This is a genomic window from Streptomyces sp. S3(2020) (assembly GCF_013044505.1).
GTDB lineage: Bacteria > Actinomycetota > Actinomycetes > Streptomycetales > Streptomycetaceae > Streptomyces.
This window is the reverse complement of record NZ_JABERD010000078.1, coordinates 1-41369: the sequence shown is the minus strand read 5'-3', so window position 1 is coordinate 41369 and position 41369 is coordinate 1. Positions and strand designations below refer to the sequence as shown.

Below are 41369 nucleotides of genomic sequence, written 5' to 3'. Positions count from 1 at the left end.
AGATGGGGATAAGAGACAGCCGTCGCGCTGATCCCGATCGGGGTCGGGATCGTCACCACACCGTGGGTGCTGACCGGTGTGCGGGCGTTCGCGGACTGGCGGCGGGTGCTCGCCGCCGAATGGGGCGGGGTACGGATCGCGTCGGCGTACCGGCCGATCCCCCAGGACGCCAACCCGTGGGCGCGCACCTTCGGCATGCTGCGGGACCCGGCGACCTGGCGGGACTTGCGGTGGCTGCCGGTCGACATGACGGCGGGCTTCCTCACCGCGCTGCTGCCGGCCGTGCTCGTGCTCTACCCCCTGGAGGGGTTCGCGCTGGCGGCGGGGCTGTGGCGGGTGTTCCCCGACGGGTACTGGTACGGGTTCGTCCCCGTCACCGGGCAGGTCTCGGCGCTGGCCGCCGCCGCCCTCGGGCTCGTCATCCTCTTCTTCGGCCACTTCTTCGCGCCCCGGGCGCTCCAGGCACACTTCCGGCTCACCAAGGCCGTTCTCGGCGCCAACCAGGGTGAACTGGCCGAGCGGGTGAGGGTGCTGACCGAGACGCGGCGCGACGCCGTGGACACCTCCGCCGCCGAACTGCGGCGCATCGAGCGGGATCTGCACGACGGGGCGCAGGCCCAGCTGGTCGCGATGGGCATGGACCTGGGCACCATCGAGATGCTCCTCGACAAGGACCCGGAGAAAGCACGGGAGTTGCTCGCACAGGCCCGCAGGTCCTCCGTCGACGCCCTGGCCGAGCTGCGTGATCTGGTCCGGGGTATCCATCCGCCGGTGCTGGCCGAGCGCGGACTCGGGGACGCCGTAAGGGCGTTGGCGCTGCGGCTGCCGCTGCCCTCCGAGGTGACGGTGGAGCTGCCCGGCCGCGCGGACGCCCCGGTCGAGTCGGCGGCGTACTTCGCGATCAGCGAGATCCTCACCAACTCCGTGAAGCACTCCGGCGCCGACCGGCTCTGGATCGACCTGCACCACGCCGAGGGCATGCTGCGGATCACCGTCACCGACGACGGCAAGGGCGGCGCGGCGGTCGGGGCGGGCTCGGGGCTGGCCGGGGTCGAGCGCCGGCTGGGTACATTCGACGGCGTCCTGGCCGTCAGCAGCCCCGCGGGCGGTCCCACCATGGTGACCATGGAGATCCCTTGCGTGTTGTCCTAGCCGAAGACCTGTTCCTGCTGCGCGACGGACTGGTCCGGCTGCTGGAAGCCCACGACTTCGAGATCGCCGCGGCCGTCGAGTCCGGCCCCGAGCTCGCCCGCGCGCTGGCCGAGCTGGAACCGGACATCGCCGTGGTCGACGTACGGCTGCCTCCCACGCACACCGACGAGGGGCTCCAGTGCGCGCTGGACGCCCGGCGGGCACGGCCCGGGCTTCCCGTGCTGGTGCTGTCGCAGCACGTGGAGCAGTTGTACGCGCGCGAGCTGCTGGCCGACGGCACCGGCGGGGTGGGGTATCTGCTGAAGGACCGGGTGTTCGACGCGGCGCAGTTCGTGGACGCCGTGCACCGGGTGGCGGCCGGGGGTACGGCCATGGACCCGCAGGTGATCCAGCAGCTGCTGACCCGACGGGCCGCGGCCGACCAGCCGTTGGGCCGGCTGACCCCGCGGGAGCTGGAGGTGCTGGAGCTGATGGCGCAGGGGCGGTCCAACGCGGCGATCGCGGGACAGCTCGTCGTCACAGAACGGGCCATTGCCAAGCACACCTCCAACATCTTCATCAAACTGGACCTTGAAGTGTCGGACGACGACAATCGACGCGTTCTGGCGGTCCTCGCCTATCTGGACCAGGGCCGGTGAACGGTTGCTGATTTTCTGTAACTTCCGCTGTTCAGGCGATGGTTGTGGCCGGGCAGCCGATTAATCCTCTGATTTGTTTGTGAGGCGACTGAACACCCGTGGGACCACGTCCGTATGGAACTGCGCCGCTTCACTCCTGTCGGGCGACTCGACGCCCCGCAAGGAAGTCAGAGGAGTTCCATGGGACGCAACATTCGCAAACGCCGTACGTCGATGACCACCAAGGTCGTGGCCGGGTCGGCAGCCCTAGCGCTCGGTGGGGGCGGGCTTGTTTGGGCGAACTTCTACGCCTCGGCGCACGAGTCCGGGTCCGGACAGAACCAGGTGAAGGCCGCCGCGGCACAGATCGCCACGATCCAGTGCCCGGACGTCGGCCAGAAGCTGACGAACGTCCCGACAGGCGCCCGGTCCGGCGTGAGTACGGAGCTGGCGAACCTGGACAAGCAGATCACCGAGGCCTACGCCCGCCTCGCCTCCACGCGCCAGGCGCAGACCAACGACTCGGGATTCGTCCAGAACGCGATCCTCGGCCCGCTCAAGGACAAGCGGACCGCGGCTCTGGACCGGATCCGGATCAACATCAAGCGCGCGGGCGGGGCCGACACCAGCCTGGCCCAGCTCGCCGCGTGCACCGGAGTCCAGGCTACGCCGCAGACCAACGCCGGCCAGAACAACGGCGGTCAGCAGAACAACGGCGGTCAGCAGAACGGCAACGGCCAGCAGCAGGGCGACGGCCAGGACCAGGGTCAGGACAACGGTCAGGACCAGGGCCAGGATCAGGGTCAGGACCAGGGCAACGGCCAGCAGAACGGTCAGGGCGGCAACGGCCCGACGGCCGCGGACTTCGTGGACATCACGCAGGTCCAGGGCAACGCCCAGCTGGGTGTGGGCGCGAACGGACTCGCGGCGAACGGCCGGTCGGGTTCGCGAGGCACCTTCACCACCAAGTGCGGCACCAACGGGAACGACAACCACAACACGGACAACGTGATCGTGGCGCCCGGTGTCTCCAACGGTGCCCACCACCTGCACGACTACGTCGGCAACCAGAGCAACGACGCGTTCGCGAGCGACCAGGAGCTGGCGGCGGCACAGACCACCTGCCAGAACCAGGGCGACAAGTCCTCGTACTTCTGGCCGGTGCTGCGACTCCAGGACGGTTCGCAGGACTTCGACCAGAACGCGGCCGGCGGTGGCACCGAGGGCAACGTGGGCAAGATCCTCCAGCCCGCGCAGGCGCAGCTGAAGTTCGTCGGCAACAAGAAGGGCAACGTCGTCGCGATGCCGACCGCCCTGCGCATCATCACCGGTGACGCCAAGGCGTTCGTCAACGGCAACGCCAACGCCAACGTGAACTGGTCCTGCACCGGCTTCGAGAACAAGGTCCAGCTCGAGGACAAGTACCCGATCTGCCCGCAGGGCAGCCAGGTGGTCCGTACGACCAACTTCCAGAGCTGCTGGGACGGCGCCAACATCGACAGCGCCAACCACCGCACCCACGTGGCGTTCGTCCAGGCCGACGGCACCTGCGCCAACGGCTTCAAGGCGATCCCGCAGCTCCAGGTCCGGCTGGTCTACAACGTTCCGGCTCCGACCCTCCAGAACGGGACGGTCGTGAACCCGTACGCGGTGGACACCTTCCCGGAGAACCTGCACAAGCCGATCACCGACCACAACGACTTCATCAACTTCTTCTCCACGAACACGATGAACAAGCTGGTCAACTGCATCAACACCGGCAAGAAGTGCCAGTGAGCTAGCGCATGAGAAAGCCGGCGGTGGGATTTCCCACCGCCGGCTTTCTCGTGCGTTCAGTGACTCTCCGAGTGACTTCCCGTGTGGGCGGTGTGGTCCTGGCCCTCCTCGATGTCACCGCCGAGCTTGGTGCGCAGGGTGGTCACCGTCTTGGTCTCGCCGACGGCGATCCACTTGCGGCCGACGAGGTAGTGACCGCCGTAGTCCTTGGCCCCGTTGATCCACTCGCGCTGGCCGCGGTCGGTGGCGAAGGTGGCCAGGATGAACTTGCCGTCGGCGTCGCTCTTGCGGCACGAGGCCTGGCGAATCTCGTCGGCGTCGATCTGGATGGTCGGGTCGCAGCCCACCTCGGCGGCCAGGTGTTCGAGGCTGCCGGTCGCCGTCTCCGGTACGGCGGCCTTGTCGTCGTCGCCACCGGAGCCGCAGCCGGCCAGCACGAGAGCCGCCGCGGCGGCGGCGAGGATCGATCGGGTCAACCTCATCTGTTCCTCCGGAACCTTCCCATGGGCCTGGGTGCCCGTCCCCTTGCATACGGCTGTGGGGCAAGGTGTGCTCAAATCCGCTGTCTCCGTGAGCACACCCGTGCGAGAGTGTGCCGGTGAACGAGGACTGGGAACAGCAGATCACGGCCGCCTGGGCCACTTTCGACGAGTATCCCGAGGACCGTGCCGCCGATTTCCGGGCGGTGATCGACGCCCTGGTCGCCAGGCTTCCCGACGGCAGCCCGGACGGCCCCTTCGAGCGGGCCTGTGCCTGGGACTCGACCGGACACTCCGACAAGGCGGCCCCGCTGTACCGCGAGGCGCTGGCGCTGGGCCTGAGCGGCTACAAGGGCCGCCGGGCCAGGATCCAGCTGTCCAGCTCGCTGCGGAACATCGGCCGGGCCGAGGAGGGCGTCAAGCTGCTGACACCCGAACTGGACGGCCCTTCGGACGAGTTGGACGACGCCGTACGGGCATGTCTGGCCCTGTGCCTGTCCAGCCTCGGCCGGGACCGCGAGGGCCTCTCCCTCGTCCTGGGCGCACTGGCCCCCCATTCGCCGCGCTACCAGCGGTCGATGGCCAACTACGCCCGCGCTCTCGTGGAGCCGGAGGCCTGACCCGCCCCGGCGGCGGTGACCAACCCCCCATTCGCTCGTTTTGCTGAACGTGCAGTCACAGGATGTCGCCCCGCGCCCCGCACCCGCCTCCCCCGAGCCGTTCGTCGATGTCGAACAGGCCGAGGCCGCGCTCGTCGAGCACTACCCACGGCTCGTCCGGCTCGCCTATCTGGTGCTGCCGCCGAGCCTGGGCCGCAACCGGCGGGTCCTGACCGCGCACGCCCTGACCCAGCGCGCCCTGCCCCGGGGACGTGCCTCGACGCCCGTCATCCCGGCCCAGTCGACCGGCCGCGACGGCGACCCCGGGTACGCCTTCGTCCGTCTCCATGTGCTGCGTACGGCGCTGGAGGCGGGCGTGCCGCTCACCTTCAGGAAGCGCCCCAAGCGCTCCCAGCTGCCGCCGCTGCTCCCCCAGGTGTGGGGTCTCAGGCTCTTCCCCCGCTCGGGCGGGGCCGATGAACTCGCCCTGGACCAGCGGCTGTCCGCCCTGTCCGGGCCGGCCCGGGCCGCCTATGTGCTGCGCGGCCTGGAGCGGCTCCCGGACGGCGAGGTCCGCCGGGTGCTGACGGCGGCCGGTGTGGCGGAGCCGGACGAGGCGCTGGAGGAGGCCGACACCGTCCCGGCCCAGTACCCGCTCCTGGACTCCCCCGAGTTCGACCCCTGTTCGCTCCAGGCCCGGCCCACCGACCTGATGCGGCGCCGGCAGCACCTGAAGGCCGCACTCGCCGCCGCCGTGGCCGTCGCCGTGTGCGGGGCCCTCCTCGGTCTGCCCGGCGACGGCTGGGCTCCGGACGGCGCGGCCGCTCCGGTGTACGCGCAGAACCCGGCCGCCCAGGCCGCCCTCGACCCGGGCCAGGTGACCAGGGTCCCGGCCACCGCCTGGCAGGCCGCCTCACGCAACGACTTCTCCGTCTGGCCCGCCCGCGGCGGCCTCACCGACGACACCGCGCTGCTGCGCCGCGCCCTCGCCGTGTGGGCCCGCCCCGGCGAGACGGTACGGGTCTCGGCGACCCCCGGCACCCCGTCCGGCGGCCCCTCGGGCCCTGCCCAGCTCCTGTACGCGGGGAACGTCGACAACGCGCGCGTGGTGATCCTCTACGACGGTCTGCGCATCGCCCGCTACGCCGAGCCGAAGGACGGCACGCAGGGCGCGGCCCTCGACTTCGCGCGGGTCGACGGGGCGACGTCGGCCGAGGCGAGCGCGGTCGTGCTGGGCCGGGCCGACGGCAACGTCCGCTATCTGATGGCGCCCTGGGTGACGAAGGCCGCCGAGCGGGACCTGCTGAAGCCGTCCTCCGGCACGATGGCCCTCACCCTGACCGACGGCGTGACCTCGCCGCTGGCCGGCCCCGCCCGGCAGACCGGCGGCTGCACGTCCTGGAACGTCCTCCAGCTGACGGACCGTGGCGGCACCCGGCTGATGAGCGACCTCGGCGAACTGGTCCCGGCCCGGCTGACCACCGGCCGCCCCGGCGCGCTCCACGAGGCGTCCGGCGCGGAGGCGCTGCGCACCTGGGCGCCGTACGCCTGCTCCCTGTCGGCGATGAGCTCGGCGGGCGTACGGACGGTGAACGCGTGGCCCTACGCCGAGCAGCGGCTGCCCGACGCGAGCGGTGCCGCGGACTGGGTGTGCACGCGCGCCGAGACCTGGCGTGGTGGCGGCACCCGGGTGCTGGCGCAGTTCCGTACGCCGGGCGGGGCGTACGGGGCGGTCGCGGCGAAGGCCGAGAACGTCCCGGCGTGCGGGCCGCGCGATCCGAACGTGCTGGCCGGTGTGCTGTGGAAGTCGGAGGGCGGCTCCTGGTATCTGCTGGCCGCCGGCAGCCGGGAGACCTCGTCGGTCAGCGCGACGGGCGGGGTGAGGGGAACCGCTGACGGCAGCCTGCTGGCCGTGAAGACCAAGGAGGGCACGCAGGCCGAGCTGAAGGGCACGCTCAAGGACGGACGGGCGATCAGCGGACTCCGGTAGGACAGGGCGCTTGCTGACACTGATGTAAATAAGAGGGTGCACAGGGGTTCACCCAGGCCCTACTCGTCAGTACATTGACGCCATGTCTCACACTCAGGGCCAAGAGCGGGTGCCCCTCAAGGCGCGGAAGGTGTCCTTCGCCTGGGAGGACACCCCGTTGCACTGGGTGCCCGGCGATCCCTTCACCACGCACACCATCAATGTGCTCCACCTGCTGCTCCCCGCCGGCGAGCGCTGGTTCGTGCACGTCTACAAGCAGGTGCTGCCGCTCATCCGCGACGAGCGGCTGCGCGAGGACGTCATCGGTTTCATCGGCCAGGAGGCCATGCACTCCCAGGCACATGACGAGGTCCTGCCGCATCTGAAGGAGCTGGGGCTCGATCCGACGCCGTACACCGCGCAGGTCGACTGGTTCTTCGAGAAGCTGCTCGGCGACCGGACCCTGCCGCCGGGCAAGGCGCGCGAGTGGTGGCTCCTGGAGCGGGTGGCGATCATCGCGGCCGTGGAGCACTACACCGCCTTCCTCGGCAACTGGGTTCTGAACGCCGAGGAGTTGGACCGGCGGGGCGCCGATCCGACCATGCTGGACCTGCTGCGCTGGCACGGTGCCGAGGAGGTCGAGCACCGGTCGGTCGCCTTCGACCTCTTCATGCACGTGGACGGCGGTTACCGGCGCCGGGTGCGCACCTGGGCCACGGCGTTCGCGGCGCTGATGTTCCTGTGGCAGCGCGGGGCCCGCTTCTTCATGGAGAACGACCCGACGCTGACCGACGGCAGGGCGAGCTTCCGGGACTTCCACGTCCGGGGGCGGCGCGGTGTGCTGCCCGCGACCGGCGACATGCTCAGGTCGATACCGCGCTATCTGAGCCGCGACTACCACCCCTCCCAGGAGGGCTGCACCGAGCAGGCCGTCGCCTATCTGGCCACCTCCCCCGCCGCCGTCGCGGCCGAGACCGCGTGATGCCGAAGCCGCTGACCGTCGCGGTCGTCGCGGGGGCCGCCTTCCTCACCCGCCGGGCGATGCGCCGCCGTATCCGGACCTCGCCGCTGTGGCCGATGCCCGCGCTGGACGAGCCGGTCTCCGGGCGGCCCCGGTCGCGGGCGCTGCGACTGCTGGTGGCCTCCCGCGAGGAGATCGCCGACGGGGTCGTACAACTGCGTCTGGAGGGCGGGGACCTGCCGCGCTGGGAGCCCGGTGCGCACCTGGACCTCGTCCTGCCGTCGGGCCTGGTGCGGCAGTACTCGCTGTGCGGGGACCCGGCGGAGACCACCTCGTACACGGTGGCGACCCGGCTGGTGGCGGACGGGCGGGGCGGCTCGCGCGAGGTGCACGAGCAGGTGGCCGAGGGCATGGAGCTGGAGGTGCGCGGACCGCGGAACCGTTTCCCGCTCGTCAAGGCGTCGTCGTACGTCTTCGTCGCGGGCGGCATCGGGATCACACCGGTCCTGCCGATGCTGCGGGCGCTGCCGGACGGGGCGGAGTGGCGGTTGCTGTACTGCGGGCGGTCGCGGGAGTCGATGCCGTTCGTGGCGGAGCTGGAGGGAATGGACCAGGTGACCGTCGCCGTCGGGACACCCGAACTCGGCGCGCTGGACGTGCCCGAGGGGGCCGCCGTCTACTGCTGCGGTCCCGAAGGGCTCATGGCGGCGGTCGAGGAGCGGTTCCCGCAGGTGCGCCTGGAGCGGTTCACGCCTCGCGCCACCGCGCCGGGCGCCGCGTTCGAGGTCGAACTCCGGCGCAGCGGGCGGACGTTGACGGTCCCCGCGGACTCCTCCGTACTGGCCGCCGTACGCCGGGAACTGCCGGACACCCTCTACTCCTGCGAGCAGGGTTTCTGCGGAACCTGCCAACAGCGGGTGCTGGAGGGCGAGGTGGACCACCGGGACGAGCTGCTGACGGACGCGGAGCGCGGTGACTCGATGCTGATCTGTGTTTCGCGGGCGCGAAGTGAGCGGCTTGTGCTGGATTTGTGAACACCCGCGTCCGGACCGGGCCGTTCCGGGCCGGATCCGATCGGTAAGGTGTTCGCATGACTACCGGCGTACGGCGAAGAATGGGAGTCGAGGAACGGCGGCAGCAGTTGATCGGCGTTGCCCTCGAACTGTTCAGCCAACGCTCGCCCGACGATGTCTCCATCGACGAGATAGCGACCGCGGCAGGCATCTCCCGCCCGCTGGTCTACCACTACTTCCCCGGCAAACTCAGCCTCTACGAGGCCGCGTTGAAGCGCGCGGCCGACGATCTCGCGGACCGGTTCGTCGAGGCGCAGGACGGACCGCTGGGCGCGCGACTGCTGCGGGTGATGCGGCGCTTTTTCGACTTCGTGGACGACCACGGGCCCGGTTTCGCCGCGCTGATGCGCGGCGGCCCGGCCGTGGGCTCGTCGGCGACGAACGCGCTCATCGACTCGGTGCGGCAGGCCGCGTACGACCAGATCCTTTCGCATCTGCGGGTGGAGAACCCGCCCGCGCGGCTGGAACTGGTCATCCGCTCCTGGATCTCGCTCGCCGAGTCGACCGCGCTGATCTGGCTGGACGGCCGGCGCATCCCGCGCGGCGAGCTGGAGGCGCAGCTCGTCCACGACTTCGCGGCACTGGCCGCGGTGAGCGCGGCCTACGACGAGGAGATGGCCGCGCTGATGCGGGTCATGCTCCGCGACGAGCCGACCGACGGGCCGTTCACCGACCTGGTGGGCCGGCTGATCGCCCTCGCCTCCTAGGGCCTGTCGTCACATTCCCTCCCCCAGAGGGGGTGCCCCCTGCCGCGCGGCGCCATGCACGCCGAGAGCACGCACCTGACGCCGCGCGGCCCGCCCTCCGGGCGGACGACGGGAAGGTGACGACAGGCCCTAGAACTTGCGGTAGGAGGCGTCCAGTTCACGCACCTCGGCGGAGGCGTGCAGCACGAAGTCGTCGTCGTTCTCGATGTGCCGCCGCACCAGCTCCAGGACCGCCTCGGTGAGCTTGGCCTTGGTCTCCTCGGTGCGTCCGGTGAGCAGACCGAGGGTGACGTGAACGACCGCGTGGCCGGGCTCCTCGGGGTCCTCGTAGCCGAAGGCCGTGTACGCGCTCGCCCGGAACTGCGTCTTGCACGCCTCCGGCTTCGCCGCCGCGATCTCGACCGTCGCCTCGTGCAGCGCCCGGGCGAAACCGGCCCGGTCGAAGACGGGGGCGATCGTCTGGGAGTAGTCGACGGTGATCTGCGGCATGAGCACTCCTGTTCTAGGTCAACACACGTCAGCCTAGCCGCAGCGCCAGCATCGCGATGTCGTCCTCCCGGTCATGGCCGAAGGAGGCCAGCAGGGTGTCGCACAGGGCGTCCAGGCCGGGCAGGGAGCCGGCGGCGGCCGCGCGGAGGTGCTCCATCGAGGCCGCGAGATCCGTGCCCCGGGTCTCGATCAGGCCGTCGGTGACCATGAGGAGCCGGTCGGTGGGTTCGAGGAAGAGCTCGGTGGCCGGCGGATGGGGCAGTCCGATGCCGAGCAGCGGACCGGCCGCCTTGACGTAGTCGGCGCCGCCGGTGTCCCGGACGGTCAGCGGCGGGATGTGTCCCGCGTTGGCGATTCGGGTGCGCCCGGTGCCGGGGTCGATCAGCGCCAGACAGACCGTGGCCGTGAGGTCGGGGTGGTAGCGCTGGAGCATCCGGTCGAGGCGCTCGGCGAGCACGGCCGGGTCGCTGTCCTCGACGGCGTAGGCGCGCAGCGCGTGCCGGATCTCCACCATGACGGTCGCCGCGTCCAGCGAGTGCCCGACGACGTCACCGACCGCGGTGAGCACCCCCTCGTCGGTCCGCAGCACCGCGTAGAAGTCGCCGCCGATCTCGGTCTCCGGGGACGCGGGCACATAGCGGACCACGACGTCCATGCCCGGCAGCTCGGGCAGCCGGTGCGGCTGGGGCAGGAAGCTGTGCTGGAGCGTGAGGGCGACATGCCGCTCCACCTGGTACATGAGCAGGGGCTGCGCGGCGAACGCGGTGGCCTGGGTCAGCTGGGCCAGCAGGCTCTCGCGCTCGGGGCCCATCCGGCGCATCCCGCGCGCGGGCGCGGCCAGGCACACCACGGCCCTGCCGTCCTGTGTACGGACGAGCGCCAGCCGGGCGTCGTGCTCCACGCCGGGCCGGAAGTACCCGGCCGGCCACAGCGGTGAGGGCACCGTCGTGAGCTGCACACCGGCGGACTGTCCCCGGGTGAGCCGTCGCAGCAGGGCGGCCACCGCCCGGTCGGCACCCTCGTCCGGCAGGGCGACGGGGATGCGGTCCCGGGACAGGCCCCGGTACAGCCGGTCGCCCTGGTCCAGGACGAAGACGGCGGCGGGAGTGCCGGTGACCCGCGAGATGCCCTCGGCGGCCGCGTCGGTGAGCTCCGGAAGGGAGCGCGCCGCCTGGATGGTGACGATCGTCTCCGACAGCAGTGTCAGCCGTCGTACCAGCGCCCGGTCGTCGGCCCGCACCTGGGCGTTGCGGATGGCGGCCCGGACCACGGCCTCGATCTCCAGGGGCTCGGCGGGCACCTTCAGATAGGCCTCGAATCCCGCGTCCAGGCCCTCGCAGCAGTTGACCGGGGCCACACTGGCGGCCGAGAAGTGCACGACCGGCAGCTGGGCCGTGTGCGGCCGCTCCTTGAAGAGCCGGCACAGTTCGAAGCCGCTCATGTCCGGCAGGCCCACGTCGACGAGGGCCACGTCCGGCAGGGTGCCCTTGCGCAGCCGTACGTCGAGTTCGGCGAGCGCCTCGCGGCCGCTGGCGACCGGCACGACCCGGTGGCCCGCACGGCTCAGCAGGGTGCCCATGGCGTACCGGCCGGCCTCCGTATCGTCCACGACCATCACGGTCGTGCCTGTCAGGTCCGCGTTGACGTCCATGTGGCCAGCCCTTGGACAGCACGATGGGGCAGACCCGGACCCGGGTCTGCCCCACCACGGTAATGCCCTTGTCAGGACTTGCGGGAGAATACGGCCACAGTCCGTCCGGGAACGGTGAAGGTGCCCGAAATCCGCTCGTAGGACGACTCCTTGACGGTGGAGTCCCCGCCCGCCGCCTGCACCTCGTGCAGTGTGTACGCCGTCCCGGCCAGCGCGGCCACCCGCTGCTCCCGCCGGTCGGGCGTCGCGTTGAACACCACGACGAGATCACCGAGTTCCATGGTGATCACGCCCGGCGTCTCCTCCTTGCCCGACAGCGGGAAGGACAGCTTCGACTGCACCTGCACGGCCGTGCCGAGGGAGAACACGCTCTCCGTCGAACGGATCCTCAGCAGGTCCTGGTACGCCGCCGAGGTGCCCTCGATCTGCGGGCAGCCCACCTTCACCGAGCCCAACAGGGGCTTGGCGAACGACCACTTGGACTCGTTGTCGGCCGCCATCGGCAGCCCGCGCCCGAAGCCGTTGCCGTCCTGGCAGCTCCAGTGGACGGCGTTGAACCAGTCGCCGCTGTCGTAGGAGTTGCGGTCCAGGGACTTGGAGCGCAGCAGGTCGGTGCCCGCCTGGGAGAGCGAGGGGCCCTGCGAGAGGGTCGCGGTCGCCATGGCGAGGACCTGCATCCGGGCGCGGTCGTCCGCACCGGTCGTGGCGGGCAGCTTGTACGTCAGCGCGTCGAACAGCGACTCGTTGTCGTGCGCGTCGGCGTAGGCGAGGGCGTCGCCGGGCGCGTCCGCGTAACCGGCCGGCTGGCCGTTGTAGTCGACCTCGGCGCCGGTGACCTCCTTACCGTCGGTGTCGGTGAACGTGTACGCCGCGAGGTTGCCGCTCAGCCCGACCTTGATGAGGTCCTGGTAGTGCAGCAGACGGGCCTTCTGCTCGGCCGTGGTGCCGTTGCTGGTCGAGGAGTTGGGGTCGGTGTAGAGACCGGACGCGAAGCCCTGGACGCCGGGGTCCTCGTCGAAGGGGCCGCCGCCGCGCACCGCGTCCCGGGCCCGGTCGGAGAAGGTGGCGATACCGGTTCCGGCCATGTTCTTCTGGGTGGCCTGGACGAAACGGGCGTCGTCGGCGACCTCGCCGAAGTTCCAGCCCTCGCCGTACAGGATGATCTTCTTGCCGTCGACTCCGTCCTTGGCGAGGGTCAGCGCGTCCAGGGCCTTGCGGACCGCCAGGATGTTGGCCTTCGGGTGGTGGCCCATGAGGTCGAAGCGGAAGCCGTCGACCTTGTACTCCTTGGCCCAGGTGACGATCGAGTCGACGACCAGCTTGCCCATCATGGCGTTCTCGGGCGCCGTGTTGGCGCAGCAGGTGCTGTTGGCGACCGAGCCGTCGGCGAGGAGCCGCTGGTAGTAGCCGGGGACGACCTTGTCGAGGACGCTGGTGTCGGCCTGCCCGCTGGAGGTCGTGTGGTTGTAGACGACGTCCATGACGACCCGCAGGCCGTCCTCGTTCAGGGACTTGACCATCTCGCGGAACTCGACCGTGCGCCCGGTGCCGTCGGGGTCGGTGGCGTAGGAGCCCTCGGGGACCGTGTAGTGGTACGGGTCGTAGCCCCAGTTGTAGGCGTCCTTCGCCGCCGCCTTCGCCACGCACTCCTGCTGCTTGTCGGAGTCGGCCGGATAGGAGGCCAGGTCGCAGTCGGGGGTCGCCTGGTCGGACTTCTTCTCGGGGATGGTGGCGATGTCGAACGCCGGGAGCAGGTGGACGTAGGAGGTGCCCGACTTCGCGAGCGCCTTCAGGTGCTGGGAGCCGTCGCTGTTCTTGTCGGTGAAGGCGAGGTAGGTGCCCGGGTCACTGGCCGTCTTGTCCGCGACGGAGAAGTCGCGGATGTGCAGCTCCTGGATCTGGGCGTCCTTGAGCGGGGTGGCCTTCGGCTTGGTGTACGTCGACCAGCCGCTCGGGGCGAGGGACCTGTCGTCCAGGTCGACGACGAGGCTGCGCTCGGAGTCGGCGGTCAGGGCGACCGAGTAGGGGTCGGTGACCTTGTTGGTGACGATCTTCCGGACGCTGGGCGCCCAGACCTTCACGATGTACCGGTACTCCTTGCCCTTCCAGGACTTGGGGCCGGTGACGGACCAGACGCCGGTGACGGAGTCGCGCTTCATCCTCACCGTGGAGCCGTCGAGCTCCAGGGCGACGCTCTGCGCGGTCGGCGCCCAGACGGCCAGCGTCGGACGGCCGCTCCTGTCGAACGTCGGGCCGAGGTCGGCCTTGGTCGCGGCCGGGTACAGATCGTCGAGGACCCCGGCGATCTGCACACCGGTGGCGGCGAGCACGGCGCCGTTCACGGCCCGCTGGGAGGCGACGAGCTGGCCCCCCAGGGCCTCGCGCACCCGGTCGCGGTCACGCGGGTCGACGGACCAGGCGGTGTAGTCCTTCAGGTGCGGGAACTTCTCCTTCTGGGCGTCGGTGAGGGTGGTCTTCGACAGCCGCAGCCAGCGCTCGTCGTCGCTGGTCAGCGCGCCGTCCTCGGCCGTGATCGAGCCATCACGGCTGTAGAGCAGCTGGGTGGAGACCGCGGCGTCGGAGCCGTTCCAGGCGATGGTGTCCCGGTCGATCCAGACCGCCTTGGAGGTGGTCAGGTCGACGGCGGCCGCGGAGCCCGCGGGCTGCGGGAGCAGGTACTTCTCCTGGCCGTTCACCAGCCACACCTCGTGGCCGCTGGCCGTGAGGTCGAGCGACTGGTCGCTGGGCAGGTCCTTCTCGTCGCCCTTGTGCAGGATGTAACTGAGGCTGGTGGCCCCGTCGGTGAGCGGTACCTCGTAGACCGCGCCATAGGTGTCAGTCTTCACCGGCTCAAGGGGCTTCGACCAGTCCGTGGGGTTCGCGGCGCCCGTCCAGACGTGCAGTCCCCAGCCGTCGTAGTTCCCGTCCGCCCGGTGGTAGTGCAGGACCGCCTTGGTCTTGTCCTGCGCGGGGTAGTCGGGCCGCTCGGTGACGACGTCCGCCTTGCCCTGCTCGATCCAGACCTCGCCGGTCTTGGTGACGTCGATCGTGCGGTCGGCGGAGACGTCCTTGTTGCCGTCCTTGTCGATGACGAGGAAGCCGACACTGGAGGCGCCCGGCTTCAACTTGACGTAGGCGAAGGCACCGTAGGCGTCACGGCCGACGAAGGGGTGGCTGTCCGGCCAGTTCGTGGCCTCGCCGTCGGCGATGTCACCCCACGCGTACAGGCCCCAGTTCGCGTAGTCGCCGTCGGTGCGCTTGTAGTGGACGATCGCGTAGTCGCGGGAGGAGGCGGTGGGGACCTCCTCGGCGGGCGGGGTGCCGGTGGTGGAGGCGGCGGTGGCACTCGCGGTGCGGCCCGCCCGGTCGATGACAACCGCCTTGTAGCGCAGGGCCGTTCCGGCCGGTACGTCCTCCCCGACGACCTGGGTGACCTGGTACGGGGCGTGGTCGGCGGAGCCGAGGGTGCGCCACTTGCCGTTGCCGACCTGTGCGGCGAAGACGACCCGGTTGAGCTGTCCGCCGTCGACATCGGCCGTCAGCGAGACGGTGCCGGTGGCTCCGGCGTCGGGCGCCTTCAGGGTGAGCGTCGGCGCGGTGGCGGGCTCGGCGGGCTTGCCGGCCGCCTTGAGGACGATCGCGGAGCCGGCGGGGACGGTGACGGTGATCTTCTTGTCGGCGTCGCTCTTGAGCGGGGCGGCGCCGCCGTAGACACCCTTGAACGCCATCCCGGCCGAACCGGTCGCGAAGGTCGCCGACTTGGCCGCATCGGCGTTGTTGAACGCGACGACGTACTCCTGACCCGTCTTCGCATCCGTACGCGAGAACGCGTAGATCCCGCTGCCGTCCGCCGCGTAGCGCTCGGTCTGGACGCCGTCGGTGAGGGCGGGGTTGGCCTTGCGGAGCTTGGCCAGGGCGGCGATCTGCCGGTACAGCGGCGCGCTCGTGTCGTACGCGTCGCTCGCGTGCGTGCGGTCGGTGCCGATCTCGTCGTCGTCGAGGTAGTCGGCCGTCCTCGACGCGAACATGGTCTGGCGGGCGTCCTTGTCGCCGCCGGATCCGGTGAAGCCCTGCTCGTCGCCGTAGTAGACGACCGGGTTGCCGCGGCTGAGGAACATCAGCTCGTTGGCGAGCCTGTCCTTGGCGAGGAGTTCGGCGTCGGTCGCCTTCGGGTTGTCCTGGTTCAGGAAGTACCCGATGCGGCCCATGTCGTGGTTGCCGAGGAAGGTGACCTGTTCGTACGCGTTGGCCTTGTCGGTCGTGTACTTGTAGTCGTCGCCGAAGACGGCGGCCAGCTTCTGCGCGCTGCCGCCCTGGGAGGCGTACTGCCGTGCCGCCTCCTGGAAGGGGAAGTCGAGCGTGGCGTCGAGGCGGCCCTGGGTGACGTACGGCGAGGTGATCGACGTGTCGGCGGAGTAGACCTCGCCGAACATGAAGAAGTCGTCGCGGCCGTGCTTGGCGGCGTAGGAGTCGAGGGCGGTGGCCCACTGGGTCCAGAACTCCATGTCGACGTGTTTCACGGTGTCGATCCGGAAGCCGTCGATGTCGAAGTCGCGGACCCACTTCTCGTAGATCCTCTCCATGCCGCTGACGACCTCGGGACGCTCGGTCCACAGGTCGTCGAGGCCGGAGAAATCGCCCTGCTCGGAGCTCTCACCGGCGAAGGTGGAGTCGCCGCGGTTGTGGTACATCGTCGGGTCGTTGAGCCACGACGGGACCTTGGTGTTCTTCTTGGCGGCACTGACCGTCGGCGTGCGCGGGAAGGAGTCGGTGTCGACCGACGGGAACGTCCGGGAGCCGTCCGCGTAGTCCGAGTCGTCGAAGGGCTCGCCGTCCTCGGTCAGGTACGGGAACGCGCCCTTGGAGAGGTAGCCGTAGGACTTCTCCTCGTAGTCGACGACGTCGGCCGTGTGGTTGGTGATGACGTCGAAGTAGACCTTCATGCCCTTGGCGTGGGCCTTGGAGATCAGGGTCTCCAGGTCCTTGTTGGTGCCGAAGTGCGGGTCGACCTGGGTGAAGTCGGTGATCCAGTAGCCGTGGTAGCCGGCGGAGGCGTCGCTCCCCGTCCCCTGCACGGGCTGGTTCTTGAAGATCGGGGCCATCCAGATGGAGGTGGTGCCCAGATCCTTGATGTAGTCGAGCTTCTTCGTCAGACCCTTGAGGTCGCCGCCCTGGTAGAAGCCCTTGTCGGTGGGGTCGTAGCCGGTCGCCGAGCGGGAACCGGTCAGCCCGCCCTCGTCGTTGGAGGTGTCACCGTTGGCGAAGCGGTCCGGGAGCACGAAGTAGAACTGCTCGCGGGTGGAGTCGTGCCGGGCGGGCGCCGAGGCGAGCTTGGCGTCGGAGGGAGGCGGCGGCGGGGTGTCCGCCCGCGCCGCGAGGGGTTGGACGAGCGCTGCGGCCAGCGCGGTCACGGTGACCGCGGCGATCCGTCCCACATGGGTGGTTCGACGCCTCGACGGCGACGGCCATCTCGGTATCACAGATGGACTCCTTGCGATTGCGGCGGCTCTACATGGGTCCGACCCCGCGCGAAACGTATCGCCGCCGCAATGATTACAGCAAGAGTCCTGAAAGTAACGGAAAGAACTTTCAGCAGGGGGAGTTGGTCTGCGTCAGCAGGCCGAGCTTCCAGGGCAGCGTGTTGTACGGGCCGGAGGCGGCCGGGTCGAGGCCCTGGTACAGGTACTGCATGCGGCACGGGTTGACGGTGAGGGTCTGGTCCACGCCGGCCCGGATCATCTCACCGTGACTGACGTCCTGTGTCCAGGCGGTCCCGTCGAAGGTCACGTTGTTCGACCGGGCGAAGGGGTTGGACTCGGTCTCCGCGAGGGGGGTCCAGGTGCCCGTGAGGCTGTTCGTCGTCCAGGACCGGAAGTAGCGCTTGCCGTTGCCGCCGATCGCCTCGACGAGCAGCAGATAGGTCTGGGAGTCGGAGAGTTTGTACACGTTGGCCGCCTCCCACAGCCGGTACTTGTTGCTGTCCTGCATCACGATGACCGTGTCGGTGAAGCCGTTCGGGAAGTTCGCGATGCTGGTGCGCGAGCGGTAGAGGTGTCCGTTGTCGTCGGAGGAGAACAGGTAGCAGTTCACCGTGCCGCAGATGGTCCAGAAGTCGACCCAGTAGCCGCTGCCGATGTTGTCCTTGATGATCTGCGGCATGCCGTTCGCGTAGAACTTCCTCGGCGCGGTCCACGACGCCGGGTCGGCGATGTTCGTCGTGGTCGAGTACGCCGCGTTGTCCCCGGTCTGGTACACGAGGTACCAGAGGCCTTGCGGAGCGAAGTAGAAGACCTGCGGGGCCGCCTTGTACCCGGCGCCGATGGCCGTCTGGTCCAGGTAGTGGTGCTGGGCGTTCGCGGCCTGCGACCAGTCGGTGAAGTTCAGGTAGACCATGTTGTACGAGCCGCCGGTGCTCGCCGTGGAGGCGAACACGTGCCAGCGCCCGCCCGCGTACACCACGGTCGGGTCCTTGATCGCGGCGATGCTGTGGGTGGCGTCCGACTTCGCGGCCATCAGCGGCCCGCTGGACCGCCACTGGAAGCTGCCCGGCAGGGCCGCGGCCGAGGGGGACGCCGCGACGCCGAGCAGGAGACCGAAGGCACCGGCCAGGATCGCGAGGATTCTCATGACACGCACGACGACTCCTATCGCTTGATGACGTAGGTGACGAGAGAGCGAGCCGGCACCGTCGCGGTCAGCGCTCCCCCGCTGACGGCCACGGCGGCCTGCCGGGCCATGCTGTTCGAGCCGTTGGTCAGATACGGGGTCGCCGTCCCGGTGCCGATCCCGGTGTTCTGGAGGCTGTACGACACCTGCTGGGCGCCGGCCCCCGCGTTGAGCGCTACGACGGTCAGGGTGCCGTCGGTGTTGCGGAACGCCGAGAGCCTGAGGCCGGTGTCGGGGGTGGTCGCGGCGATCCGGGTGGCGCCCGGCCGTACGAAGCGGCTGTAGCCGGCGAGGGCCCAGAGCCGCTTGGACACGTGGTAGTCGGCGCCGTCCATCTGGATCAGCCCGCGGGTGGCGCCGAGCGAGGCCCCGTACCAGTACACATAGCCGCTGGTGTTGCCCTTGGTCAGCGCGTCATGGACCGCCGAGGCCACGGTGAAGCCGTCGTAGCCGCTGCCGTCGTCCCAGTTCTCGTTCCAGGTGGTGCCGTTGGGCGACCACTCCGACATCCAGGTGCGCCCGGAGGTCGGCAGCGGGCCGTCGACGGCGCTCGCGTACGTGTGCCCCGTGTGCGTGGCGACGAGGTTCCGCGCGGTCGGGTCGGCCTCGATCGCGCTGGTGTAGGCCTTCTGCTGGTTCCAGCCGAAGGAGTCGCAGCAGGCGACCCTGTACCCGGCCGAGTTGGCGACCGGCCCGAACACCTTCGTGAACTCGACGGCCTGGGCGGGCGTGAGCCGCATGGAGTCGTATGTCGCCGTCCAGTCGGGCTCGTTGGTGAACCCGAGGTCGGTGATGCCGATGCCCTCCTGGGCGTAGAACCGCGCGTACCGCACCAGGAAGTCCGCGTACGCCCTACGCCAGTCCCCGCTCGCGCAGGTCGCGCCGGCGAGGCCGCACAGGGTGCCGCCGTTCGCGTCCGTCCCGTTGGTCTTCATGTAGCCGGGGGCGGTCCAGGCGTCGGCGTAGAAGCGGTTCACGCCGTACGCCTTGGCCTCCCTGGCCAGCCACACCTGCCCCTTGTCGACGCCGTCCCACACGTACTTGGGTGTCGCGTTCGGGCCGCCGGGGTCGGTGGGCTGGATGCCGGAGTCGATGCCGAGGCGCAGGATGCTGAGCCCCGCTCCGGTGGTGCGGCTGAGCAGGAGGTCGAGGATCTCGCGCTGTTTCGCGGCCGGCAGGCCCTGCGAGCCGTTCATGACGGCGGCCCGTCCGAAGTGCTCGGAGAAGCCGAAGCCGTCGATGGGCTGGTAGGTGGTGGAGCCGTTGACGGTGGCCGTCGTGGCGGCGTAGGCGTTCGTGCTGTTCGCCGCGGTGAAGCCGGCGGCGGTCAGCAGGACCGATAACGATGTCAGCGTCCATTTCCTGAATCTGCGTGTCATGATCCGTCCAGTTGTGGGAGCGCTCCCATTCACAGGGCGGAACGTAGAGCGATGTTCTGAACACGTCAACCCTGCGCGCATCGCGCATAATCGCTCGCCCCGCGCGGCCGCCCCTGGCTACCGTCCCCGCATGGAGCACGAACCGCCCCTGGTCCGCGATGTCTTCCCGGAGCTCGTCGCCGAACTGGTGGAACTCCTGCGGGAGGAGGGGGAACACTGGCTGTCCATCTGCGTCTGGGACGTACGGATGGTCGGCGAGTGCGGCTGCGGCGACGGCTTCTGCCAGAGCATCCGGACGGCGGAGCACACGCCCGGACAGCCGTACGGCCCGGGCCATCGCTGTCTGCCGCTGCTGCCCGCGACGGGCGATCTGATCCTCGACGTGGTGGACGGCCGGATCATGTACATCGAGATACTCGGACGGCCACCCATGCGCCGTGGCGGGGGTGGCCGTCGTGAGGGTGGAGCGGTTCAGCAGCTGGACTTGCCCGCGTAGATCGCGAGCGCGGTGTTGGCGCCGAGGGTGGCGGTGAACTGGCCGCCGGCGTTCACGGTCACCGTCGTGTTGTTCTGCACGTTGCAGTACGTCCCGGCGCTCAGCGAGGTCTGGTAGGTGCGGCTGAGGCTGCTCGACTCGTGGTTGATGGCGACGTAGCCCTTGCTGCCCCGCCCGAAGGCGATCGCGTCGCCGCCGTTGTCCCACCAGTTGGTGACCGACTCGCCGCGGGTCGCGTTGCGGAAGGCGACCATGCGGAGGATCTCCGGCCAGGCGTGCTGGCACTTCCAGCCGTCCTGCCAGCAGGCGGTCACCGAACCGTTGTTGGGCGGCCCGGCGTCCGTGCTGGACCACTCGTAGCCGGAGTTGATGTCCGGGGCGCCGTACGGGTAGGCGAGCATGAAGACGTTGGCGAGGGTGTAGTTCGCCCCGTCCTTGTAGTTGAGCGTGGAGCCGTTGCGCTCGGTGTCGTGGTTGTCGACGAAGACACCGGAGACCGAGCTGCTCATGTACCCCCAGCCCTCGCCGTAGTTCTTGAGATAGGCGAGGTTCTCGTTGTTGAAGACGCGCTTGAGGTCGTAGGCGTAACGGAACTCCTGCACATCCCCGTTGCCCGTGTACTCGGTCGGCTGGACGGCCTCCCCGCTGCCGTAGATGGCCTCCTGCTTCCAGTAGACCGAGGTGTTGCTGAGCCGCGACTTGATGTTGGCGAGGTCGGTCGCCGGGATGTGCTTGGCCGCGTCGATGCGGAAGCCGTCGACGCCGTAGCCGAGCAGGGTGTTCATGTACCCGGCGAGGGTGGCGCGGACGTACTCCTCACCGGTGTCCAGGTCGGCGAGGCCGACGAGTTCGCAGTTCTGGACGTTGGTGCGGTTGGTGTAGTCGGAGATCGTCGCCGTGCAGTCGTCGAAGTCGTACGAGGAGTAGAGCCCCGGGTAGTTGTACTTCGTGTACGAAGAGCCGCCGGTGCCGGTGCCGCTGCCCGCGGACATGTGGTTGATGACGGTGTCGACGACGACCTTCACCCCCGCGGTGTGGCAGGTGTTCACCATGGACTGGAAGGCGGTGGCGTCACCGAGACGCCCGGCGATCTTGTACGACACCGGCTGGTACGAGGTCCACCACTGCGAGCCCTGGATGTGCTCGGCGGGCGGGGACACCTGGACATAGCCGTAGCCGGCGGGGCCGAGGGTGTTGGTGCACTCCTTGGCGACCGAGGCGAAGTTCCACTCGAAGAGGACGGCGGTGACGTCCTTGGTTCCGGGCGGGGAGGCGCTGGCGGTGCCGGGGGCCAGGACGGCTGCGGCGGTGGCGAGCGCGGTGGCCGCGGCGCCGGCGGTTGCGGACCATCTCGATATCACGTGGGGGCTCCTTGCGTGACGGCCAGGCGTCTTTGCCCGGCGCCGGCGAGAACGTACCGCTAACGAAAGGTTTACAGCAAGGGGCTTGAAAGTCACAGCAAGAACTTTCATCCACAACCTTGACGTGCCCTTCTCAACTCCCCCACGCTCACGAGTTGTTGGATGCCGCCCCTTCTGATTCGGAGCCGCCGATGACCACCAGACACCGACCCCCGGGTGTCTTCCGACGCGCCGCGACCACCGCGGCGGCCGGAGCCCTCGCACTGGCCGGCGCGATAGCCCTGCCCGCGACACCCGCCCAGGCCGACGCCACGACCTCCGGCGACGTGATCGCCAACCTCTGGTCCTACAACTGGAACTCCGTCGCCTCCGAGTGCACGGACGTGCTCGGCCCCGGCGGCTACGGCGCGGTGTGGGTCGCGCCTCCGGCGGAGTCGCTGAAGCAGCCCAACTACTACTGGTGGGACGTCTACCAGCCGTACTCGTACAACCTCAACGGCCGCTTCGGGACGGCGGCGCAGTTCGCCTCGATGGTGGACGCCTGCCATGACGCGGGCGTGAAGGTGTACACGGACGCGGTGATCAACCACACCGCCGCGCAGACCGGCACCGGCTACAACGGCACGACGATCACCAACAAGTACGACACCCCCGACTGGGACCCGGGCGACTACCACACGTCGACGGAGTGCAGCGACTCCGACCTGATCATCGACGACTGGTCGAACCTCAACGAGATCCAGAACTGCGAACTCCTGGGCCTGCCCGACCTGGAGACCGAGGACGAGAACGTCCGCTCCGGGATCGCGGCGTTCCTGAACAAGCAGATCGCCCTGGGCGTGGACGGCTTCCGCATCGACGCGGCCAAGCACATGCCGGTGGCGGACCTGAACGCGATCTGGGCGAAGCTGAGCACGACGACGTCCGGCGCGGCGCCGTACATCTTCCAGGAGGTGTACCCGGGTTCGACGCCGGCCGCCTCCGACTACTACTCCGCGGGTGACGTCCTCGACTTCAGCTACGCGAGCAAGCTGAAGTCGTCGTTCCAGGGCAATGTGTCCGACCTCGCGTCCTTGTCCTCGTCCGGTGCGCTGACCCCCGCCAACTCGGTGTCCTTCGTGACCAACCACGACACCGAGCGCAACGGGCTGCACATGTCGTACAAGGACGGTGACACGTACAAGCTGGCGAACGTCTTCCAGCTGGCCTACAAGTGGTCGACCCCGACGGTGTACTCGGGCTTCGAGTTCTCGTCGTCCGACCAGGCCCCGCCGAACTCCTCCGGCTTCGTCACGGACACCGACTGCTCCAGCGGCTGGTACTGCCTCCAGCGGGACACCGCCATCGCCGGCATGGTGAAGTGGCACAACGCGGTGGGTTCGGAGTCGGTGTCCAACTGGTCCACCAAGTCGTCGAGCGTGATCGGCTTCGGGCGCGGCACGGCGGGCTACGTGGCGATCAACAACGGCTCGTCGGCGGCGACGTACACCTTCACGACCGGCATGGCCGACGGCACGTACGCCAACGTGACGGACAACGGCTCGACGACGGTGACGGTGTCGGGCGGCAGCGCCACCCTCACCATCCCCGCGAAGAGCGCGATCGCCTTCTACGACGGTGAGTTCACGCCGTGCACGACGTGCGAGGACGATGACGACGACCCGACGTCGACGGTGACGGCGACCTTCAACGAGTACGCGTCGACGACGTCCGGCCAGGACGTGTACGTGGTCGGCTCGATCTCGGCGCTGGGCGGCTGGGACACGTCCAAGGCGGTCAAGCTGTCGTCGACGGGCTACCCGGTCTGGTCGGGTGCGGTGAGCGTGCCGGTGAACACGTCGTTCGAGTACAAATTCATCAAGCGTGATTCCTCCGGCAACGTCACCTGGGAGTCGAACGCCAACAGGTCGGCTTCCGCGACCACTTCGGCGATCGCGATGAACAACTCCTGGAACCTGGCGAGCGCCAACGCCACCGACGTCACCTTCAACGTCACGGCCACCACCGACTGGGGCACCAACGTCTACGTCGTCGGCTCCATCGCCTCCCTCGGCTCCTGGAACACGGCCGACGCGATCCCGCTCTCCTCGGCGTCGTACCCGACGTGGAGCAAGCTGGCGATCGTGCCCAAGAGCACGTCGTTCGAGTACAAGTACATCAAGAAGAACAGCTCCGGGACCGTGACCTGGGAGTCCGGCACGAACCGCTCGTACACGACGGGGAGTTCGTCGGGCTACAGCACCGGCGACACCTGGAAGTGACCCCTCGCTGACCCAAGGAGGCCGCTCGATCAGTGAGCGGCCTCCTCGATCTCGGCCAGCAGGGTGCGGGCCTGCCCGGTGCGAGGGTGCTCCGGATCCAGGAACCGCTCGCAGTCGGCCAGCGCCCGGCGTGCCGCCGCTTCCGCTTCGCTCCAGTGTCCCAGAGCGTGCAGGGCGGCAGCTGTGCCCATGTCCAGGCGCCCGCTCTGCTCACGGACCCGGGGTGGGGTGAATCGGCGGGCCTCGGTGAGGGCTTCGGTGTGGCGGCCCTGGCCGTTGAGGCTGTCGACCAGGCCGCAGTGCAGGGCGGCGAGGGAGCGTCTTTCGGAGCGGGGGAGGTTGCCGCGGGCGATGGTCTCGGCCTCCTCGTGACGGGCCTGTCCGCACAGCGCGTCGATGAGGTTGGCCAGCACGAACAACTCGATGCTCAGCACCTGCGTCACCGGCTTGAGCCGCGTCAGTTCACGCAGGAGGACCGTGCCTTCCGCCTCGGCCTCACCGTAGCGCCGCTCGGCGTTGAGGACGCGCATACGGTTGCCCCGCACCGCCAGCAGGAGCAGCCGCTCCGGCCCGGTCGTCCCGTCCAGCTCCGCCGCGAGGGATTCCATCTCTTTCAGCGCCTGCGCGCCACGCCCGAGGACACAGGCCGCGGACGTGGCCATGAACCTGGCGAACCGCCCCAGTGCGAGACCCCGGGAACCCCTGCGCAGCCGCCCCGCCCTCGCTTCGAGGACCCTGGCCCCGGCTTCGGCCTCCTCGAACCTGTCCTCGTCCCAGAACCGGTAGAGGCGCTCGATGTCGGCCTTGTCCCGCGCATGGCCCCATATCGCCCATGTGATCTCCACAGGCGGTGAGGCTACGGCATCCCCATGGGAGAGGGCCCGCCGCCTCGACAGGCAGCGGGCCCTCTCCGGGAGGATCGGCCGTCAGGCTGTCGTCCACCACACCGTCGTGTCGGACGGGACCTTCGTCTCGCCGTCCGCCTCCGTGAGTTCACCGCTGGTGAGCAGGACGCGGCCGTAGGACGGGGTGGTCACCGACTCACCCGTGGTGTTCGCCACGCACACGAACTCGCCGCGGCGGAAGGCCAGTACGCCCTCCGGCGCCCGCAGCCACTCCACCGACTCACCGGCGCCCAGGTCCGGCTGGGAGCGGCGCAGCCCCAGTGCCGTGCGGTACAGCTCCAGCGTCGAGCCCGGCACCCCCGTCTGGGCCTCCACGCTCAGCTCGGCCCAGCTCGTCGGCTGGGGCAGCCAGCTGCCGCCCGCGCCGAAGCCGTACGACGAACCCTCCCGCGTCCACGGGATCGGCACCCGGCAGCCGTCGCGGAAGCCGTCCTGGCCGGCACCCCGGAAGTACGCGGGGTCCTGGCGGACGTCGTCGGACAGGTCCACCACGTCCGGGAGGCCCAACTCCTCGCCCTGGTAGACGTATGCGGAGCCCGGCAGCGCCAGCATGAGCAGGGTCGCGGCGCGAGCGCGACGCAGGCCCAGCTCCCTGTCGCCCGCCGTGCGGATCTGGGTGCCCAGGCCCGGCGGGTTGGCGAAGCGGGTCGCGTGGCGGGTCACGTCGTGGTTCGACAGCACCCAGGTCGCCGGTGCGCCCACCGGGGCCATCGCCTCCAGCGTGCGGTCGACCACCTCGCGGAGTTCCGCCGCGTCCCACGCGGTGCCCAGGTACTGGAAGTTGAAGGCCTGGTGGAGCTCGTCCGGGCGGACGTAGTTGGCCGTCCGCTCGACCGTCGGTGTCCATGCCTCGGCCACGAAGATGCGCTCGCCGGAGTACTCGTCGAGGATCGTGCGCCACTGGCGGTAGATGTCGTGCACGCCGTCCTGGTCGAAGAACGGCATGACATCGTTGCCCAGCAGCTTCAGCTGGTCGTGGTCGCCGAGGTCGGGGAGGCCCTCCGCCTTCACCATTCCGTGCGCCACGTCGATACGGAAACCGTCGACGCCCATGTCCAGCCAGAAGCGCAGGATGGAGCGGAACTCGTCGCCGACCGCCGGGTGTTCCCAGTTGAAGTCGGGCTGCTCGGGCGCGAAGAGGTGCAGGTACCACTCGCCGAGCGAGCCGTCCGGCTCGGTGACCCGGGTCCACGCGGGGCCGCCGAAGATCGACTCCCAGTCGTTGGGCGGGAGTTCGCCGTTCTCACCCTTGCCGGGGCGGAAGTGGTAGCGGTCCCGCAGCGACGATCCGGGGCCTTCGCGCAGGGCCCGCCTGAACCACTCGTACTGGTCCGAGGAGTGGTTGGGGACCAGGTCGACGATGATCCGCAGGTTCAGCTCGTGCGCGTCGCGGATCAGCGCGTCCGCGTCGAGCAGGTTGCCGAACATGGGGTCCACGGCCCGGTAGTCGGCGACGTCGTAGCCGGCGTCGGCCTGCGGGGAGGCGTAGAAGGGGCTGAGCCACACGGCGTCGACGCCGAGGTCGCGCAGGTACGGGAGTCGGGAGCGTACGCCTTCCAGATCGCCCATGCCGTCGCCGTTGCTGTCGGCGAAGCTGCGCGGATAGACCTGGTAGATCACCGCGTCCCGCCACCAGTCGCTGCGCTGGGCTTTGGCGGGGGTCGGTGCCTGGGCGGTGGCGTAGTGCTGCTGGCTCATGGCGTCCTTGATACGTAAGGGGGCATGGGGGGGGTCGTCAAGTGGCGAGGCGGCCGCGGTGTCAGCGGGGTCGGATGGACACCGCGGCCGCCTCGGGTCTGAGGGTGGTGGGGCAGGGGGGCGCTGCCGAACCGGCGTCAGCCCTTCGTACCGCCCGCGGTGAGGCCGGTCACCAGGTTCTTCTGGACCAGGTAGAAGAACGCGGAGACGGGTATGGCGATCAGCACCGCGGTCGCGGCCATCAGGTTGCGCTGCGCGTCGTGCTCGCTCACGAAGCTCTGCAGGCCGACGGCGAACGTGTACTTCGTGTCGGACAGCATGAACGTCGACGCGAACGCGACCTCACCGAACGCGGTCAGGAAGCTGTAGAACGCGGCGACCGCGAGCCCCGGCTTGGCGAGCGGAAGGATCAGCCGGGCGAACGTGCCGAAGGGGGTGAGCCCGTCGACGCGTCCGGCCTCGTCGATCTCGAACGGGATGGTGTCGAAGTAGCCCTTGAGCAGCCAGGCGCAGTACGGCACCGCGGTCGTGCAGTACACGAGGACGAGCCCGAGGTAGCTGTCGACGAGTTGCAGGTCCGAGAGCATCTGGTACATCGGCACCATGAGCACGGCCACCGGGAACATCTGGGTGACCAGAAGGACCCACATGAACTTCCGGTAGCCCGGGAAGCGCATCCGGGAGACGGCGTAGCCCGTGGTCGCGGCGATCAGCACGCCGATGACGGTGGTGCCGAACGAGACGATCAGCGTGCTCTTCAGCCAGTCGAAGAACGCCGTGTGCTGGAGGACGAACGAGTAGTTGTCGAACGACATCTTGTCCCAGATGCCGCCGGGGTGGAGGTAGTCGTCCTTGTCCGGACCGAGGGACAGGAAGATCAGCCAGACGATCGGGAACAGCGCGATCAGGCAGGCGACGATCAGGATGCCGTGGGAGACGAACGAGCCGGCGAGGCTGTTCTCGCCGCGGCGCCGGACCCGGCGGGGGGCGTGCGGGGAGCGCTGCTCGCTCGCTTCGGCGGGGGTGTCGACAGTGGTCGTACTCATGGGGACTCCTGCCTCAGATCGCGAGCTGCTGGTCATTGCGGTTCAGCCAGCGGCGGTAGAAGGAGGTGAAGACGATCAGGATGGCCAGCAGCAGGATGCCGTAGGCGGCGGACTGCGCGAAGTCGCGCGGCTGCTGTCCGAAGCCGAGGAAGTAGGCCCATGTGACCAGGATCTGGGCGTCGGGGGCGGTGTTGCCGAACAGCAGGAAGATGACGGCGAACTGGTTGAAGGTCCAGATGACACCGAGGAGCACGACGGTGGAGCTGACGGACCTGAGGCCCGGCAGGGTGACGTGCCGGAAGCGCTGCCAGGCGGTGGCGCCGTCCATCTCGGCGGCCTCGTAGAGCGAGGCGTCGATGGACTGGAGCCCGCCGAGCAGCGAGACCATCATGAACGGCACACCGCACCAGGTGTTGACCATGATCGCGGCGAACCGCTGCCAGAAGGTGTCCTCCAGCCACAGCGGTGTCGGCAGATGGAGGGTCTCCAGGAAGCTGTTGATGACGCCGCCGTCGGCGAGCATGAAGCGCCAGCCGAACACGGTGACGAAGGTCGGTACGGCCCACGGCAGGACGAGGATCAGCCGGTACAGGGTCCGTCCGCGCAGCTTCTGGTTGAGCAGCAGCGCGAGGCCGAGGCCGAGGCAGTAGTGCAGGGTGACACAGAGTGCCGTCCAGACGATGGTCCAGATGAAGTGCGACCAGAAGCGGTCGTACGCCGTCGGGCCCCACAGGATGTCGGCGTAGTTGTCGAGCCCGATGAACTTGTAGGTGGCGTCGATGTGGTTGACGCCGATGGTGCGGGCCGTGTTGAGGCTGTTGGCGTCGGTGAGGGTGAGGTAGACGCCGTAGATCAGGGGGTAGAGCACGAGGACGCCGAGCACGATCGCCACCGGGGCGATCATCGCGTAGGCGTACCAGTGCTTCTGGTAGCTGTGCTTGAAGCGTTGGCCCAGCCCGGGCCGCGGCGCGCGGTCACCGCGGCGCTTGCCGGTGGCGCGGTCGATGGCGACTGTCATGTTCGACACCTTCTGGGAGTTCTACGGCACTGAGAAGTGGCTGGGCGCAGGCCGATGGCCGCCGGATCTCTCCCCCCATGTCGGGAGATCCGGCGGCCATCCGGGCTCACTTGGTGAAGTCCGGGACCAGCTTGGCGATGGAGGTCTCAGCGGTGCTCAGACCCTTGTCCAGGGACTCCTTGCCGCCGGCGATCTTGGGCAGCTCGGTGTCCAGCGGGCCCCACAGGGAGCTGTACTCGGGCAGCGCCGGGCGCGGCTGGGCGGCGGAGAGGACCGTGCCGTAGCCGGCGATGCCCGGGTCGGCCTTGACCTCGTCGGTGTAGGCGTCGTCACGGGTGGGCAGCGTGGAGTTCTTCAGCGCGATGGTCGCCTGGGACTTCGCGGAGGTCATGAAGTTGACGAACTTCAGCGAGGCCTTCTGGTGAGCGGCGTCGGAGCCGGCGTAGACCGAGAGGTTGTGGCCGCCGGTCGGGGCGCCCGCCTTGCCGGTGGAGCCGGCCGGGACGGTGGTGATGCCGAGGTTGTTCTTGTCCTTGAACGCGGCGCCCTTGTAGAAGTTGGTGATCTCCCACGGGCCCTGGATGATCGCGGCGACCTTGCCGTTGACGAACGCGTCCTGGATGTGGGCGTAGGCGTCGGCGGTGGTGTCGGCCTTGTGCAGGCCCTTGCCGGAGAAGAGGCTCAGCCAGGTGCCGTACGCCTTCTTCGCGGCGTCCGAGTTGACCGTGATCTTCTTGGCGTCGGCGTCGACGGTGTCGGTGCCCTCGCCGTAGAGGAAGGACTGGGCGTAGTAGGCCTGGGTGGAGCCCCAGTAGCCGTCGACTCCGGTCTTGTCCTTGATCGTGGCGGCGGCCTTCTTCAGGTCGTCCCAGGTCTTGGGGGCCTCGACGCCGGCCTTCTCGAAGAGCTCCTTGTTGTACACGAGGGCGAGGGTGTCCGTGACGATCGGGACGCCGTACGTCTTGCCCTCGTACTTGGCCTGCTCGATCAGGTTGGGCTTGAACTTGCTCTCGTCGGCGAGGGCCTCGGTGCCGTCCAGCGGCAGGAGGTAGCTCTTCTTGGCGAAGGCGGGGGTCCAGCCGACCTCGGAGCGCAGCACGTCCGGGGCGCCCGAGGCGCCGGCGGCGGTGTCGAACTTGTTCTGCGCCTGGTCGAAGGGGACGTTGACGTACTTGACCTTGACGCCCTTGTTGGCGGCCTCGAACTCCTTGATGAGGGCCTTGTACGTCGGCGCCTCATTGGTGGCGTTGGAGGTGTCCCACCAGGTGATGGTGACCGGGCCGTCGGCCTTGTCGCCGCTGTCGCTGTCTCCGCCGCAGGCCGTCGCCGCGAGGGCGAGGGACGCCACCAGCGCGGTGGCCGCTATGCCACGCCGCATGAGTTCTCCTTGAGGGTGAAAGCCCGTGTGTGCGGGGATGGCCCCGTCTGCCGCCCCGCATGTGCAGGGGGCGGTCCCGTCCGCCGTCCCTGCCGCTGTCCGACCGCGCCGTTGCCGCCGCCGGGCGTGGCCGAACGTAACAGCGATGTAAGCGCCGCGAAAGGTCTTGCAGCAAAAAAGTGCAAGACGACACTGAAGTTATCCGGGCGTGACCTGAAGGCAACTGCCGTGAGACGCTTGTTTACAGCGGTGGGACGGTCCACGGCGGGTTGTGCAAGACTCTGCAAGCTCTTGCCATCACTTTCACGAGGGAGCGCGATGACGCAGCAACCCGGCTCCGGACGGCCAACAGGCCGACCGCGACGTCCATTTGGTGGGCAAGGGCAGAACCGGCCGGTACAGTCCAATCCCGTGACCACACGGCTTGCCGACATCGCTGCTCAGGCGGGGGTCAGCGAAGCGACCGTCAGCCGCGTCCTCAACGGGAAGCCTGGCGTCGCCGCCACCACCCGCCAGTCCGTGCTGGCCGCACTCGACGTCCTGGGCTACGAACGCCCGGTCCGTCTGCGGCAGCGCAGCGAGGGCCTGGTGGGCCTGATAACGCCGGAGCTGGAGAACCCCATATTCCCGGCGCTGGCCCAGGTGATCGGGCAGGCGCTGACACGGCAGGGCTACACCCCCGTCCTCGCCACCCAGACCCCGGGCGGTTCCACCGAGGACGAGCTCACCGAGATGCTCGTCGACCGGGGCGTGGCGGGCATCATCTTCGTCTCCGGACTGCACGCGGACACCTCCGCCGACATGCAGCGCTACGAGCAGCTGCGCGGCCAGGGTGTGCCGTTCGTGCTCGTGGACGGCTTCTCGCCGAAGGTGCAGGCGCCCTTCATCTCCCCCGACGACCGCGCGGCGATGACGCTCGCGGTGACGCATCTGATCTCGCTGGGGCACACGAGGATCGGCCTGGCGCTGGGCCCCAAGCGGTTCGTGCCCGTGCAGCGCAAGATCGAGGGCTTCGTCCGCGCGATGCAGGACCAGCTGGGCCTGGCCGCGCAGACGGTCGAGACGGAGCTCGTCCAGCACTCCCTGTACACCCTGGAGGGCGGTCAGGCGGCCGCCACGGCACTGATCTCCCGTGACTGCACGGCGGTGGTGTGCGCCAGCGACATGATGGCGCTGGGCGCGATACGGGCGGCCCGCCAGCTCGGTCTGGACGTGCCGAAGGACATCTCGGTGGTCGGCTTCGACGACTCCCCGCTGATCGCCTTCACCGATCCGCCTCTCACCACGGTCCGCAAGCCGGTGCCGGCGATGGGCCAGGCCGCTGTGCGCACGCTCCTGGAGGAGATCGGCGGGACGCCCGCCCCGCACAGCGAGTTCGTGTTCATGCCGGAACTGGTGGTGCGCGGTTCGACCGCTTCGGCCCCTGGGGACCGGAATCGTCCTTGAGGCGGAGAATCCGGGGTTCTGCGGCCATGCGCTGGTAGGAGTCCGGGGACTCGTCTCGCCGTAGGACATGCGTCCCGGACCCGACCGAGGGATGATCTGGGGGCAAGGGCTTTTCTGGCAGACTCTGTGTCCATGGGTGATTCGACCGTGACGACACTGGAAGGTCGCGAAGAGGCCGTTCCCCAGCCTGTCGCGGCCGATACGAGGCCGGGCCTGCTGCGCCGGCTACGCACCCCGCGCCGCCCCCGCCTGTGGTTCGAGATCCTGCTGATCGCGGTGAGTTACTGGACGTACTCACTGATCCGCAACGCGGTCCCGGAGCAGAAGGCCGAGGCGCTGCGCAATGCCGACTGGATCTGGCGGGTCGAGCACGACCTGGGGATCGCGGTCGAGCAGTCGGTCAACCACGCCGTGAACTCGGTGACTTGGCTGATCGTGGGCATGAACTACTACTACGCGACGCTGCATTTCGTGGTGACTCTGGGTGTCCTGGTGTGGCTCTTCCGCTACCACCCCGGCCGCTACGCGGCGACGCGGATGGTGCTGTTCGCGACGACCGGTGTGGCCCTGGTCGGTTACTACCTGTATCCGCTGGCCCCGCCCCGCCTGATGAACGGCGGCGACTTCATCGACACGGTCATGGTCCACCAGACGTGGGGCTCGATGGCCTCCGGCGACCTCAAGAACATGTCGAACCAGTACGCCGCGATGCCGTCCATGCACATCGGCTGGTCCCTGTGGTGCGGCCTGACGATCTTCGCGCTGGCGTCGGTGCCCTGGGTGCGCGTCCTGGGCCTGCTCTATCCGACGGCCACCCTCGTGGTCATCGTCGCCACCGCCAACCACTTCTGGCTCGACGCGGTGGGCGGCATCCTGTGCCTGGCGTTCGGCTTCACGGTGGCACGCCTCTGGTACGGGGCCCTGCCGTACACCCTCCCCCGACTGGTACCGGAGCTCAGCCGCCCTCAGCCGCGGCCCGCATCGCCGCGATGAACGCCGTCAGCGCCGGCTGGGGCGGGGCCGTCTCGCGCAGTGCCGCGTAGATCGAGCGCGCGGGCTCCGGGCCGCGCAGCTCCCGTACGACCACTCCCGGCCGGACGCCGACCCCCAGCCCGAGCCGGGGGATGAGGCTCACCCCGAGCCCCGCCGCGACGAACCCCTGGGCGGTGACGTAGTCCTCGCTCTCGACCACGAACCGCGGCCGGAACCCCGCCGCCTCGCAGGCGCTGAGCTGGGCGTCGAGGCAGGGACCGGGCCATTCGCTGCCGACCCAGGGTTCCCCGGCGAGGTCGGACATCTCCAGGTCGGGGGCGTCGGCCAGCCGGTGCCCTTCGGGCAGTACCGCGAGATACGGATCGTCGAGCAGGTGCAGCAACCGCACCCCCTCGTGCCCCGCGGGCCCCACGACCAGAGCCAGATCCGCCCGGCCCTCCCGCACGTCCGGCAGCGGGTCCTCGGGGTCGATGAGCTTCAGCTCGATCTGTACGCCGGGGTGTTCCGTCCGCAGCCGGGCGACCGCCGGGGCGACCAGGGACGCGCCCGCCGTCGCGAAGTACCGCACCGACAGCCGGCCCGTCCGCCCCGCCAGCAGATCGGCCAGCGCGGTCTCCGCCTCGGCGACCTGGCGGCTGATCGTGTCCGCGTACCCGGTCAGCAGCAGTCCCGCCGCCGTGGGGCGCACGCCTCTCCCGACCCGCTCCAGCAGATCCGTCCGCGCCTCCTTCTCCAGCGCGGCGATCTGCTGGCTCACGGCGGAGGGCGTGTAGCCCAGCGCCGTCGCCGCCCCCGTCACCGACCCGGTGTTCACCACGGCCCGCAGCACCTGCATCCGACGCACATCCAGCATGTAGCACAGCTTAACAACTCATCAAGAACTCTTCACTTGTCCTCACGCGTCACTTCTCGGACCGTAGAGGCATGTCTCCCGCCTCCACGGTCCGCATGGCCGTCCTCGCTCTCCTCTGGGGCTCGGGGTTCCTCTGGATCAAGCTCGCCCTCAACCACGGCCTCTCCCCGGCGCAGATCACCGTCGTCCGCTGCGCGCTGGGCACGGTGACCCTGCTGGTGCTGGCCCGCGCGGCCGGCCAGCGGCTGCCCCGCTCCCGGGCCGTCTGGGGCCATCTGGTCGTGGCCGCGCTGTTCTGCAACGCCATCCCGTTCGCCCTGTTCGCGGTGGGTGAGCAGCATCTCGACTCCGGCATCGCGGGCGTGCTGAACGCGACGACCCCGCTGTGGTCCCTCCTGATCGGCCTGCTCCTCGGCACCGACCGAGGCCTGCACCCCGTACGCCTCGCCGGTCTCCTCCTCGGCTTCGCCGGAACCGTCCTGATCTTCGCCCCCTGGGATCGGTCGGGCCTGCTGAGCTGGAGCGCGCTGGCCCTGCTGGGGGCGGCCGCGAGCTACGCGGTGGCGTTCGCGTACATGGCCCGCAAACTCACCGACAAGCAGGCGCCGATGGCGATGTCGGCGGCACAGCTGTTGATGGCGACGGGGTGGACGACGCTGTCCCTGCCGGTGGCGGGCCCGGTGGACGCCGATCTCACGGCGCTCCTCGCGGTGACCGCCCTGGGTGTCCTGGGCACGGGCGTGACGTTCTACCTCAACTACCGCTTGATCGCCGACGAGGGCGCGACGACGGCGGCGACGGTCGGCTACCTGCTGCCGGTGGTGTCGGTGTCGCTGGGTGCGGTGCTGCTGGACGAACAGGTCGGGATCCGGGTGTTGTTGGGCATGGTGGTCGTACTAGTGGGGGTGGCCATGACGCGCCCCATAGGGGCGCGGGGCTGTGTTGAATCTGCGGCTACCGCCGCGCGGGCGCGACCAGCCACGACGGCGCCGCAGCCGAAATCCGGAGCTCACGCCCCGTAGAACAACGCCTCCACAACCCCCCGCGCCCTGCGCGCAGTCCTCCGGTAGTCGTCCAGCATGTCCCCCACATGCCCAGGCCCGTACCCCAAGTACCGCCCTACGGCGGCCAGTTCACGCGGGTCGGAGGGGAAGGTGTCCCCGGCCCGCCCCCGCACCAGCATCACCGCATTCCGCACCCTGGTCGCCAACACCCAAGCCTCATCAAGGATCTCGGCATCCTCACCGGCGATGAGTTCGGCGGCGCAGGCCGCGGCCAAGGCCTCCCGCGTCCGCGTCGTCCGCAGCCCCGGCTCCTCCCACCCGTGCCGCAACTGCATGAGCTGCACGACCCACTCGACGTCGGACAGCCCACCCGGCCCCAGCTTGGTGTGCAGCTTCGGGTCGGCGCCGCGAGGCAACCGCTCCGACTCCATACGGGCCTTCAGCCGCCGGATCTCCCGTACGGCGTCGTCCCCGAGCCCCTCCGCGGGGTACCGCAGCGGATCGATCAACTCGATGAAACGGCTCCCCAGGTCCGCGTCACCGGCGACGACCTCGGCCCGCAGCAGCGCCTGCGACTCCCAGACCAGGGACCACCGGCGGTAGTACGCCTCGTACGACTTCAACGTCCGTACGAGCGGCCCGGACTTGCCCTCGGGACGCAGGTCCGCGTCGATCAGCAGGGGCGGGTCGGCGCTCGGGATCTGGAGCAGGCGGCGCATCTCGGAGACGACCTTGTTGGCGGCCTCGGAGGCCGACTGCTCGGGCACTCCGTTGCGCGGCTCGTGGACGAACAGGACGTCCGCGTCGGAGCCGTAGCCGAGTTCGTGGCCGCCGAAGCGGCCCATGCCGATGACGGCGAACCGGGTGGGCAGGGTGTCGCCCCAGGTGTCGCGGACCACCGCGCGCAGGGTGCCCGCGAGGGTCGCCGCGTTGAGGTCGGAGACGGCGCCGCCGACCCGGTCCACCAGGGCGCCCTGGTCGGCCTCGGCGGGCTGGGTCTCGGTGCCGTAGGAGCCGACGATGTCGGCGGCGGCGATACGGAACAGCTCGCGGCGGCGTACTCCGCGGGCCGCGGTGACCGCCTGAGTGGCGCCGTCGGCACGGCTGACCCCGGCGAGGATCTCCTGCTCCAGCGCGGCCCGGCCGCGTGGTTCGAGCCCGCCGTCGCTGTCGCCCAGCAGCGCGACGGCTTCCGGGGCGCGCATGAGCAGATCGGGGGCGAGGCGCCCGGCGGACAGTACGCGCGCGAGGTTCTCGGCGGCGGCGCCCTCGTCGCGCAGCAGCCGCAGATACCAGGGCGTCTTGCCCAACGCGTCCGACACCTTGCGGAAGTTGAGCAGGCCGGCGTCCGGGTCGGCGGAGTCGGCGAACCAACCCAGCAGTACGGGAAGGAGAGTTCGCTGGATCGCGGCCTTGCGGGTGACGCCGGAGGCGAGCGCCTCGATATGGCGCAGGGCCGCCGCCGGGTCCGCGTACCCGAGCGCCACCAGCCGCTCCCGGGCGGCCTCCGGGCTCAACCGGGCTTCCCCGGGCGCGAGTTGGGCGACGGCGTCGAGCAGCGGCCGGTAGAAGAGCTTTTCGTGCAGCCGCCGTACGACACTCGTGTGCCGCTTCCACTCACGGTTCAGCTCGACGACCGGATCCGCGCGCAGGCCCAGGGAGCGGCCGATACGGCGCTGGTCGGCCTCGTCCTCGGGGACGAGGTGGGTGCGGCGCAGCCGGTAGAGCTGGATGCGGTGCTCCATGGAGCGCAGGAAGCGGTAGGCGTCGTCGAGCTGTACGGCGTCGTCGCGGCCTACATAGCCGCCGGCGGCGAGGGCCTGGAGCGCGTCGAGGGTCGTGCCGCTGCGGAGGGAGGCGTCGGCGCGCCCGTGCACCAACTGAAGCAGCTGCACGGCGAATTCGACGTCGCGGAGGCCACCGGGGCCCAGCTTCAGCTCACGCTCGACCTCGGCGACGGGGATGTTCTCGACGACCCTGCGCCGCATCTTCTGCACGTCGGCGACGAAGTTGTCGCGCTCGGCGGCCTTCCAGACCAGGGGTTCGAGGGCGCTGACGTACTCCTCGCCGAGTTCGATGTCGCCGGCGACCGGACGGGCCTTGAGGAGTGCCTGGAACTCCCAGGTCTTGGCCCAGCGCTGGTAGTAGGCGAGGTGGCTGGCGAGCGTCCGCACCAGCGGGCCGTTGCGGCCCTCGGGCCGGAGGTTGGCGTCGACGGGCCAGATCGACCCCTCGACGGTCGTCTCGGAGCAGATCCGCATCATGTGCGAGGCGAGCTTGGTGGCGGAGCGCAGAGCCTTGCCTTCGTCAGCCCCCTCCACCGCCTCCCCCACGAAGATCACATCGACGTCGGAGACGTAATTGAGCTCGTGGCCACCGCACTTGCCCATCGCGATGACCGCGAGGCGGCACAGCGCGGCGTCGTCGGAGGCGGCGGCGCGGGCGATGGCGAGGGCGGCGCGCAGGGTCGCGGTGGCGAGGTCGGCGAGTTCGGCGGCGGTCTGGGCGATGTCGGTGGTGCCGCACACGTCACGGGCGGCGATGGACAGCAGACAGCGCCGGTAGGCGACGCGGAGCGCGACCGGGTCGGTGGCCTCGGCGAGCCCCCGCTCGAACTCCTCCACCCCCGGGTGCAGGTCGCGCGGCTCGTACGTGACGAGCGCCTGCCAGTCCCCGGCATGCCGGGCGAGATGCTCGGCGAGCGCGGCGGAAGCACCCAGCACCCCCAGCAGCCGGTCGCGCAACGGCTTGGCCGCTATCACCGTGTCCAGCAGCTCACGATCGGGCTGCGCCTCCAGGAGCCGTACGAGACCGTGCAGCGCGAGATCGGGATCGGCGGTGGCTCCGAGGGCTTCGAGCAGCACCGGATCATTGCGTACGGCGGTGAGCTCCCGGCTCTCCAGCAGGCGCTCGGCAGCCGAGGGATCGGTGAACCCGTGCCGCAGCAGCCGACTGAAGGTACTGCTCCTGCGCCCCGGCGCCGTCATCCTCGGCCTCCTCCGATCAAGGTCATACGTGCTTGAGCGTAACCGGAGAGGGGGTGAGAAGCGCCGGGGCGGATCGAGTGGGTGTTTCCGGGTGGGGCTGGGGTGGAGAGGGCGACCGGGCCAGGACGCGGCGGGCGGATGCCGGGTCAGCGAGTCAGCGGGTGAGCACCACGGTGGCCGGGCGGGACGGGTCGGTGAGGACCTTGTCGCCGGGCATGCGGCCCGGGGCGGTGGTGCCTTCGAGGGGTGGCAGGAAGGCGGCCGCGACGGGGTGGCCCGCGAGGGGGACGTACACCCGTTGGACGGTGCCGGGGCTGCCCTTGCCGGGCAGGGTGGCGTACTGGACGTCGAGGCAGCGGGCGCGCAGCCGGGTCAGTACGGCCGTCACGGACGCGCCCGGCTCGACCGACGGGAGGACCAGTTGCGAGGGCTTCTCGCACCCGGGATCGCCCGGCGGCGGGACGGGCTGTCCGGACCGACCCCCGTGCGGTCCGGACAGGGTCAGGCTGCTGAGGTCGCCGACGGTGCCGTTCGTGGTGTCGACGCGGATCGTGTCGTCGCGCAGCCACTGGAGCGGGTGCCCGTCGAGGTCGGCCAGCACCCAGTCCGCGGTGTCGACCAGGAAGCCCGTCTCGACCGCGGACTGCTCCGGCGGTTCCAGCCGCCGGGGCGCCCGCCCGCGCGAGGCCCGTTCCGTACGGTCCTCGGGCCAGTGCCGCAGCACCACCAGCAGACTCCCGTCGGGGCGGGCGAAGGGGTGTGCGCGGCCCGCGCGAACGGTGTAGGACCCGGCCGGGGTGACCGCCTCGCGGGAGGTCCCGTGGAGCTGGACGCCACCGCGGGGGCCGAGCGTGAAGCGGACGGTCGTGAAGGCCTCGGCCTTCCCGGGAGCGGCCTCGGGGGCGGCCTGCGTGGTCGCGGCCTCGCAGCCGGTGGCGAGGAGAGCCGCGACGAGGGTGACGGCGCCCGCGGCGAGGACGGAGGCCCTGTGCGGACGTGGGTGGCCGCGACCGTCGTAGGAGCGCGAGGGGCGCGAAGGGCTCAGGTGGGGACGCATGGATACCTCCGTCTCTCCCGGCAGCCGAAGTGCTGCCCAGGTCGACGATGCTCCGGTCGGCTGTCCGGGCCCATTCGTCATTTGGCGAATCCCGGTGTTCACGGGCGGCGCGGGAGTACGTTCGCGGGAGGCGGGGACCGTCCTCGGGAGGCACCCATGACGACGGCGGAAGTGCATCTACGGCGTATGGCGGACGTCCTGGCGGAGGCTCGCCAGGACCTCTCGGACGGGTTGCCGCCGATGTCCCTGCTGTGGGGGCTACAGCGTCTGGTCCCCTGTGACGCCGCCAGTTTCTGCGAGCTGGACATCCCGACCAGGCGGGAGCTCAACAGCCAGGAGACGGTCGACGCGTACGAGGACTGCTCGATGGACGCGTACTGGCGCTGGCGCCACCAGCACCTCCAGTGCCTGCAGGTCTGCCGGCCGCACGACGCTCCCGAGACGACCCAGATGGCGGACTTCCTCTCGGTGCGGGAGCTGCGGAATCTGCCGATCTACACCGATTTCCTCGCCCCGCACCCGAACATCGCGGACATCGCGCTGCCCACCGCCCCGAACCGCACCCGGGTCTTCCAGTTCTTCCGCACCGGTCCGAAGCCGTTCACCGACCACGAGATGACCACCCTGACGCTCATGGCTCCCCATGTGTACGACATCTACAAGGAGGCCGCCCGCAGGCGCCGGCCTCCCGTGCGGCTGACCCACCGGGAGCTGGACGTCCTGCGCTGCGTGGCCCGGGGGCTCAATACTCCGCAGATCGCCGAACAACTCGTCGTCTCCCCCAGCACCGTCCGCAAGCACCTCGAGAACACCTTCGGCAAGCTGGGGGTGTCGAGCCGTACGGCCGCGGTGGCCCGGGTGTTCCCCGACCCGGAGGTGCTGTGACCGATGGCTTCCGGACCCGCGAGGGGGCCTGCCCTTGCGAAAGGGTCCGAGGCGCTGAAGCTCCGGAACGGCGGCTTCCACCGTGGTGCCGGGCACGCTTTCGTCTTCTCGGTGGCGCCCCGCGCGGTTTTCGGCTTCGGTAAGGGGGAGCCGCTCAGCCAGACCCGCTGGCGGTTCGACTGACGTCGACAAGGGAGTCAACGCCATGGACATGACCCTCGAAGTGATCCTGCTGCCGGTTTCCGACGTGGACCGGGCCAAGGAGTTCTACCAGGACAAGGTCGGTTTCCACGTGGACCTCGACGGCGAGGTGATGGAGGGCGTACGCATCGTCCAGCTGACCCCGCCCGGCTCGGGCTGTTCCATCGCCCTGGTCGACGGCCTCCAGGTCCCCACGGGCACACCGCAGCCGGGGACGTACCACGGCATGCAGCTGTGCGTCACGGACGCGAAGGCGGCGTACGACGAGCTGAAGGCGCGCGGCCTCGACGTCAGCGAGCCGGTGCAGTTCGCCCCGCAGGACGGCGCCACCTTCATGTACTTCAAGGACCCGGACGGCAACGGCTGGGCGATCCAGGAGTACAAGCGCCGCGAGACGGAACCCCTGCACCAGGTGATCGCGAAGCTGACCGGCGAGTAGCCCACCGGCGGAACCAGGCAAAGACGCGGGGGCCGACGGTCCACGACCGTCGGCCCCGCGGTGTACGCGTTCTACAGAACCGGCAGGTTCTTCCGCAGTTCGAAGGCGGTGACCTCGCTGCGGTACTCCTCCCACTCCTGGCGCTTGTTGCGCAGGAAGAAGTCGAAGACGTGTTCGCCCAGGGTCTCGGCGACCAGGTCGCTGCGTTCCATCAGGGACAGGGCCTCGCCGAGGTTCTGGGGCAGCGGTTCGATGCCCATCGCGCGGCGCTCGGCGTCGGAGAGCGCCCAGACGTCGTCCTCGGCGCCCGGCGGGAGCTCGTAGCCCTCCTCGATGCCCTTGAGGCCGGCGGCCAGCAAGACCGCGTACGCCAGGTACGGGTTGGCGCCGGAGTCGATCGAGCGGACCTCGATGCGGGCGGAGCCGGTCTTGCCGGGCTTGTACATGGGGACGCGGACCAGGGCCGAGCGGTTGTTGTGGCCCCAGCAGATGTACGAGGGGGCCTCGCCGCCCGCGCCCGCCGTGCGCTCCGAGCCGCCCCAGATGCGCTTGTAGGAGTTGACCCACTGGTTGGTGACCGCGGAGATCTCCGCGGAGTGCTTCAGCAGGCCCGCGATGAAGGAGCGGCCGACCTTGGAGAGCTGGTACTCCGAGCCCGACTCGTAGAACGCGTTGCGGTCGCCCTCGAAGAGGGACAGGTGCGTGTGCATGCCCGAGCCCGGGTGCTCGGAGAACGGCTTCGGCATGAACGTCGCCTGCACGCCCTGCTCCAGCGCCACCTGCTTCATGACCAGGCGGAACGTCATGATGTTGTCCGCCGTGGACAGGGCGTCCGCATACCTCAGATCGATTTCCTGCTGACCCGGCGCGCCCTCGTGGTGGGAGAACTCCACCGAGATGCCCATCGACTCCAGCATGGTGATCGCCTGGCGGCGGAAGTCCATGCCGATGTTCTGCGGGGTGTGGTCGAAGTAGCCCGAGTTGTCGGCCGGCGTGGGACGCGTGCCGTCCAGCGGCTTGTCCTTCAGCAGGAAGAACTCGATCTCGGGGTGGGTGTAGAAGGTGAAGCCCAGGTCCGAGGTGCGGGCCAGCGCGCGCTTGAGCACATAGCGCGGGTCCGCGAAGGACGGCGAGCCGTCCGGCATGAGGATGTCGCAGAACATCCGGGCCGTACCGGGCGCCTCGGCGCGCCACGGCAGGATCTGGAAGGTCGACGGATCCGGCTTGGCGATCATGTCGGACTCGTATACGCGAGCGAATCCCTCGATCGCGGAGCCGTCGAATCCGATGCCCTCGTCGAAGGCCTGTTCCAGTTCGGCCGGGGCCACGGCGACGGACTTGAGGAAGCCCAGCACGTCCGTGAACCACAGGCGTACGAACCGGATGTCGCGCTCCTCCAACGTCCGGAGCACGAACTCCTGCTGCTTGTCCATCTTCCGCTTCCCCATCCTTGCTGGTCAGGCCACCTGTCTCCGGTCCCGCGCGAGACGGTCGGGCACCTGAGCATCCCACCACAACACCATTTCATCCGTGTTGCGGACCATGATCGGCGGGCCGACCCCTGGGCGAACGCCTCACGTACGTCAGGTGTACTGTTCTGCCGCCCATCTTGCCTGCTCGGACCGTCATCCGTAATGCCGGGCGGGCCGGAACCTGGTCCCGCGGGGTCGGCTCCCCCCCCTCCGGCAAGAACAGGGTGACCGGGGTCGGCCCACGGGCCGCTCCGGTCACCGCCGCCGGGTCCGGGCTGCCGAGCGCGTCCGGCGCGAGCGGCGCGAACCCGGCCCGCGGCGCGGCCTGAGCGAGGGACACCGAGTGCCCGC

The 41369-nt window shown here is 69.7% G+C and carries 29 protein-coding genes and 3 pseudogenes; 16 read left to right on the top strand and 16 right to left on the bottom strand.

Annotated elements, in window-relative coordinates:
• Positions 1-18: 18 nt before the first annotated feature.
• The 3 genes and pseudogenes from HLK59_RS24470 to HLK59_RS24460 all read left to right on the top strand — a co-directional run.
• Positions 19-1152: pseudogene (locus HLK59_RS24470) on the top strand (sensor domain-containing protein); the annotation flags it as partial.
• Positions 1137-1790, top strand: a complete 654-nt coding sequence (locus HLK59_RS24465) for a response regulator transcription factor (protein WP_171143642.1) — start codon at positions 1137-1139, stop codon at positions 1788-1790. The pseudogene HLK59_RS24470 and the gene HLK59_RS24465, both read left to right, overlap by 16 nt.
• A gap of 180 nt (positions 1791-1970) precedes the next feature.
• Positions 1971-3545, top strand: a complete 1575-nt coding sequence (locus tag HLK59_RS24460) for a DUF1996 domain-containing protein (protein ID WP_171143641.1) — start codon at positions 1971-1973, stop codon at positions 3543-3545.
• A gap of 56 nt (positions 3546-3601) precedes the next feature.
• Here the strand turns inward: HLK59_RS24460 and HLK59_RS24455 are convergent, their stop codons facing one another.
• Positions 3602-4027 carry a hypothetical protein gene (locus HLK59_RS24455; protein WP_171143640.1) on the bottom strand — a complete coding sequence of 142 codons (426 nt, stop codon included), beginning with the start codon at positions 4025-4027 and terminating at the stop codon, positions 3602-3604.
• A 116-nt stretch (positions 4028-4143) separates the two neighbouring features.
• On the opposite strand from HLK59_RS24455, the gene HLK59_RS24450 reads away from it, so the two are divergent.
• From HLK59_RS24450 to HLK59_RS24430, 5 genes are all read left to right on the top strand, one after another.
• Entirely contained in the window at positions 4144-4644 is a 501-nt protein-coding gene (locus HLK59_RS24450) for a tetratricopeptide repeat protein (RefSeq protein WP_171143639.1), read from the top strand.
• A gap of 49 nt (positions 4645-4693) precedes the next feature.
• On the top strand, positions 4694-6613 hold the full coding sequence (locus HLK59_RS24445) for a hypothetical protein (RefSeq protein ID WP_171143638.1): 1920 nt from the start codon (positions 4694-4696) through the stop codon (positions 6611-6613).
• 82 nt (positions 6614-6695) lie between these two features.
• Complete coding sequence (locus HLK59_RS24440; RefSeq protein WP_171143637.1) at positions 6696-7574, top strand: metal-dependent hydrolase; 879 nt, start codon at positions 6696-6698, stop codon at positions 7572-7574.
• Entirely contained in the window at positions 7574-8587 is a 1014-nt protein-coding gene (locus HLK59_RS24435; RefSeq protein WP_171143636.1) for a PDR/VanB family oxidoreductase, read from the top strand. Before HLK59_RS24440 ends, HLK59_RS24435 begins: the two co-directional genes overlap by 1 nt.
• 56 nt (positions 8588-8643) lie before the next feature.
• Positions 8644-9333 (top strand): TetR/AcrR family transcriptional regulator, encoded by a 690-nt coding sequence (locus tag HLK59_RS24430; protein ID WP_171143635.1) that lies wholly within the window; start codon positions 8644-8646, stop codon positions 9331-9333.
• Positions 9334-9462: 129 nt separating this feature from the next.
• On the opposite strand, the gene HLK59_RS24425 is transcribed toward HLK59_RS24430, so the two are convergent.
• The 5 genes and pseudogenes from HLK59_RS24425 to HLK59_RS24405 all read right to left on the bottom strand — a co-directional run bounded on the left by HLK59_RS24425 (position 9463) and on the right by HLK59_RS24405 (position 19518).
• Positions 9463-9822: an isomerase gene (locus HLK59_RS24425; protein ID WP_171143634.1), complete on the bottom strand. Its 360-nt coding sequence runs from the start codon at positions 9820-9822 to the stop codon at positions 9463-9465.
• A gap of 28 nt (positions 9823-9850) precedes the next feature.
• The gene (locus HLK59_RS24420) at positions 9851-11473 is read right to left on the bottom strand and encodes a fused response regulator/phosphatase (protein ID WP_171143633.1); all 1623 of its coding nucleotides are present in this window, start codon (positions 11471-11473) and stop codon (positions 9851-9853) included.
• 71 nt (positions 11474-11544) lie between these two features.
• Complete coding sequence (gene pulA, locus HLK59_RS24415) at positions 11545-16953, bottom strand: pullulanase-type alpha-1,6-glucosidase (protein WP_171143632.1); 5409 nt, start codon at positions 16951-16953, stop codon at positions 11545-11547.
• 109 nt (positions 16954-17062) lie between these two features.
• Positions 17063-18043, bottom strand: a pseudogene (locus HLK59_RS24410) (non-reducing end alpha-L-arabinofuranosidase family hydrolase); the annotation flags it as partial.
• Between the two features lie 74 nt (positions 18044-18117).
• Positions 18118-19518: a glycoside hydrolase gene (locus HLK59_RS24405; protein ID WP_171143631.1), complete on the bottom strand. Its 1401-nt coding sequence runs from the start codon at positions 19516-19518 to the stop codon at positions 18118-18120.
• Between the two features lie 130 nt (positions 19519-19648).
• Between HLK59_RS24405 and HLK59_RS24400 the strand changes: the two genes are divergently transcribed.
• Positions 19649-20014: a hypothetical protein gene (locus tag HLK59_RS24400; protein ID WP_171143630.1), complete on the top strand. Its 366-nt coding sequence runs from the start codon at positions 19649-19651 to the stop codon at positions 20012-20014.
• On the opposite strand, the gene HLK59_RS24395 is transcribed toward HLK59_RS24400, so the two are convergent.
• Positions 19990-21375 carry an alpha-amylase family protein gene (locus tag HLK59_RS24395; protein WP_171143629.1) on the bottom strand — a complete coding sequence of 462 codons (1386 nt, stop codon included), beginning with the start codon at positions 21373-21375 and terminating at the stop codon, positions 19990-19992. The genes HLK59_RS24400 and HLK59_RS24395 overlap by 25 nt on opposite strands.
• A 191-nt stretch (positions 21376-21566) precedes the next feature.
• Here HLK59_RS24395 and HLK59_RS24390 point away from each other — a divergent pair, with 191 nt between their 5' ends.
• Entirely contained in the window at positions 21567-23636 is a 2070-nt protein-coding gene (locus HLK59_RS24390; RefSeq protein ID WP_171143628.1) for a carbohydrate-binding module family 20 domain-containing protein, read from the top strand.
• Between the two features lie 29 nt (positions 23637-23665).
• Here HLK59_RS24390 and HLK59_RS24385 read toward each other — a convergent pair whose 3' ends face one another.
• The 5 genes from HLK59_RS24385 to HLK59_RS24365 all read right to left on the bottom strand — a co-directional run bounded on the left by HLK59_RS24385 (position 23666) and on the right by HLK59_RS24365 (position 29681).
• Positions 23666-24481, bottom strand: a complete 816-nt coding sequence (locus HLK59_RS24385; protein ID WP_171143627.1) for a hypothetical protein — start codon at positions 24479-24481, stop codon at positions 23666-23668.
• A gap of 81 nt (positions 24482-24562) precedes the next feature.
• A complete protein-coding gene (locus HLK59_RS24380; RefSeq protein ID WP_171143626.1) occupies positions 24563-26239 on the bottom strand; it encodes a glycoside hydrolase family 13 protein in 1677 nt (558 codons plus the stop codon).
• A gap of 137 nt (positions 26240-26376) precedes the next feature.
• Entirely contained in the window at positions 26377-27285 is a 909-nt protein-coding gene (locus HLK59_RS24375) for an ABC transporter permease subunit (protein WP_171143625.1), read from the bottom strand.
• A gap of 13 nt (positions 27286-27298) precedes the next feature.
• The gene (locus HLK59_RS24370; RefSeq protein ID WP_171143624.1) at positions 27299-28303 is read right to left on the bottom strand and encodes a sugar ABC transporter permease; all 1005 of its coding nucleotides are present in this window, start codon (positions 28301-28303) and stop codon (positions 27299-27301) included.
• A gap of 106 nt (positions 28304-28409) precedes the next feature.
• Positions 28410-29681: an extracellular solute-binding protein gene (locus HLK59_RS24365; protein WP_171143623.1), complete on the bottom strand. Its 1272-nt coding sequence runs from the start codon at positions 29679-29681 to the stop codon at positions 28410-28412.
• Positions 29682-30092: 411 nt separating this feature from the next.
• Between HLK59_RS24365 and HLK59_RS24360 the strand changes: the two genes are divergently transcribed.
• A complete protein-coding gene (locus tag HLK59_RS24360; RefSeq protein ID WP_171143622.1) occupies positions 30093-31127 on the top strand; it encodes a LacI family DNA-binding transcriptional regulator in 1035 nt (344 codons plus the stop codon).
• A gap of 132 nt (positions 31128-31259) precedes the next feature.
• Positions 31260-32120 (top strand): phosphatase PAP2 family protein, encoded by an 861-nt coding sequence (locus tag HLK59_RS24355; RefSeq protein WP_171143621.1) that lies wholly within the window; start codon positions 31260-31262, stop codon positions 32118-32120.
• Here the strand turns inward: HLK59_RS24355 and HLK59_RS24350 are convergent.
• Entirely contained in the window at positions 32083-32973 is an 891-nt protein-coding gene (locus tag HLK59_RS24350; RefSeq protein WP_171143620.1) for a LysR family transcriptional regulator, read from the bottom strand. The genes HLK59_RS24355 and HLK59_RS24350 overlap by 38 nt on opposite strands.
• Positions 32974-33044: 71 nt before the next feature.
• Here HLK59_RS24350 and HLK59_RS24345 point away from each other — a divergent pair, with 71 nt between their 5' ends.
• The gene (locus HLK59_RS24345; RefSeq protein WP_171143619.1) at positions 33045-33995 is read left to right on the top strand and encodes a DMT family transporter; all 951 of its coding nucleotides are present in this window, start codon (positions 33045-33047) and stop codon (positions 33993-33995) included.
• Here HLK59_RS24345 and HLK59_RS24340 read toward each other — a convergent pair.
• Both HLK59_RS24340 and HLK59_RS24335 read right to left on the bottom strand, forming a co-directional pair.
• The gene (locus HLK59_RS24340; RefSeq protein WP_171143618.1) at positions 33983-36964 is read right to left on the bottom strand and encodes a bifunctional [glutamine synthetase] adenylyltransferase/[glutamine synthetase]-adenylyl-L-tyrosine phosphorylase; all 2982 of its coding nucleotides are present in this window, start codon (positions 36962-36964) and stop codon (positions 33983-33985) included. The two genes, HLK59_RS24345 and HLK59_RS24340, sit on opposite strands and share 13 nt — an antisense overlap.
• 154 nt (positions 36965-37118) lie before the next feature.
• A complete protein-coding gene (locus HLK59_RS24335) occupies positions 37119-38021 on the bottom strand; it encodes a hypothetical protein (protein WP_171143617.1) in 903 nt (300 codons plus the stop codon).
• A 156-nt stretch (positions 38022-38177) separates the two neighbouring features.
• On the opposite strand from HLK59_RS24335, the gene HLK59_RS24330 reads away from it, so the two are divergent.
• The 3 genes and pseudogenes from HLK59_RS24330 (at position 38178) to HLK59_RS24325 (ending at position 39546) form a co-directional block, all read left to right on the top strand.
• Positions 38178-38906: a helix-turn-helix transcriptional regulator gene (locus HLK59_RS24330; protein ID WP_171143616.1), complete on the top strand. Its 729-nt coding sequence runs from the start codon at positions 38178-38180 to the stop codon at positions 38904-38906.
• A 57-nt stretch (positions 38907-38963) separates the two neighbouring features.
• A pseudogene (locus HLK59_RS51225) lies at positions 38964-39089 on the top strand (pyridoxamine 5'-phosphate oxidase family protein); the annotation flags it as partial.
• A gap of 22 nt (positions 39090-39111) precedes the next feature.
• Positions 39112-39546, top strand: a complete 435-nt coding sequence (locus HLK59_RS24325; protein ID WP_171143615.1) for a VOC family protein — start codon at positions 39112-39114, stop codon at positions 39544-39546.
• A gap of 71 nt (positions 39547-39617) precedes the next feature.
• Here HLK59_RS24325 and HLK59_RS24320 read toward each other — a convergent pair whose 3' ends face one another.
• A complete protein-coding gene (locus HLK59_RS24320) occupies positions 39618-40979 on the bottom strand; it encodes a glutamine synthetase family protein (RefSeq protein ID WP_171143614.1) in 1362 nt (453 codons plus the stop codon).
• Positions 40980-41369: the final 390 nt, after the last annotated feature.

Coding starts and splice junctions, on each gene's coding strand:
- HLK59_RS24460 (WP_171143641.1), top strand. CDS start 1,971: ATGGGACGCAACATTCGCAAACGCCGTACGTCGATGACCACCAAGGTC.
- HLK59_RS24455 (WP_171143640.1), bottom strand. CDS start 4,027: ATGAGGTTGACCCGATCGATCCTCGCCGCCGCCGCGGCGGCTCTCGTG.
- HLK59_RS24440 (WP_171143637.1), top strand. CDS start 6,696: ATGTCTCACACTCAGGGCCAAGAGCGGGTGCCCCTCAAGGCGCGGAAG.
- HLK59_RS24435 (WP_171143636.1), top strand. CDS start 7,574: ATGCCGAAGCCGCTGACCGTCGCGGTCGTCGCGGGGGCCGCCTTCCTC.
- HLK59_RS24430 (WP_171143635.1), top strand. CDS start 8,644: ATGACTACCGGCGTACGGCGAAGAATGGGAGTCGAGGAACGGCGGCAG.
- HLK59_RS24425 (WP_171143634.1), bottom strand. CDS start 9,822: ATGCCGCAGATCACCGTCGACTACTCCCAGACGATCGCCCCCGTCTTC.
- HLK59_RS24420 (WP_171143633.1), bottom strand. CDS start 11,473: ATGGACGTCAACGCGGACCTGACAGGCACGACCGTGATGGTCGTGGAC.
- HLK59_RS24405 (WP_171143631.1), bottom strand. CDS start 19,518: ATGACACGCAGATTCAGGAAATGGACGCTGACATCGTTATCGGTCCTG.
- HLK59_RS24400 (WP_171143630.1), top strand. CDS start 19,649: ATGGAGCACGAACCGCCCCTGGTCCGCGATGTCTTCCCGGAGCTCGTC.
- HLK59_RS24390 (WP_171143628.1), top strand. CDS start 21,567: ATGACCACCAGACACCGACCCCCGGGTGTCTTCCGACGCGCCGCGACC.
- HLK59_RS24380 (WP_171143626.1), bottom strand. CDS start 26,239: ATGAGCCAGCAGCACTACGCCACCGCCCAGGCACCGACCCCCGCCAAA.
- HLK59_RS24375 (WP_171143625.1), bottom strand. CDS start 27,285: ATGAGTACGACCACTGTCGACACCCCCGCCGAAGCGAGCGAGCAGCGC.
- HLK59_RS24370 (WP_171143624.1), bottom strand. CDS start 28,303: ATGACAGTCGCCATCGACCGCGCCACCGGCAAGCGCCGCGGTGACCGC.
- HLK59_RS24365 (WP_171143623.1), bottom strand. CDS start 29,681: ATGCGGCGTGGCATAGCGGCCACCGCGCTGGTGGCGTCCCTCGCCCTC.
- HLK59_RS24355 (WP_171143621.1), top strand. CDS start 31,260: ATGGGTGATTCGACCGTGACGACACTGGAAGGTCGCGAAGAGGCCGTT.
- HLK59_RS24350 (WP_171143620.1), bottom strand. CDS start 32,973: ATGCTGGATGTGCGTCGGATGCAGGTGCTGCGGGCCGTGGTGAACACC.
- HLK59_RS24345 (WP_171143619.1), top strand. CDS start 33,045: ATGTCTCCCGCCTCCACGGTCCGCATGGCCGTCCTCGCTCTCCTCTGG.
- HLK59_RS24340 (WP_171143618.1), bottom strand. CDS start 36,964: ATGACGGCGCCGGGGCGCAGGAGCAGTACCTTCAGTCGGCTGCTGCGG.
- HLK59_RS24335 (WP_171143617.1), bottom strand. CDS start 38,021: ATGCGTCCCCACCTGAGCCCTTCGCGCCCCTCGCGCTCCTACGACGGT.
- HLK59_RS24330 (WP_171143616.1), top strand. CDS start 38,178: ATGACGACGGCGGAAGTGCATCTACGGCGTATGGCGGACGTCCTGGCG.
- HLK59_RS24325 (WP_171143615.1), top strand. CDS start 39,112: ATGGACATGACCCTCGAAGTGATCCTGCTGCCGGTTTCCGACGTGGAC.
- HLK59_RS24320 (WP_171143614.1), bottom strand. CDS start 40,979: ATGGACAAGCAGCAGGAGTTCGTGCTCCGGACGTTGGAGGAGCGCGAC.